Here is a 54,225-nt window from a genome sequence, read left to right on the forward strand (position 1 = left end):
GGGAGGGTGATCGGGGTGACGACCTGGGTGCCCGAGCCGATGCCGTCGGAGCCGTCGGTGGACGGGGTCCCGGTGGTGCCGGTGGGTGCGGCCGGGGTGGCTGCGTCGGTGCTTTCGGTGGTGCTGTCACCGATGACGGAGATTGCGACGTCCTCGACCGTCACGGGGACGGTGATGGGCGCGACGACCTGCGTTCCGGAGACGGCGCCGTCGGAGCCGTCGGTGGTGGCCGACGGTGCGGGCGACGACGGTGCGTGCGACGACGGTGCAGCCGGGGCCGCGGCATCCGTGCTCTCGGTCTTGCTGTCGCCGATGACCGACACCGCGGTGTCCTTGACGGTCACCGGAGCCTTGACGGGGGCGACGACCTGGGTGCCGGACCCGAGGCCGTCAGACCCGCTGGTCGACGCTGCGGGAGCCGTGGCGGGCTCCTTTGCGGGTGCGGTAGGTGCGGCATCCGTGCTCTTGGTCGAGCTGTCGCCGACGACCGAGACCGCCGTGTCCTTCACGGTGACGGGGACGGAGACGTTGATGATCGCCTGCGAACCGGAGGCAGCACCGTCAGAGCCGCTGGTGGATGCAGAGCCCGAATCGCGCGACGGAGCCGGGGAGGACCCCTTGTCGCTCGAGCTCGTGGACGAGTCGCCGATCAGCGAGATCGCCGTGTCACCGACGCTGATGGGGACGTCGACGTTGAGGAGGGCCTGGGTGCCGGAGAGCAGCCCGTCCTCTCCAGAGGTGGTCGGTTCTGCAGCCTGTGCGGCTGCCGCGCCGAAGAGGGTGATCCCCCCGGCGACAAGCGTGCCCAGCAGGGCGCGCGACAACATGGTGTTCATTTCTCTCTCTCCTGGAACATGACTGGGGATGGCGCGAGTGCGCCGTCACGCGGGACGTGCGGGATGCGTGCCGCGAAAATGCGCGGCAGAGTCCCCGTCAGTCGGGAGAGACGTCGGTGTCGAAGAAGGGCGCGGGCAGGCCGTGCTCATCGTTCGGCCGTCCCCGCCGCGCCCAGGCACGGTGCGCGACGGGGAGACCGAACGGAAGCAGGGCGAACAACCCGGCACCTCCTCCAGAGGAAGCAGAAGTCAGAGAACCGGTTCCCGCCAGGGGCGCTGCGGCCGCGGGCGGGGCGCTGTCAGGCGCAGGGGATGCCTCGGGCCCAGCAGCGGCCGACGATGCGTCAGCGGCGGAACCAGCCGTCACGGCTGCTTGGAAGGCGTCACGCGTTGCCAGAGTGGCGGGGCTCACCCCGGCGGCGGGAGCGGGCGTCGAAGGTGCAGCAGCAGCGGTTGCGGCGGGTGTCGTGCCGGTCGCGGAAGCATCGGCGTCGGGCGACGCTGGTGACAGCGGCAGAGGGTAAGCGGGAATGACGCCGAGGCCGGGTGTGGCGGGCTCTGTCACGGGGTCGACGGCGTCCACGGCCGGGGGGAGCACGGTGTCGATCACCGGGTCGATCGCGTCCACCACCGGCTCGATGACCGGGCGGACGGCATCTACGACAGGAGCCACGACACCATCCGTGATGGGCGTCACGACGGTGACAACGGGCGGCAGAACGGTGTCAGTGACGGGCTTGACCACCGTGTCGACGACGGGCTTCACGACCTTGTCGGTGACGGGTGCGACCACCTCGTCGACGACCGGCGTGACGACCTCGTCTGTGACAGGCCGTACGACCTTGTCTGTGACAGGCCTGACGACCTTGTCCGTGACGGGCTTGATCGCCTTCTCGACGACCGGCTTCACGATCTTCTTGGCCACCGGCTTCGCAACCTTGTCGGCGACGGGCGTGAGGACCTTCTCGACGGGCGCGACCGCCTTCTCGGCCACGGGCGTGACGACCTCCTCGGTGACGGGCTTCACGACCTTTTCGGTCACCGGTGCGACGGTCTGTCCGACGACTTTGGTCACCCCGCTGAGCAGTCCATCGTCTTCGCGGTCGGCGGCGTGGGCGTGCGATGCGCTCAAGGCCACCGCGAAGGCCACCCAGAGCAGTGCGACGCCGAATCCGATCGCAGCGAGGAGACCGAGTCGGACGAACGCGCGTTGCGTCGTAAGCACAGGTCACCTCCACGATGTCTCATCGGAACACGCGCCGTGATCGCCGCGTTCTGCGGGGTGCCTGGACCAGACACGGTATCCACTTCCTATGATTTTGACAAGAGCTTCTCGGGCATCCTTTTGAGGGGCCGGGAGACCGCAGAAACCGGCCGACTTTCTCATTTGACAAATCCGGGATTCTGCACATGGGTGGGGATAACCCTGAACCTTCAACCGGCACTTGAGGTCGGATATCTATCCACAGACTGTGGGAAAGAAAACTCCCGGTCGAGCATGATTTATCGGCGTCGCTTCTGTGAGATTCCACGCGTTGTCCACAGGGTCTGTGCACAGGGTCCGCGGCGTTTTGCGCAGATTGTCCACACAGTTATCCACAGGCCGGTTTGCGTGTGTCGGAACCCCTCCATAACGTGTGCGAGGGCCTTCCAGCGGGCCCGGAAGAGGGGCTTGGATGTCGATTGCGGATCTGTCCGACGACCGGATCGGCGGAGCCCGAGGCCCTGAGCGGGTTCCTCCTCACGACATGCTCGCCGAGCAGAGCACCCTGGGCGGCATGCTCCTTTCGGGCGATGCGGTCGCCGACGTCATCGAGGCGCTCCGCGGCACGGACTTCTACGTGCCGAAGCACGAGCTGATCTTCGAAGCCGTCCTCTCGCTGTACTCCCACGGTGAGCCGACCGACGTCGTCGCCGTTACGGACGAGCTGATCAAGACCGGCGATCTGCAGCGCGCCGGCGGTGCCGACTACCTGCACTCCCTCACGTCGATCGTCCCCACCGCGGCGAATGCGGCGTACTACGCATCGATCGTCCGTGAGCGTGCGCTGCTCCGCCGCCTCGTCGAAGCCGGCACCCGCATCGTCCAGATGGGCTACAACGGGCAGGGCGAGGCGCTCGACCTCGTCAACAACGCCCAGGCCGAGATCTACTCCGTCACCGGCGCGGAGCAGTCCGAGGACTACGTCCCGCTGCAGGTCGCCGTGGATGCCGCCGTCGAGGAGATCGAGGCGGCACGTGGCCGCGATGGTCAGATGACCGGCATCCCGACCGGCTTCGCCGCCCTCGACCAGCTCACCAACGGCCTGCACGGCGGGCAGATGGTCGTCGTCGCCGCTCGCCCCGCCATGGGTAAGTCGACGCTCGCGCTCGACTTCGCCCGCGCGGCCGCCATCAAGCACAACCGCCCGACCGTCTTCTTCTCGCTCGAGATGGGGCGCAGCGAGATCGCGATGCGACTCATGAGCGCCGAGGGTGCGGTGCCGCTGCAGAGCATGCGAAAGGGCATGCTCGACAGCCGCGACTGGACGACGATCGCCTCGACCCGCGGGCGCATCAACGACGCGCCGCTGTACATCGACGACAGCCCGAACATGACGCTCGTCGAGATCCGCGCGAAGTGCCGCAAGCTCAAGCAGCGCGTCGGACTCGAGATGGTCGTCATCGACTACCTCCAGCTCATGACGAGCGGTAAGCGCGTCGAGTCGCGTCAGCAGGAGGTCTCGGAGTTCTCGCGTGCGCTGAAGCTGCTGGCGAAGGAGCTGCAGGTTCCCGTCATCGCCCTGTCGCAGCTGAACCGTGGTGCCGAGCAGCGCGCCGACAAGAAGCCCGCCATCAGCGACCTGCGTGAATCGGGGTCGATCGAGCAGGATGCCGACATCGTCATCCTGCTGCACCGCGAGGCCGCCTACGAAAAGGACAGCCCCCGCGCCGGCGAAGCCGACCTCATCGTCGCCAAGCACCGTAACGGCCCGACCGACACGGTCGTCGTCGCGTTCCAGGGACACTTCTCACGCTTCACCGACATGGCCGTCGGGATGGACTGAGCCGCTCCACGCAGGCACGCGAAGGCCGAGAGCGAAGAAAAGGGAATACGCGGGGGGTCGACACGCTTATGGTTGACAAAACACAACTTGTTCTGCCGGCCACCGCCGGCCCCCCGCCGCGCATGACCCGCCGCGCGGAATCCTTACCGGCCTTCACCCCTCCGAGGAACCGTGACCACTGCTGCCGTGTCGAGCCCGACCACCCGAAGCACCCCGGTGATGACCCACCGCCAGATCCTGTTCGTCATCTTCGGACTCATGGCGGGGATGTTCCTGTCCGCGCTCGACCAGACCGTCGTCGGCACCGCGATCCGCACGATCGGCGACGACCTCAACGGCCTCAGCCAGCAGGCCTGGGTGACGACTGCGTACCTGATCGTGTCGACGATCTCGACGCCCATCTACGGCAAGCTCTCCGACATCTTCGGACGCCGGCCCCTCTTCATCATCGCGATCGCGATCTTCATCGTCGGCTCGGTCGCCGCGAGCTTCTCGACCTCGATGATCGAGCTTTCCGCCTTCCGCGCGATCCAGGGTCTCGGCGCCGGTGGTCTCATGTCGATGCCACTGGCGATCATGGGCGACATCCTCGCCCCCCGCGAGCGCGCCAAGTACCAGGGCTACTTCCTGGCCGTCTTCGGTATCTCGTCGGTGATCGGCCCGCTCGTCGGCGGCCTGTTCGCCGGCTCGGGTGAGATCCTCTTCATCGCCGGGTGGCGGTGGGTCTTCCTCATCAACGTGCCGATCGGCCTCGTCGCGCTCGCGGTCGTCCTGCGGTTCCTGCACATCCCGCGGCACCCGCACGGCGGGGTGCGCATCGACTGGTTCGGTGCGGCGGCGGTCATCATCGCGCTCGTTCCCCTGCTGCTCATCGCGGAGCAGGGCCGCGAGTGGGGCTGGACCTCACCCATCGCCATCGCCTGCTACGTCATCGGGGTCGTCGGCATCGTCGCCTTCATCCTGATTGAGCGCGGCATGAAGGACGACGCGCTCATCCCGCTCAAGCTCTTCCGGTCGTCGACGTTCTCGATGGCGACGATCATCGGCGTCTTCGTCGGCTTCGCGATGTTCGGCGCGATGCTCACGCTGCCGCTCTACCTGCAGCTCGTGCTCGGCTCGACGCCCACCGAGAGCGGCATCCAGCTGCTGCCGATGATCCTGGGACTCATGATCTCGTCGATCGTCAGCGGTCAGATCATCGCCCGCACGGGCCACTACCGGATCTTCCCGACCATCGGCACCGCCTTCATGGTGCTGGGCTTCCTCACGCTGACCTTCGTCCGGTACGACTCCTCGTACTGGCACCTCGCCGGCGCGATGCTCCTCATCGGTCTCGGCCTCGGCCAGCTCATGCAGACCCTCACGATCGCCTCGCAGAACTCCGTCGGTCCGCGGGACATCGGCGTCGCCACCTCGGGGTCGACCTTCTTCCGTCAGATCGGTGGCACGCTCGGCACGGCCGTGCTGCTGTCGCTGCTTTTCACGCTCGTCCCGCTGAACCTGCAGACCAACTTCAAGGATCAGCAGTCGCTCTCCGACGCCCTCGACGCCGCCCTCGACCCGACGGTCGCGAGCGCACCGGCCAACGCCGGCATCATGTCGAAGGTCTATGACCCCTTCGTGGGCCAGCTCTCGGACGGCGCCCTCGACGGCGCGCAGAAGGGCGTCGACGAGGCGAAGGCCGCGGCTGCCGACGCGGTCGCACAGCAGGTCGCATCCGGGGCGATCCCCGCCGCCGCCCAACAGGAGGCCACCGCCCAAGCCGAGCAGCAGGCCATCGCGCAGGCGGGGGCGAAGATCACCGAGCAGCTGCCCGTCGCGAAGGTGGCGGCCGACGGCACCGTGACGCTGGACTTCACGGATGCCGCTGCCCGCCGCGCCTTCGTCGACCAGGCGGTCCCGCAGATCATCGACGGGATGTCGAACTCGTCGGGCTCCTCCTTCGACGACAGCACGATGGACGACACCTCGTTCCTCAACGGTGCCGACCCGCGCCTGACGAAGCCGCTTCTGGTGTCGTTCAACCAGTCGACGGTGAGCGTGTACTGGGTGGCCATGGGCGTCGCCCTGATCGCGTTCGTCCTGACGCTGTTCTTCCGCACTCCGCCGCTGCGTCAGAAGTCGGCGCTGCAGGAGTCAGCCGACGCCGAGCGTCAGCCCGAGCCGATCGCGCTCGGCTGACGCCGGCGGGATGCCGGGGGTCCACCCGAGTTCCTAGAGTGGGGGGATGAGCTCGCGAGGCGACCGCACCCCGTCGCCGGCCGTGCAGATCGTGATCGTGGTCCTCGCGGTGGGCGTCGGGGTTCCGGTCGGGATCGGCGCGTGGATCGGCGGCATCCTGCTCGCCGAGAATCTCGGGGTGCGGATGCCGCCCGAGCAGGTCTTCGCGTGGATCATCGCCGCTGTCGTCGGCGTCGTCCTCTGGCCCCTCTCGCTCCGCGCTGCACGGCGAGGGTTCTCGAAGGCGACCGGCGCGGGTCCGGTGATTGCGGCGGCGGCGCGGAGCGAGCGAGCCCTCCGTGCGCTCGTCGTCATGGTGGGCGCCGCCGCGCTCGTGGCCCTGTGCGGACCGCGCGAGACGGCGAGCACGCTCGCCACCGCGTGGGAGGCCCTCGCGATCGGTCGACGCGAGAGTGGTCTCGTGATCCAGCTGCTCAGCCTCATCCTGGTGGCCATACTCGCGACGCCGGTCGTCGTCTACACGCACCGCGCGGCCAAGAAGCTGTCTGCGGGCGACACGCGCCGCCTCGTACTGCAGGAGCGAGAAGCGTGGACCCTGGCCGCTGCCACCGCGTGGACGACCTCGCTCATGCTCGGCCTCATCCTGGCGATCGCCATCCTGCTCTGGCTCTGACACACAGACCCCCGAAGGAGACATCATGCGCAACCTCGTCTACTACGTCGCCGTGAGCATCGACGGCTGCATCGCCGACGAGAACGGCGGGTACGACGCCTTCCTCATCGAGGGCGACCACAACGCCGCCATCTTCGGCGAGTACGCCGACGCCCTGCCCGGGCACGTGCAGCGGGCGGTCGGCATCCAGCCCACGAACACGACGTTCGACACCGTGGTCATGGGCTGGAACACCCTGATTCCCGCATTGGATGCCGGGATCACGAGCCCGTACCCGCACCTCCGGCAACTGGTCGCCAGCCGTCGGGAGCGCGAGGTCGACCCCTCGGTCACCCTGACGAACGATCCGGTGGCGACCGTCCGGTCCCTCAAGAACGAGGACGGCGCGGACATCTGGCTCTGCGGTGGGGGAGAGCTCGCCGGAGCCCTGCTGCCCGAGATCGACCGCCTCGTGCTGAAGCGCCACCCGGTGGCTCTGGGCTCCGGCATCCGCTTGTTCGGTGAGGCCGCCCCCGCGGAGTACCCCTTCACGCGGACGCGCGTGCGCGAGTTCGCCTCGGGCGTTGCGATCGAGGAGTACGCCCGCCGCGCGGGCTGACGAGGGTCAGGCGGGATGCCGCCGGAGCAGCTTCTCGGCCACCATCATCGCTCCGCCGAGCACGGCCGGAATCCCGCCGCCCGGGTGCACCGAGGCGCCGACCCGCCACAACCACGGCCGCCGCAGGTCGTGATGCGAGGGCTGGTGAAACGGGCCGCTCATCCAGAGCGGCCGCGCCGCTCCGTACAGGGCGCCGTGTCGCTCGCCGAATGAGCCGAAGTACTGCGGATCGAGCACAGCGGCATCCGTCATCGAATCGGTGAGTAGTTCGTCGAGGCCCATCGTGCGGGAGATCCGCTCGATCTCGCGCCGGACGAACGGGTGCTCGAGGCTGTAACCCGAACCGTCGGCCGGCGCGGTCAGCAGTACGGCGAGCGTGCTCCGATCGTTCGGGTAGACCTGACCGGCGCGGTAGAGGTTGACGAACGCCATCGTGTCGGCGGGCTCATCGCCCGCGGCGAGGCTGCGGTGCAGGGCGTCGGGCTTCGTGGGGAGGATGACGCTGTGCGCGGCGATCCGCTCGGGCAGCGGCTCGCGGAGCGCGCCGTAGATCGCCACCGCGGAGCACGACAGGGCGCCCGGGGTGCGCCGCCGCCCGCCGAGCAGGTCATTCACCCGGTCCGCGTCGAGCGCGCTCACGACGATGTCGGCCGCGAACGGGCCGCCCGCCGTCGTCACCCGTCCACGCTCGATGCGCGTCACGGTCTCGCCGGTGCGGATGTCGACGCCCGCGGCATCCGCCATACGCTCCAGCGCGAGCGGGATCTCGTACACGCCGCCGCGGGGAACCCACACACCGGATGCCGCCATGACGGCCGGCATGCTCGCGTAGAGCGCGGGGGTGCGCTCGGGCGGGACGCCGGCGTTGAGCGTGTGGATGGCGATGATCTCGCGGAGGCCCTCGGGCATCCACGTGAGGCTGTCGAGGTACGAGCGGGTGCTCAGCCGCGGTCCGTAGACCGCGAGCAGCCGGCGCAGCGCCGGGAGCGACCGTCGGTCGAGCGGATCGGCGACGAGGAGCGCGGTCACGTCGTCGGCGAGGGGCGCGTGCTCGTCGCTGAACCGCTTCCACGCCGGGTACCAGGGGTGCTCCGGCGGCACGGGGAGGGTGACGTCCTCGCCGGCGTAGTAGTAGCGGCCGACCTCGGGGAGCCGCTCCAGCTCGATCGCGCCGGGGTCCGTGCCGAGGCGTGCGCACAGCTCCTCCCACACGCCGGGGAACGTCACGAGCGAGGGGCCGGAGTCGATGCGCTCGCCGTCGACCTCGAGCCGGCGGCTCTTGCCGCCGACCGTGGCGGCCCGCTCGAGCAGGGTCACGTCGTGTCCGGCACGGGCGAGCAGAGCGGATGCCGCCAGGCCCCCGAGACCTGCTCCGATGACGACGATGCGGCTCATCCGTACACCTCGAAGAACATCTTCGTCAGCTGCAGCCCGCTCGCGACCGAGCCGGCGACGTAGGGGAAGGCGATCGACACCGGGTACAGGCGACGCCCGGTCGCGGGGGTGGGGCGCAGCAGCAGCCACACGATGAGGACGCCCCCGATCGCGAGGTTGAGAGCTGCGACCGGGATGCTGACGAGGGCGAACAGGACGGTGGACGCCAGCCACCAGCATCCGCTCCACACCGCCGTGCCGCGAGGCCCGAGAAGCACGGCAGTCGTCCGGATGCCGGCCTCGCGATCCTCGTCGATGTCCTGCACCGCGTCGTAGGCGTGCTTCGCGACGCTCCATGCGAGGAGGCCGATGACGGCGGGCCACAGCGGCGGCTCGCCGAGCGCGACCGGGACGATCAGCAGGGGCAGGCCGTAGGCGGCGTTGCTGAGGGAATCGAGGAACGGCCGCTGCTTGAACCGCAGCGGGGGCGCCGAGTAGAAGACGAAGACCAGCGTGTAGAGGAGGATCAGCCCGACGGCCGCGGGCGGGTAGGCGATGAGGAACCAGACGAGGAACGGCACATTCGTGATCGCGACGGCCCAGACGATCAGCCGCACCTCGCGCGGCTCGATCCGAGCGCCCTCGATCGAGCCCTTCCGCGGGTTCAGCGCGTCGGTCTCCTGGTCGAAGATGTCGTTCACGCCGTAGATCAGCAGATTGAACGGCAGGGTCAACCAGATGAGGAGCGGGATCGCCGCGGCATCCAGCAATTGCCCCGTGAGCCACATGCCGAGAACACCGGTGCCGATCGTGTTGATCCAGAGGACCGGGCGCGAGATGTGGACCAGACGGCCGAGCGTCGACCAGGCCGAGGCGCGGCGAGTCGGAGCGGGCTGATGGTCGATGGCGGGACTCCTCGGGTGGCGACGGCGCGGACGACCGTGTCCCGCGATTGTATGCGGCGGGGGTGCCGCACCGGCGGCTCTTGCGCCGGGGTTGCTCGCCTGTCGCGACGTGCGAAGGCGCGCGGCGTGTTGTGACAGGGGAGTGGGGGTCAGGGGCGCGGCGCTCGCTGCCCTGTCGCGATGTGCGGAGGCACGCGGCGTGTTGTGACAGGGGAGCGCGGGATGCCGCGTGGAGCGGGGGTCAGGCTGCGGGGGTTCCCGTGCCCGTGAGCCAGGGCTGCAGGATGTCGCGGGCCGTCGTCCAGCTCTGACGTCCATAGCGCTGGTTGTCCACGTGGCGCAGTTCGCCCTCGCCGCTGAACATGCTCACGAAGTACTGCATCCCCTGCCAGGCGGGGAACGTCTCGTCAGGGTCGCGCGAGAGGCGTCGTCCCACCGCGGCCATCGCCGAGAGCGTCCTCGTCGTGCCCGCCCACTGCAGTTTGAAGGTCTCGCCACTGAGCTCGGAGGCGAGCTCCGCCACCTGGCGGGCGGTGATCCGGTCGCCGGCGACCTCGACGACGCGAGGGGCGTCGGCATCGAGGGCGACCAGGGCGACGGTCCGAGCGGTGTCGTCCTTCGTGGTGACGTCGAGCGTCTGGTCGGCCGACGACCAGAACAGCACGCGCTTGCGATCGCGGAGGATCATCGGTGCCTGACCGGCGAGCAGTTCGGTGAACATGCCGTTCAGCACCGACGTCGCCTGGATCGGCGCCGCGTCGAGGTCCGCGGCGAACTCGCGGCGCAGCTCGAGGTTGCGGTTGGTCCCCGGGGTGAGGCGCCGGTAGTCGGCGGAGTAGTCCGACGGGAGGAAACGGGGCACGCCGGCCGCGACCGCCGCGGCGAGGAGTGCGCGCTGCGCGTCGACGATGACCGGACGGATGCCGCTGACCGCCGAGACGACGACGTCGACACCGGATGCCGCGGCCACGAGCGCGTCGTGGTCCGCGTAGTCGGCGGTCATGATCTCGACCCGTGCGTCGTCGCCGAATAGCTTTGCCGCGGTTGAGCTTCCGGGGCGGGTCAGCACCCGGAGCTGGACGTCGTGGGACAGGAGCTCGCGGGAGATGCGGCTGCCGATGTCGCCGGTTGCGCCGGCGACGAGAACGGTGGTGGTCACGAGGGGGTCCTGTCTGTGGGGGTGGAGGTTCCGCGGCGCGAGCGCTCGGGCGCGGCGACGGGGTGTTCGAAGTCCGGGTCGGTGCGCGCCGCGTCGGCGGCGACGGCGACACGGGCGAGGAGGGTCCGGAGCGTCGCGCGCTCATCGGGGTCGAGCGTGCCGAGCAGGCGGTCCTCCGCCTGGCGGAGCTGTGCACGCGCGGTGTCGAGGGTGGCGCGGCCCGCGTCGGTCGGATGGACGTGGCGCACGCGTCGATCGGTCGGCGCCGGCCTGCGCGAGACGAGGCCCTCCGCTTCGAGCGCGTCGAGCAGGTACGTCATCTGCGTCTTGTCGATCCCGAGGCGCTGGGCCAGCTGCAGCTGCGACGAGGGTTCCTCGGTCGTGATCGCGACCAGCACCTGATACCCGCGCGGACCCTGCGGCATCGCGCTCACCGCTTCGGCCCCCAGGCGCGTGAACGTCTGGAAGGTGAGGGGCAGGGCCCAGCCCAGCTCGGTCTCGATGCCGCCGGCATCCCAGTCGATCTCGGATGATTTTGTGTCGATCACGTCGCAACCGTACATGTGCAAGATCGTCTTCTGCAAATACGATCTTGCGATCGACTGAATCAGAGGCGACGGGCGATGAAGTCGAAGACGTGCCAGTGCTTCGGCCCCCGACCCGACGGGCCGTCCCTCTCGCGTTCGCTGAGTTCGACGATCTGCCATTGCGCAAGAAGGTCCGCAACCTCGCTCACCGAGTGTGTGAGCACGTCGTCGCGCGCAGCCCAATCGTCGCGATGTCCGAAGAGCTGACCCGCGAAGACGCCACCCGGGCAAAGCGCCGCAGTGATCAGCGTCCAGATGTGGGCGAATTCGGTCGCGCGAGCGAACGGCAACGAATAGCTTGCGAGGATGAGATCGGCATCCGGCAACTCGGCGAGATCGCCGAACGACGTATCACGCGCATCGAGACGCGGTGATGCGTCCGCACGTGCCGCGATGCGCTCCCGCAGTCCGGGTGTCGCGTCGACGGACACGACCTTCCAGCCCCGATCAAGGAGGAATCGCGAGTCGACGCCGTCCCCGGCACCGAGGTCGATCGCCGTCCCCACGCGGGTCACGTGTTCGAGAGCCGCGACGAGGTGGGGCCGTGGCGCCCGGCCCGCCGCAGCGGAGTAGTACTGCTGCCAGTCGCTCGCCTCCGCCATCGGGCCATTCTCGCGCGGTGCGCTGCTCTCGGGCGCAGCATCCGCTCGCCTGTCACGAAGTGCGCGGGCGGGCGGCGTGTTGTGACAGGAGAGGCGGGCGCGACCGCGCGGCACCCCCTCGTCTGTCGCGAAGTGCGCGGGCGGGCGGCGTGTTGTGACAGGGGAACGGGATGCCCCCGGGGGCGCCCCTAGGCGACGTCGAGCGCGATGCGGGCGCGGCGCGCGACGTCGAGGATGCGCCCGACGTTCTCGACCGCGACGCCTGGTTCGTCCGCCCCGAGGTGCTCGAGGGTCGCGAGCTGCGAGGCCAGGAGCGCAGGCGGCATGAAGTGCTGACGCGACCGCATCCGACGGTCCAGCTCCTCGGGCGAGACGACCAACTCGACGAAGCGCACGTCGGGAGCGGCGGCGCGGATCCGGTCGCGGTAGCGCCGCGCGAGGGCGGAGCATGCGACGACGAGGCCCGGCGCCTCGGCGAGGGTCTGTCCGACGATGTCGAGCCAGGGCGCGCGATCGTCGTCGTCGAGCGGGTGACCCGCTTCCATCTTCTCCACGTTGGCAGCGGGGTGCAGATCGTCCGCATCGACGAAGTCCACGCCGAGGTCGACAGCGAGGGCCGCGCCGACGGCGGTCTTGCCCGATCCGCTCGGACCCATGACGACGACGCGCGGTGCAGTGCTCACGATTCCACCTTCGCAGAGTTCATAGCGACGACGACCTTGCTGCTCTCGGCGGAGCGCCGTGCGGTCTCGAACGCGTCGACGGCCGCGTCGGGGCGGAACTCGTGGGTGATGACGGCCTCGATCTCGGGGCGACGCCGCAGGACCTCGATCGCCTCGTCGATCTCGTCGAGGAAGCGGAAGGCACCGGTGAGCGTCGCCTCCTTGGAGATGAGCGGGGCGATGTTCACGCCGACCGGCTGGTTCGGCAGCATCCCGATCTGCACGATGGTGCCTCGACGGCGGACGGCGGCGATCGCGGACGACACCGCGGGTGCGGCACCGGAGCACTCGAGGACGACGTCGTACGTGTCGGACGGGATCTCATCCTGGCCGACGCGCCAGACGCCGTCGGCCCCGAGCGCCCGTGCGCGCGCCAGCGGCTCGGGCAGCAGGTCGGTGATCTCGACGTTCGCCGCTCCCGCCTCCTGCGCGGCGACGACGGCGAGGAGCCCGATCGGACCGGCGCCGCACACGAGCACGCGCGCACCGGCGAGGGAGCCGGCGCGGCCGGCGCCGTGCAGGGCGACGGCTAGCGGCTCGGCCAGGACGGCGCGGCGCACGGGCAGGTCGGCGGGCAGGGTCCGGATCATGCCGGCATCCACCACCAGGTACTCGCTCATCGCGCCCTGCGTGTGCGGGGTCGTCGCGGCGCTGCCGAGGTAGCTGCCGCCGGGGCGCAGGTGCGGCTCGACGGGAATGGGCCCCTCGGGACCGAAGCGGGCGGGATGCACCGTCACCGCCGTGCCGGGTGCGAAGCGGCCGTCGGGGTCGAGGTCGACCCAGCCCGACAGCTCGTGCCCGGGAACGAGCGGCTCCGTCACCACGAACGCGCCGTTCGCGCCCTCGGAGTAATAGTGCAGGTCGGATCCGCAGATGCCCACGTATCCCACCCGCACGCGGACCTGCCCCGCGTCGGGCTCGGGGACGGGATGGTCCGCCACCGTGAGGTCGAGCTTGCCGCCGATGACGACTGCGTCCATGTGTGTCTCTTTTCGGATCAGACGACCGCGGTCATGCCGCCGTCGACGAACAGGTTCTGGCCGTTCACGAAGTCGCTCGCCGCCGAGGCCAGGAACACGAGCGGTCCGCGCAGCTCCGCGACGTCACCCCAGCGGCCGGCCGGGGTGCGCTGGGCGACCCAGTCCGAGAAGTCCGCGTCCGCGACGAGCGCCGCGTTCATCTCGGTGGCGAAGTACCCCGGCGACAGCGTGTTGACCTGGATGCCGTGGCGCGCCAGATCCGCGGCCATCCCGCGACTGAGCTGAGCGATACCGCCTTTGCTCGCGGCGTACGGCGCGATGGTCTGACGCCCGAGTAGCGACTGGACGGAGGCGATGTTGATGATCTTGCCCGAGCCGCGCGCGATCATGCCGGGCGCGACGAAGCGCGACACGTAGAACGCGCTCGACAGGTTGCTCGAGATGACGGCATCCCAGTCCGCGACGGGGAACTCCGCGAAGGGCGCCCGTCGCTGGATACCGGCGTTGTTGACGAGGATGTCGGGTGTCCCGACCCGCTCGACGAGCTCACCGATCGCCGTCTCGACAGCCGCGGCATCCGTCACGTCGAACAGGGTCGTTTCAGGACGGACGCCGGTGCGCTCGGCGATCGCGTCGGCGCTGCGGCCGACCGCCTCGGCGTCGCGGCCGTGCACGATGACCCGGGCGCCCGCCTCGGCGAGACCGACGGCCAGGCTCTGGCCGAGCCCCCGCGACGATCCCGTCACGAGGGCCAGGCGGCCGGTGAGGTCGAAGACGTCAGACAAGGGACACCGCGCCGAAGATGCCGAGCACGATGAGGAAACCGACGACCGATTCGATGGCCTGCTGCACGGTCCAGGTCTTGAGCGTCGTCTTTACGTCCATGCCCATGAGGCGGCCGACGAGCCAGAAGCCCGAGTCGTTGACGTGACCGGCGAAGACCGAGCCGGCGGCGGTGGCGAGCACGATGCAGGCGACCTGCAGCGGGTTGAAGCCGCCGGAGACCACGGCCGGGGCGACGAGGCCCGCTGCGGTCACGAGGGCGACCGTGGCCGAACCCTGCGCCACGCGGAGGAGGACGGCGATGATGTAGGCGGCGAAGATGACCGGCACACCGATCGAGGCGAGCGAGTCCGAGAGCGCGTCGCCGATGCCCGAGGCGCGAAGGACGCCGCCGAACATGCCACCGGCGCCGGTGATGAGGACGACCGAGCAGATCGGCCCCAGCGAGGACTCGACGATCTTGTCCAGAGCGCTGCCGCCGACCCCGCGGCGGGTGCCGAGGACGAACAGGGCGACGAGCACCGCGATGAGCAGGGCGACCTGGCTCGTTCCGATGAGGCCGAGCGCCTGCACCCAGACGGCGGTGCCGTCGACGGCTCCGGCCGAGACGAGCGCGGCGGAACCGGTGTTGAGGAGGATCAGGACCAGCGGGATGGCGATGACGCCGATGACGGTGCCGGCCTTCGGCGGGTTCGTGGGCTCGACGTCCTCGCCGAACAGGCGCGGGATGGCGAGCGGGATGCGGCGGTCGATGAAGCGCGCCCAGAGGTAACCACTGAGGTACCAGGTGGGGATCGCGACGACGAGACCGATGAGCAGGACGAGGCCGAGGTTCGCTCCGAAGGTCTCGCTGGCCGTGATGGGGCCGGGGTGCGGCGGCACGAAGACGTGCATGACCGAGAAGGCGGCGGCGGCCGAGATGCCGTAGAGCAGCATGTGCTTGCCGCCGATGCGTCGGGCCACCGCGAAGATGATCGGCAGCATGACGACGAGGCCGGCGTCGAAGAACATCGGGAAGCCCATGAGAAGCGACGCGACGCTCAAGGCGATCGCGGCGCGCTTCTCGCCGAAGACCGAGACCATCTTCTCGGCGAGCACGCGGGCACCGCCCGAGCTCTCGATGAGGGCGCCGAGCATCGCTCCGAAGCCGACGAGGAGCGCGACCGTGCCGACGGTGGAGCTGAAGCTGTCGATCAGCACCTTGCCGATGCTGCCGACGGGGATGCCGGTGGCCAGCGCCGTGAGCAGCGAGACCAGCACCAGCACGATGAACGCGTGCAGGCGCACCTTGATGATGAGCAGGAGGATCAGGGCGACCGCTCCGGCCGCGATCAGGAGGAGCGGTAGCGCTCCGAGTGTTTGCGTCCACTCATCCATGGGTGTGTTCTCCAGTGAATCGTCCCGGTGCCGGGGCCATTCCCGGCAGCGAGCCCACGGTGCCACATAAGTAGTACCTTTCGCAAGCGAATGATCGTACTTTTCGCGGTAGCGTGAGCATCGCTACGAAGGACACCGATGCCCACGCTTGCCACCACCGCATCCCACGCTCACATCGTCGAGACCCTCGGCCGGAGGATCGTCGGCGGTGAGCTGCCGCCCGGAACAGGGCTGACCCTCGCCGGTCTCGAGGAGTCGTTCACCGCATCGCGGACGGTCGTGCGCGAAGCGGTCCGGGTCCTCGAAGCGCACGGGCTGCTCACCTCGCGTCGCCGCGTCGGGCTCGTCGTCCGTCCGCAGGCGGAGTGGGACATCCTCAACGCGGACATCATCGAGTGGTCGCTCGACAGCCCGCGTCGGCGCGACGTGCTGATCGAGCTGACCGACCTGCGCGTCGCCGTCGAACCCGTCGCCGCCCGGCTGGCCGCGGAACGGGCGGGGGATGCTGAGCGCGACGAGCTTGTGCGGTGGGCGACGCTGCTCAGCGACCTCGGAAGTCAGGGGCTCGGTGACTCGGACGAGTATCTCGATGCCGACATCGCCTACCATCGGCTCCTCCTCAAGGCCTCTGGCAACGCCCTGTTCGAGAAGCTCGGTGACCCCATCGCCGAGATCCTGCGCGGCCGATCGGTGCGAGGTCTGACGCCCGGGATGCCGCGCGTCGGCACCCTCGAGGCCCACCTCGCGACGGCCCAGGCGATCCGCGACGGCCGCGGTGCCGACGCGGAGGCTTCGGCCCGAGAGCACCTGACCCTCGTCTCCGGCGAGGTCGAGGAAGTCTGACTCAGGGCGCTTGACGCGTATACCCTAGGGGGGTACCGTATTCAGCATGAACGGATACGACGCGAACAAGGACGATCTGCAGAAGCGGCTGCGCCGCGTCGAAGGCCAGGTCCGCGGCATCGCGCGCATGGTCGACGAGGACAAGTACTGCATCGACATCCTCACGCAGGTGTCCGCCGCGACGAAGGCACTCGAGACCGTCGCGCTCTCGCTGCTGTCCGACCACCTCAGCCACTGCGTCGCTGAGGCGAGTGCCGAAGGCGGCCAGGTCGCCGCCGACAAGATCCGCGAGGCGAACGACGCGATCGCGCGTCTCGTCCGCTCCTGAAACCCGGAGGAAGAACACCATGACCGACCGCATCCAGCTCGGACTCACCGACGTCTCCGCGTCCGCCGCAGCCCCGGCATCCGTTGTCAACGAAGAACTCCTCGTCACCGGGATGACCTGCGCGCACTGCGTCGCGAGCGTTCGTGAAGAGCTCTCCGAGATCGACGGTGTCGAGGCTGTGTCCGTCGACCTCGTCGCCGGCGGCACCTCGCACGTCACCGTGCACAGCGCGACCCCCCTCGACGACGACGCCCTGACCGCCGCCATCGAGGAGGCCGGATACACCCGGGTGTCGGCGTGAGCACCACCGACGTCGAGCTCGACATCTCGGGGATGACCTGTGCCTCGTGCGCCACCCGCATCGAGCGGAAACTCAACAAGCTCCCCGGCGTCGAGGCATCCGTCAACTACGCCACCGAGAAGGCGCGCGTCCGTGCCGAGGGTGTCGAGACGGCGCAGCTCATCGCGGCCGTCGAGGCCGCGGGGTACGCCGCGACCGTACCCACGCCCGAGCCGGAAGCGGCCGAGTCCGAGGACGAGACGAAGCCGCTCCGCCAGCGGCTGCTGATCAGCACCGCCCTGTCGCTGCCCGTTGCGCTGATGTCGATGATCCCCGCGCTGCAGTTCGAGAACTGGCAGTGGCTCGCGCTGACCCTCGCCGCCCCCGTCGCGGTCTGGGGCGCGTGGCCGTTCCACCGGGCCGCCGCCGTCAACCTGCGCCACGGCGCGGCGACGATGGACACACTGATCAGCCTCGGTGTGATCGCCTCGTTCGGCTGGTCGCTGTACGCGCTCTTCTTCGGCGGCGCGGGCATGCCCGGCATGACCATGACCTTCACACTCGTCGGAGCGCCGCGGGCCGGCGGGCACGAGATCTACCTCGAGGTCGCCGCGCTCGTGACGGTCTTCATCCTCGCGGGCCGCTACATCGAGGCCCGCGCGAAGCGGTCGTCGTCCGAGGCGCTGCGCGCACTGCTCGAACTCGGGGCGACGGATGCCGCGAAGCTGCAGAACGGTGTCGAGACGCGCGTTCCCGTCTCACAGCTCGTCGTCGGCGACACGGTCGTCGTGCGCCCCGGTGAGAAAGTCCCGTCGGATGGACTCGTCACCGCCGGGATGAGCAACGTCGACGCGAGCATGCTCACGGGGGAGTCGATGCCCATCGAGGTGACCGAGGGTTCTCGCGTCGTCGGGGCGACCATCAACGTCGGTGGGCGCCTCGAGGTGCAGATCACGCGCGTCGGAGCCGACACCGAACTGGCCCGGATGCGGCGGCTCATGGAGGAGGCGCAGACCGGCAAGGCCCAGGTGCAGCGCCTCGCCGACCGGGTCTCGGCCGTCTTCGTGCCCGTCGTGATCGGGCTCGCGCTCGCCGCCCTCGTCGGCTGGACGATCGCCGGTGCGCCGTGGGAGCTCGCCTTCACGGCCGCGGTCGCGACGCTCATCATCGCCTGCCCGTGCGCGCTCGGACTCGCGACCCCGACCGCCCTGCTGGTGGGAACCGGACGCGGGTCGCAGCTCGGCATCCTGATCCGCGGACCTCAGGTGCTCGAGCAGACCCGCACCGTCGACACGATCGTGCTCGACAAGACCGGCACCGTCACGACCGGACGCATGAGCGTCACCGAAGTGCTGCCTGTGGACGTGTCCCGCGATGAGCTTCTTGCGGTCGCTGCGGCAGTGGAGTCGGGGTCGGAGCACCCGGTCGCCCGCGCGATCGTCGCGGCATCGCCGGGCGGACGTGTCGAGTCGTTCCAGTCGCACGCCGGGTTCGGTGTGCAGGGCGTCGTCGACGGCGCGGCGGTCGTCGCCGGCCGGCCGTCGTGGCTGGCCGAGCAGTGGGCCGTCGTCGTGCCCGCGGATCTGCCCAAGGGGACGGTCGTCGCGGTCGCCCGCGACGGCGCATACCTCGGTGCGATCGTCGTGGCCGACACGGTGAAGGACTCGAGCGCCGCGGCGATCGCCCGGTTCCGCGAGCTGGGGCTCGAGCCGATCCTGTTGACCGGCGACACGGCCTCCTCGGCAGCGCGGGTCGCCGCCGAGGTCGGGATCTCCCGCATCGAAGCCGGCGTGACTCCGGCGGGCAAGCTCGACGCGATCCGTCGCCTGCAGGGTGAGGGCCGGGTCGTCGCGATGGTCGGTGACGGCGTCAATGACGCTGCGGCGCTCGCCGCTGCCGACCTCGGCATCGCGATGGGCGGCGGAACGGATGCGGCGATCGCGGCATCCGACATCACCGTCGTCTCGGGCGACCTCACCGTCGTCGCCGATGCGGTGCGCCTCGCGCGGCGGACCCTGGGCGTCATCAAGGGCAACCTGTTCTGGGCGTTCGCGTACAACGTCGCCGCGATCCCGCTCGCGATGGCCGCGCTGCTGAACCCGCTCGTTGCCGCGGCCGCCATGGCGCTGTCATCCGTGTTCGTGGTGACGAACAGCCTGCGTCTGCGCGGGTTCCAGGGGGTCGGGCGGGGCTGAGCGTGTGCTCGGCGCGCGGGCGTCGCGCCCGTTCGCGGGTGCAATAGTTCGAGCGCGACACGCCGGGCCGCGGCATCCCTCACCGGGGTGTCGCCCCGGATCTCTTGCATCGGCGTACTCCGAAAGCGGCGGGAGCCCCGGAATCCCCCGCCCGGGGGAGGCAGCTGATGGAGCCTCGGCCTACCGTCGGGGGCATGGACATCACTCAGCTGTCTCGAGCATCAGCGGGAGCGACGGCCGCCGTCATCCTCGCCTTCGCGGTCGGCCTGATCACCGACAACGCTCTCATCGGACTCGTCGCGGGCGCGACGCTGATCGGCCCGGGCGCCTATCTCGGCCTGCGGACATCTGCCACCAGCGGCCGATGACCGTCGCGTGACCGGTCGATCTATCGCATCGGCGCGCACTCCTGCGTGCCGAGGTGCAAGCGATGATGGAGCTGATGCTCGCGAACAGCCACGTCCTCCTCACCCCGATCACTCCTGACATCGCCCGCCGGATCATCGATCGCACCGAGCAACCGGGTGACGACTGGCATCCCGACTACCCGTTCGTCGACGAACTCGACCCGTTGGCCGCGCTGGCGGCCTCGGAACTGTCGGAGACTCCGTTCACGATGTACGCGATCCGACGCCCTGATGACCGCGCCGCCGTCGGCGGATTCGGGTTCTTCGGGCCGCCCGATGCGAGCGGCGCGGTCGAATTCGGTTACGGCCTGATACCCGCGGCACGAGGGTGTGGGCTCGCATCCGCCGCGGTCATGCTCGCCCTGCATCACGCCGGGCAGTGGGGTGCGCTTCGCGCGAAGGCCGACACCGAACGCACGAACGCGGCATCCCGCCGGGTGCTCGAGAAAGCAGGGCTTCACGAGGTCGGCCGACGTGGAGACCTCGTGTTCTTCGAACGCGCCCTCGGCACCGTGACACGATCGGACCATGACTGACGCCGTCTACGCCGAGCTCGATCGACTGCTGGCCGCACGCGATCGCGACGACATGGCGCCGACACTGGCGGCTCTGAAAGTCATCTACGACGAGCATCCGACGGACGCGCGGGTGCTCTACGAGTACGCCGGCGCGCACGACACGGCCGGTCAGGGGCAGGCGGCTGCCGAGCTCTACGAACAGGCTCTCGCCGCCGGGCTCGAAGGAGATGTCCGACGCCGTTGCCTCCTGCAGTACGGCAGCACGCTGCGCAACCTCGGTCGTTTCGACGCGTCGATCGCGCTTTTCACCGCGGCACGAGACGAGTTTCCGGATGCCGCATCCCTCGCCGTCTTCGAGGCGATCACGCTGCACGCGGCGGGGCACGTGCACGCCGCGCTCGGATCGCTCCTCGATGTGATCGCCAGCTACGTCGACTCTCCCGAGCTCGAGCGCTACAAGCCGGCGATCCGCGGCAACGCCGCCTATCTGCGCGACCTGGACGCGGGAGAATCCGCCGGCTAGACCCCGGCCTCGCCGTGGCGCGCGTTCCGCAGCGGCGAGAACACGATCACCAACGCAGCGACGGCGAAGACCGCGGCCGCGACGCCGAGGCTGGCCGCGTACCCGAGCCAGGTGGCGAGCACCCCGGCGCCGAGGGCACCGAAGAAGAAGACGATGCGGTTCGTCGTGCGGATCGTCGCGTTCATGCGGCCCTGGATCGCATCGGGCGCGATCGCCTGACGATACGAGATGTCGTTCGCATCCTCGACGCCCATCGCCAGGCCGAAGAGGAACTGCGCGATCGACACGATCACGAGGAGCACCGTCATGGTCGTCGCGCTGCTGAGAGGGACGACCGCCAGGAGCAGCCACGGCACGACCGTCAGGCTGCGGCCGACGAGGATCGCCCGCCCGGCTCCGATCCGCTCGCCGACGGCGGGCGCGATGATCGCGCCGAGGAAGCCGCCGACCCCGCCGACGGCCACCGCGATGCCGTAGGCCCAGGCCGGCATCCCCAGTTCTCGGAGCGCGAAGACGGCGAACACGGTCGCCACGATGCTGTTGCCGAGGAACCAGACGTGCACCGACAGCGCCAGCGGGCGAAGCGTTTTGTGCCGGTACGTGAAGCGCATGCCTTCGACGATGTCGTGACCGATGTGACGACCCGCCCTGCGGGGAGCGGGCGCGGACTCGGTGACCCGGATGCGGGACTGGAGAACGGCCGACACCGCATGGATGACGGCCTCGAACACGAAGATGAGAGGCGCGCCGACGAGGGTGAGGAGTGCGCCCCCGGCAGCAGGGCCCGCCGTCCCCGCGACGGTCTCGCTCTGGCCGAGTCTCGCGTTCGCCGACACGAGGGACGACCGGGGGACGATCTGCGGCACGAACGGCTGCTCCGCCGACTGGGCGAACAGGGTCAGGACTCCGAGCGTGAGCATGATCGCCGCGAGCGACCAGAAGTCGAGGTGGCCGAGCAGCGGCAGGACCGGGATCAGCGCGAAGACGACCGCGCGGCCAATGCTCGTCAGCACCAGCGTGCGCTGCCGATTCCAACGATCCATCAGCGCTCCGATGATGAACCCGAGGAAGAGGTACGGCGCGACGCCCAGCGCGTTCAGGATGCCGATCTGCGCCGGCGTCGCCGCGACCACCGTGACGATGAGCACTTGGAACGCGACGTTCGCGATGGCCGACCCGAACCCGCGGATGGTCGTCGCCGTCCAGAAGAGCCGGAATGCCGGGATGCGCAGGACCTCGGGTCGCCGCCCGCTGTCGGGCGGCCGCGGGGTCGGTTCGCGCATGATGCGACCCTATCGACGGACTCGGCTGTGCCCGCCGCTCGCCCGCCGGCGGTGGCGGATGCAAGGGATCGAGGCCGACACGCCGGTGGTGGATGCCGCGGCGCGGCGCGTCGAGCGGCATCCCTTGCATCCGTGCACAGCCCACAGCGCGCCGTCCGGGGTGCCGCACACGAAGGAAGGGCCCCACCGGCTGACCGGCGGGGCCCTTCACATTCAGTCCAACTGGCTTACTTGAACGCGTCCTTGACGTTCTCGCCGGCCTTCTTGAGGTTCGCTTCGCGCTGGTCGGCTTCGCCCTCGCGGCGAAGGTCCTCGTCATTGCGGTGCTCGCCCAGGGCTTCCTTCGCCTTGCCGGCGATGTCCTGCGCAGCGTTCTTGATCTTGTCGTCGAGACCCATGGCACACTCCTCAGTTCGTGGGAATCCCAGGATCTGACTCGCGATGATTCCACTCAACCGCTTGATTTCGGCGCCGATTGGTGAGAGTCACAACTCGCGCCGCCGACTCGCCGTCGCCTCGTAGGCGTGCAGCCACACGAGGTCGAACTCCTCGCGGGTGATCCGGCCTCGCACGAGGTCCTGCTCCGCGTGGTCGAGCTCGTCGGCCTGCTGTTGGATGCGGTGGGCCACCTCCAACGCCGACGGCGAGACCTCTCCGGCGAAGAACGTGCACCGGACGGAGTGCGCGTCGCGAGCCGCGGCTCGGCCCCGATACGACAGGAGCACCCCCGGTCCGACGATCGCCGCGGTCATCAGCAGCAGCGTCGGTACCGTCGGAGCGCCCATCCCGACGAGGGCCATCCAGAGGACGAAACCGGCGCAGACGGCGACCTTCCAGAAGGTGGATGCCGCCAGCGCGAACGTGCGCTCAGCGTCCGAGGACTGCGGCGAGTACACGACGATGCGGTCGGTCACGATGCCGTGACGGGCGACACCGCGCCACACGTGGCCCCAGTGCGGGCGGTCGGAGCGGAACAGCCGGATGCGGATGCCGGCCGGGTCTACTTGCCGCATCGCCCCGTCCAGTCCTCGTCGGATTTGCTGTCGACGGCGGGCGCGACCAGCTGGGAGCGGGCGACGGTCCCTTCGCAGAAGAGCACGATCCGGTCGCCGGGCGACGTGATCGCCGGCAGCAGCGCGGACACCTTCCGGTGCGACGAGCCCGACCCCACGACGACGCTCGACACCAGACTGCGATCCGTCGCGCCGCCCAGGAGGAGGGCGAGCGTGACCTGGTCGGCGACGTCGTCGAGGTCGCTGTCGACCGACAGGTGGACCGTGCGGCATGACGGCCCCGGCTCCTCCCGGCCCGTGACCGTGGTCACCACGACGCTGACGAAACGCTCACGGTCGCTGCGTTCGGCCGGCGCGATCAGGACGCAGGGAGTCGTCCTCGTCTGAGCCAGCTCCCGTAGCGAACGTCCGCCGATGCGGATGTCGCGTTCCTCGAATCGCGTGCCTGCGGGGAGCAGAGGCGGTCGTGCGGGCGTGGTCCGCGAGTGCTGCCGCGCGGCGGCGATGATCGTGTGCAGAGCGCTCATCAGCGCACGACCGTCGGGATGTCGGCATCCGGCGAGACGCGACGGGGCTTCACGTCGCGCAGCGCGAGCGTGCCGGTGCACGGCACCGCGAGCAGGTCGCCCTCGACGAGGTCGGCGGGCAGGATCGCCTGCATATAGGGCCAGGTGGGCGCGCCGACATCGCCGGGGACGATGTCGAACATCGCCTGCTTCGCGGTGGATGCGCGACCGATGAGGCGGCAGTGCTCCCACTGGATCGGGAGGTCGTGCGTGGTGCAGTCGACGAGCGCCAGACGGCGCACGTCCTGCGAGTCGACGCGCAGAGTCACGCGGAAGACGAGGACCGTGACGTCCATGCCGATGCCGCGACGGCGGGCATCCTGCGTGTGCGGGTGCGCGAGGTCGCCGGTCATCACGCACGGCGTCCCTTCGAGCTCGGCCAGGCGCGTCAGCGACACACCCGCCACGGTCACATCGCGCACCTCCGCGACGGTGTGCTCGGGCCATGCCCGCCGTTCGATCGGATCGGGGATGCTGCGTCGCAGCGAGGGGAGGACCGTGGTCAACGTCATGAGCACAGTCCTAAGCGCTCGCCGAGGCCCGCGGAACAGGTCCGAACGGAACCCATACGGCCGGCCCGCGCGTCGCATCGGGCACCTAGGGTGAGGGGATGTTCACCGTCACCGAGTCCGTCACCATCGACCGCCCGGTGACCGAGGTGTTCGACTTCTTCACCGAGGGCCGCGCCCGCTGGGACGAGTCCGTCATCTCCGAGGAGCTCACCTCATCGCCGCCCGTCGGCGTCGGGTCGACTCTCCACACGCGGATGCGGGCGGTCGGCCGCGAGGTCGACTTCGACTGGCGCGTCACGGCCTACGACCCCGGTGCGCGGATGGCGGTGACCAGCACGAGCGGGATCATGGCCACGTCCTCCGACCTGCAGTTCGCCGACGCGAACGGCGCGACCGTCGTCGCCGTGCGCATCGACGCCGAGCCGACCGGGATCATGCGCCTCGCCGAGCCGATGATCGCCGACTCGATCCGCTCGACGCTGTCGACGTCGCTCACCCGCGCGAAGCGGATGCTCGAAAGCTCCTGACCCGGCGTCATCCTCTCGGCTGACACGGATGCCTCTCCAGGCCGACGCCCTGCGCGCGACGACTGCGTAGACAGGAAGCATGAAGCGCACACTCGCCGCCCTGTCCCTCGTCCTCGTCGCCGCCGGGCTCACGACCGCCTGCGCGTCGGGGAGCAGTGACGTCGAAGACCACGTCGTGAAGGCAGTGAGCGAAGGCTCGTCCGTGCCGGTCGCAGACCTGGTCGACGATGCGGCCGCGAAGCGGTTCACGATCGTGTGCCCGTACGAGCTGCCTGCGGATGTCGCGACCCGCCTCGGCGTCTCGGCGAAGGACCTCCCCGATCTGTCGAAGCGCGACGACGCGCAGGCGCTCGTCGCCGTGACGTCGAACGGCGTCGACGCGGTCGAGTTCCGACGCGAACGCGTCGACCTCTGCTCCTCGGAGGGGCCGTGGCCGGTGTACGAGAAGACCGACACGGCCACCGTCGCCGTCACGCGGAACGAGGATGACGTCTACATCGTCACCCGAGCGAGCTGACGGCCTGTCACTTCACGAGCGGGCGCACCGTCGTGAAGCCGCCGTCGACCGGGATCACCTGACCGGTGATGCGACCGGCATCCGTCGACAGCAGCCAGTCCATGACGGCCGCGACATCGTCGGCGGTCTGCACACCACCGAGCGGGTACTGCTTCTCGGCGCCCTCGCGCTGCATCGGCACGCTCAGCATCCCGGCCGTCATCGGGGTGTCCGTCATACCCGGCGCGACCGCGTTCACACGGATGCCGCGCGCGGCATACGTGGCGGCGGCGCTGCGCACGAGCGCCTCGACGCCTCCCTTCGCGGCGGCGATCGCCTCGTGGTTGGCGACGCCGATGCGGGCGACGACGGAGCTCGCGAAGACGGCGGCGCCGGGCTGCTTGCCCGTCGCCTCGAGCCAGGCCTGCAGGATCCAGATGCTGCTCTCGAGGTTGACGCGCAGGATGTCGCGCGCGGCGTCGGCCTTCGTCCGATGCAGCGGGGTGATGAGCGTGCTACCGACCGCGTGCGCGAGCCACGCCGGTGCGTCACCCAACTCGGACCGGCAGCCCTCGAGCGCCGCCGCGGCACCCTCGGGCGTCGTCACGTCGGAGACGATGTGCGCGTCCGCCTCGACGGAGGCGAGGGATGCGGCATCTCGCCCCACCGCGGCGACCCGCAGACCGCGCGCCCGCAGCCGAGCGACGAGGGCGCTCCCCACACCGCCGCGGGCGCCGGTCACGAGGGCGATGTCGGTCGAGGTCATGATGCTCTCCTTGCTCATGTGTGCGGAACCGCGATGTCGCCGCGCCGGATCGCGTCGGCGCGCTCACGGATGCCGGTGATCTCGTCGTCGTCGAGGCGCGACACGTTCTTCACCTGCAGCGACATGCGGTGGTTGGCGGCGAGGGGCTCCTCGTGCCGGATGAGGTAATCCCAGTAAAGGGTGGTGAAGGGGCACGCGTCGTCGCCTACCCGCTTGGCGGGGTCGAACGGGCACGTCTTGCAGTAGGGGCTCATGCGGTCGATGTACTTGCCGGTCGCGGCATACGGCTTGCTGCCCATCAGCCCGCTGTCGGCGTATTGGCTCATCCCGAGCGTGTTCGGCAGTTCCGCCCACTCGACCGCGTCGACGTAGACCGCGAGGTACCAGGCGTGGACCTCCTTCGGATCGACGCCGAGCAGCATCGCGTACAGCCCGGTGACCATGAGCCGCTGGATGTGGTGCGCGTACCCGTTCTCGAGCGTCGTGCCGATCGCGTCCTGCAGGCACGCCATCGCCGTGTCGCCGGTCCAGTAGAAGTCGGGGAGCGGTTCGAACGCCTCGAACGCGTTCCGCTCGAGGTACCCGGGCATCTGCGTCCAATAGATGCCGCGGACGTATTCGCGCCACCCGAGGATCTGTCGGATGAAGCCCTCGACGGCAGGCAACGGCGCCTTCTCGTCGCGGTAGGCCGCCTCGGCCGCGGCCACGACCTCGCGCGGAGTCAGCATCTTCAGGTTCATCGACGACGACAGGTGCGCGTGCCAGAGCCACGGCTCGCCCGGCCACATCGCATCCTGCGTTTCGCCGAAGCCCGGCAACCGTTCCTCGATGAAGAGGTCGAGCGCCTCGAGAGCCTGCGCACGGGTGACCGGCCACGCGAACGAGTCGAGCGAGCCGGGGTGGTCTCCGAAAGTCTTCTCGACGAGGGCGATGACCTCAAGGGTGGTCTCGTCGGGTTCGAACCGGGCGCGCGGGGGAACGAGCCCCGGACCCTGCTTCGGGAACGCCTTGCGGTTGTCGGCGTCGTAGTTCCACGAGCCGCCGACCGGCTGCCCGTGGGTCGTCATCAGCACGTCGTGCTTCTTGCGCATCTCACGGTAGAAGTACTCCATGCGCAGCGACTTCCGGCCCTCGGCGTGCGCGGCGAAATCGGCGACGGTGCTGAAGAAGTGGCGGTCCTGACGGATGTCCAACGGGATGCCGCTGTGCTCGGCCACCTCGCGCAGCGCTTCGCGCACCCGCCACTCGCCGGGCTCCGTCACGACGAGTCCCTCGGGCTTCAGCTTCGTCACGTCGATCGTGAGCTGGTCAGCCAGCGAGTCCTTCGTCGACCGGGCGTCGAGCTTCGCGTAGTGGAGGCGACGCCCGGCATCCGTCAGCTCCGCGGCGAAATGGCGCATGGCGGCGAGGAACACGGCGGTCCGCTGCTTCGTGCTCCAGACGTGCTCGGACTCCCCGGCGACCTCGGCCATCCAGACGGCATCCTGATCGGGGTCGAAGTCGTCGAACGCGCTCGAGTCGTGATCGAGCTGATCGCCCAGCACGATGACGAGGTGTCGCAGCATGGGGTCAGCGTAAGTAGGGGGTCGGACGGTTCCCACCGCTTGTGTGCGCGACGGGGCTGCGCTAGCGGAGGGGTGTTCTGCCAGGGACTCCCTCGTCCGGGTCGCGGGGCTTAGCGTCGAGGGCAGGAGGTTGACACATGCACACCAGGACACTTGGACAGGACCTGCAGGTCTCGGCGATCGGGCTCGGAGCGATGGGGATGTCGCAGAGCTACGGACCCAACCCCGGCGACCGCAGCGAGATGATCGCGGTACTCCGTTCGGCGCTCGACGCGGGCGTCACATTCTTCGACACGGCCGAGGTCTACGGCCCGTACGTCAACGAGGAGCTCGTCGGCGAGGCCCTCGAACCGGTGCGCGACCAGGTCGTCATCGCGACGAAATTCGGGTGGGACATCCAGAACGGCCAGTCGGTCGGACTCGACAGCCGTCCGGAGCAGATCCGTCGCGTCGCCGACGCCTCGTTGCGCAGGCTCCGAACCGACACGCTCGACCTCTTCTACCAGCACCGGGTCGACCCGGACGTGCCCATCGCCGACGTCGCGGGGACGGTCGGCGAGCTCGTCGCCGAGGGGAAGGTGCGTCACTTCGGGCTGTCCGAGGCTTCCGCCGCGACGATCCGTGCCGCGCACGCCGTGTTCCCGGTGACCGCTGTCCAGAGCGAATACTCGTTGTGGACCCGCGACCCCGAGGTCGAGGTCCTGCCGACCCTGGCCGAACTCGGGATCGGCTTCGTGCCGTTCAGCCCGCTGGGCAAGGGATTCCTCACGGGAACGGTGAGCACCGACACCGCGTTCGACGACGGTGACATCCGGCGCCGGGTACCGCGTTTCGAGGCGGAGAACCTGGCCGCGAACCAGGCGCTGGTCGATCACGTGAAGGTCCTCGCCGAGGCGAAGGATGCCGCGCCCGGCCAGATCGCGCTGGCGTGGCTGCTCGCGCAGCATCCGTCGATCGTCCCCATCCCCGGCACGCGGCGCACGTCGCGCATCGGCGAGAACGCCGCCGCGACCGAGGTGGCGCTGTCGGCGGATGAGCTCGCCGACCTCGACGGCCTCGCGCAGCGGGTCGGCGTCGCCGGCGACCGCTACAACGCGACCCTCATGGAGTACGTGAACCGCTGAGCGACGGCGGCCTGCGGCGCGCGGCACCGACGCGGGCTGGCATCCTGGGTGCATGCCCGCGACCGAGGATGCCCCCGACGTCGACGTCGAGCACGTCGGACGCGGCACCCACCGCACGCGGGTGACGCGCGTCGAGACCACGGCCGGCGACGGCGGACGGCCGTTCGTCCTCGTGGCCGGTGTCGGCGTCGCGGCGACGTACTTCGAGTTCCTCGCGCCCTCGCTCGCCGAGCACGGCGACGTCTTCGCGCTCGACCTGCCCGGCTTCGCAGGGATGCCGCGGCCCGGCGACCAGCCCACGGCCGAGTTCTTCGCAGACCGGGTCGAAGAGGTCCTCGACCACTACGGCCTCGATGATCCTGTCGTCATCGGTCATTCGATGGGCACGCAGGTCGTCACCGAGGTGCTGATCCGGCGGCCGCAGGTGCGTCACGCCGTCCTGGTGAGCCCCGTCGTCAACGACCAGGAGTCGTCACTCCCGATCGTCGCGCTCCGCTTCGCCCAGTCCGCGACGCGCGAGACGTTCCACCTCGCGATGACGGCGCTGTCGGCCTACGTCCTCTGCGGCTTCGTCTACTTCATGCAGGTGCTGCCGCACATGCTCCGATACCGGTTGGTCGAGCGGATGCCGCGGGTCGAGGCATCCGTCCTGTTCATCCGCGGCGAGTACGACGCGACGTCGCCGCGCCGGTTCCATTCGCGGCTGGTCGCGGCCGCGCAGAACGCGCGCCGCTGGGAGATCCGCGGTGCGGCGCACTCGATCATCAACGCGCACGCCGTCGGGGCGGCCGAGCTCATCGTGACGCACGCGAACGACACGCTGCCGCCGAAGGGACGGATGCCGGCCGAGGAGGCCGCCGTCCCGCCACCGCCGCACGCGGGCATCGGCGTGGTCTGGAGCGCGATGCGCGAACGCGCGGCCGAGTGGTGGTCGGCCGCGCGCCGCGACGAGGCCGGCGTCGAACGCGCGAAGGAACGGCACGCCCGCATCCTCTGGCGCGTGTACTCCCGCGCCCGTCAGGACCCACGCCGCGAGGTGCGCTGAGGCGCGAGGGAGACGGATGCCCGAGGGCGACAGCGTGTACCGGTTGCGGGAGCGGCTGGCCGCGGCATCCGTCGGGCACGTCGTCGGTGCAGGCGAGCTGCGTTCCGGCGCGGCGGCGGGCACAGCGCTCGCCGGAGCGCGGATCACCTCGTACGACACGCACGGCAAGCACCTGCTGACCCGCTTCGACACCGGGCGGACGCTGCACACGCACCTGCGGATGCAGGGCAGCTGGACGGTGACGCGGCCGGGGCGCCGCACCCCTTCCCGAGAGGATCACCGGGTTCGCGTCCGGATGCGGCTCGACGACGGGTCGACGCTGTGGGGCATCGACCTGCCCGTTGTCGAACTCGTCGCGACTGCTGACGAGGGTGCGCTGCTCGGGTACCTCGGTCCCGATCCGCTGCGCGACGACTGGGATGCCGCCGAAGCCGTCCGCCGCCTTTCGGTACGGCCCGAGCGGCCCCTCGTCGCCGCGCTGCTCGACCAGCGCAACATGGCAGGGCTCGGCAACCTGTGGGTCAACGAGACCGCGTTCCTCTCGGGTGTGCATCCGTTCGCGCCGATCGCCTCGGCCGACCTCGGGCCGCTCGTCGAACGGGCAGCCCGCATGCTGCGGACATCGGCCACCGTGCCCGGCATGTACCAGGTGACCACCGGCTCGACGCGGAAGGGCGAATCGCACTGGGTCGTCGGTCGCGCCGGGCGCCCATGTCTGCGGTGCGGCACCCGGATCCTCGTGCGCGACGAGGTCGCGAACGACCCCGAGCGCCGCCGCACGTGGTGGTGCCCGCGGTGCCAGCCCGAAACGTGAGACTGCGCGACCGCAACCCCCTCGCCCGTGCTGGCCGCTCGACGTAGCGTCGCGGCATGGCTTCCACCCCTGCACCCAAGACGTGCGCCTCGTGCGGACGCGAGATCCAGTGGCGCAAGAAGTGGGAGAAGAACTGGGACGACGTGAAGTACTGCTCCGACGCGTGCCGGAAGCGCGGCATCCGTCCTGTCGACGAGAAGCTCACGGCGTCGATCCGCGATCTGCTCGATGCGCGCGCGGCGTCGGCGACGATCTGCCCGTCCGAGGCGGCGCGCGCCGTCGGCGGTGAGGACTGGCGCGACCTCATGGAGCCGGCGCGCCGAGCGGCGCGCCGCCTGGTCGCGATCGGCGAGGTCGAGATCACTCAGCGGGGTCAGGTCGTCGATCCGTCGACCGCGAAGGGACCGATCCGCATCCGGAAGGCACGCTGACGTGCAGACCTTCGTCCCGTTCGACGACCTCGCCCGCGGCATGGCGGCGCTCGACACGAAGCGGCTCGGCAAGCAGCGCGTCGAGACGCTGCAGGTGATGCGCGCGCTCACGATTCCGGACTACGGCTGGCGACACCATCCGGCCGTAAAGATGTGGCGCGGTCACCGAGCCGCGCTCATGGTCTACCAGGACCTCACGGTCGATGAATGGATGCGGCGCGGCTTCGCCGACACGACCCGCGCCTCGACCCTGGCGACCCTCGACGAGATCCCAGAGGACGGCGCCGAGTACCGGTCCGGAACGGTGCGGATGCCGTCGTGGTTCGGCCGCGAGGACGTCCACCGCTCGCACCGCTCGAACCTGTTGCGCAAAGATCTCGAGTACTACCGCGCGCAGGGCTTCGACGACCCCGACGACCTGCCCTACGTGTGGCCGAAGGCCGAGGCGGACTGACTCAGGCGGATGCCGCCCACTGCCGCACCTGCGCGAGGAGGTCCGCTTTGCGCCCGGCATCCGCGAAGGACGCCTCGATCGAGTTCGCGGCGAGCTGCGCGAGTTCGGCCGTGTCGAAACCGAGCGAGGCGACGGCGGCGTAGTTGTCGCCGATGTATCCGCCGAAGTACGAGGGATCGTCGGAGTTGATCGTCACAACGACGCCGGCATCGACGAGCTCGCGCAGGGGGTGGGCGCTGAGCTCGGGCACGGCCCGCAGGCGCACGTTCGAGAGCGGGCACACCGTCAGCGCGACGCGGTGCTCGGCGAGATGCGCGAGCAGCTCGGGGTCGTCGATCGAACGGATGCCGTGGTCCACCCGCTCGACCTCGAGCAGGCGCAGCGCCTCCCACACGTACGCGGCCGGTGCCTCCTCGCCGGCGTGGGCGACGCGACGCAGTCCCAGCTCGGCGGCCCGGCGGAAGACGCCCTCGAACAGCGACGGCGGGTAGCCGACCTCCGCGGAGTCCAGGCCGATGCCGAGCAGCTCGTGCGCACGTGGCGCGATCTCATCGAGAAGGGCTTCGGCCGACGCAACCGGGTGGTCGCGGACGATGCAGACGATCAGCCCGCCGGTGATGCCGAACCGCTCCCGCCCGATGTCGAGCCCGGCGCGGAGCCCGTCGATGACGACGTCGACCGGCACGCCGTTGACGGCGTGGACCTGCGGGTCGAAGAACATCTCGACGTGACGGACACCGTCGGCCGCGGCCCGCTCGAGATAGGCGGTCGCGAGGTCGGTAAAGTCCTGCTCGGTTCGCAGCACCGCCATGCACGCGTAGTACAGGTCGAGGAACGACTGCAGATCCTCGAAGTCGTAGCGGCGCCGCAGATCGTCGACGTCCGCGAACGGCAGGGTCACGCCGTTGCGCTCGGCGAGAGCGAACGCAAGTTCCGGCTCGAGCGTGCCCTCGATGTGCAGGTGCAGCTCGGCCTTCGGGAGGGTGCGCAGATCAGGGCTCGTCACGGGGAGCCATCGTACGCACCCGCGTGAGGTGAAGACGGTCCGTCCCCGGCCCCGGATAAGACGGAAGGGTGCGGAGGCGGCGAGTCGGCCGTCTTCCGCACCCTTCCAGGTACTCAGCTCTGTGAGCTGATCAGCGCTTGGCGCCCTTTCGGCCGACGAGCGCGCCGTAGATCAGCAGCACGATGAGCGAGCCGCCGATGGCGAGCAGCCACGTCGACAGCGAGAAGAACTCGTTCAGGTTGACGTTGAAGATCAGCCCGCCGAGCCAACCGCCGAGCAGCGCGCCGACGATGCCGAGCAGCAGCGTGACGAACCAGCCGCCCCCCTGCTTGCCCGGCAGGATCAGCTTCGCGATCGCGCCCGCGAGCAGGCCGAGGATGAGGAAACCGAAAAAGCCCATGATGACTCCTTAGTAGTGAATCGGATACCGCTGGAACGGATGCCGTCAGCTCAGTCGCTTGCGCACGTCGTGCGCTACGTCCTTGACGGCGGCGGTGATCTTCTTCGCTTTCCGTTCGCGGTCCTTCTTGGCCTTGCGCTCATCGCGCAGCCGCACGAGCTGGTGCGGCACCGATTCGGACTTCTTCACGGTCACCGACCGGCTGCCGATGACGTAGGCCGCGAACGCGATCGCGCCGAGGACCAGGATCTTGTTGCGCATGGTCAGGCGACGCGCGACTCGGTCTGCTCGTCCTCATCGTCGGCGATGTGGACGTCGTGGATCTCGACGTTGACCTCGACGACGTCGAGTCCCGTGAGCCGCTCGATGGCGCCGGCAACCGAGGTGCGGACCTCGTCGGCGACGCGTCCGATCGGCGCCGGGTACTCGACGACGACCTTCAGGTCGGCGGCGGCCTGCGTTTCGCCGACCTCGACCTTGACGCCCTGCGTCAGGTCGGTCGCGTTCACGGCCTCGCGGATCGCGCCGAGCGCACGGGCTCCGCCGCCGCCGAGCGCGTAGACGCCGCTGACCTCGCGAGCGGCGATGCCGGCCACCTTGGCCACGACGCCGTCGGCGATCGTGATCCGGCCGGCGACCGCGTGGTCGTCCTGGTGACGGGTGGATGCCGCACGGTCGACCCGCGTGGCGGGGGTGGTCGTCGTCTTCTCAGCCATGGAAGTGTCCCTACTGTGTGCTCTGTGCCGCGCCGTGCCGAAGCGGCCGCGCGGGAGGGCGTCCCAATCCGCCCTCACAGATGAGAGGGCCGGAACGCAAGGAACGTCACAAAAAAGTCGCCGGGGATACCCTCGATGTATGACGACCCTGGCGTGCTGCGGAATCGCGCACACCGTGTCGTCGTTCGTCGGCTGTCCGCCGTCCGCGTCCTGAGGCACCCCTCCCACCACGTCTCAGCGACCCCCCGATCCCCCGCGGAAAGCGATCCGTCATGTCCTCTTCATCCCACACGGCACCGCACGAGATCTGGCGCGGGATCCGCCAGACCGTCCGCACCGACACCTTCGGCGGCATCCTGCTGCTGGCCGCCACGGTCGCGGCCCTCGTCCTCGCCAACTCGCCCCTCGCGGACTGGTACGTGGGCGTCCGCGAGACCTCGTTCGGCCCCGAAGCCCTCCACCTCGACCTCACCGTCGCGCATTGGGCAGCGGACGGCCTGCTCGCGATCTTCTTCTTCGTCGTCGGCCTCGAGCTGAAGGAGGAGATCGTGGCCGGGCGTCTGCGGTCGCCGCGTGTCGCCGCCGTCCCCGTCATCGGCGCGCTCGGCGGCGTCATCGTCCCGGCGCTCATCTTCACCGCCTTCACCGCGGCTGTCCCCGGCGACGCCGTGCGCGGCTGGGCGATCCCCACTGCGACCGACATCGCCTTCGCGATCGCGGTCTTCGCCGTCGTCGCGAAGGGCCTGCCTCCCGCGCTGCGCGTGTTCCTGCTCACCCTCGCCGTCGTCGACGACCTCTTCGCGATCACCATCATCGCCACCGTCTACACCGACGACCTGCAGCCGATCTGGCTCGCGGCCGCAGTCGTCCCGCTGGTGCTGTTCGCCCTGGCGGTGCGGCGCGGCATCCGTCACTGGTGGGTGCTGATGCCGCTCGCGATCGTCACGTGGGGCCTCGTGCACGCATCGGGCGTGCACGCGACCATCGCCGGTGTGATCCTCGCCTTCATGGTCCCCGCGACGGTGACGCCGCGGGCCCGCGTGCGGGTGGGGACGGATGCCGACGGTTCCCCGATCCACGATGCGTTGACGGCGCACTTCGCCGACCGCTTCGGGCCGATCTCGACCCTGGTCGCGCTGCCGATCTTCGCCTTCTTCTCGGCGGGCGTCACGGTCGGCGGTTGGGAGGGGCTGACGGCGGCCTTCGCCGATCCGGTGACCCTCGGCATCCTGGTCGGCCTCGTCCTCGGCAAGCCGATCGGCATCCTGCTCGCGGTGTTCCTGCTGACGCGCATCCCCGCGGTCCGGCGGACGTTCGAGCTGCGGTGGGGTGACATGGTGGGCGTCGGCCTGCTCGCCGGCATCGGGTTCACCGTCGCGCTGCTCGTGGGCGAACTCTCGTACGGGGTCGGATCGCTCGAAGACGAGCACGCGAAGATCGGCATCCTCGCCGGGTCGGTCGTCGCCGCGATCCTCGGCGGAGTCGTGCTCGCCTGGCGGGCCCGACGGGTGCGTCAGACTGGAACCACACCCCCGTCCTGAGGAGCCCCGTGAGCCGCACGCAGCCGACGCCCGCGATGTACCAGCGCAACGCCCTCGCGCCGAGCCTGCTTGCCGCGGCGGTGCTGTTCGTCGCGCCGGCGCTGCTCGAGAGCGACTGGTTCCTCACGGTGCGCTTCGTCGCGACGATCTTCGCGATCATCATCGGGTGGTTCGCGTTCCAGGCGAAGCACTGGTGGTGGATGCCGGTGATGCTCGCGATCGCGGTGGTCTGGAACCCGATCTTCCCGTTCGAGTTCTCGGGTCCGATCTCGAGCGCCGCTCAGGTCGCGGCCGCGTTCGTCTTCCTCGGCGCCGGGGCGACGATCAAGACACCGCGCGACGTCTGAGTCAGCGGAGGTCGAGCGTGACACCCGGGTGACCGGCGAACACCTCGAGCACGTGGTCGAAGTACGTCGCCCCCGTACCGGCGAGCAGGTCGTCGAGTTGCCCCTGCAGGTCGTCCGCGCGGAAGGTCCCCGGCTGCGCGAGCTTGCCGCGGAGCCACCGCTCGGTCTCGGCGACACCGAGCGCGTCGCGGCTGTGCGCGGCATCCCGCCAGACGATCCGGACGGCGTCATCCTCCGCCAGCGCCCCGTACCCGCCGTAGAGCAGGTCGTCGAGCGCGTCGAGACTGGCGCCGAGCTGCCAGTCCTCTCCGGTCATGAAGAGGCGGTTCAGTTCGACGTAGAGATCCGGGATGCCGCCGATGCGACCCCCCTCGATGACGTACTCGGCCACGCGGCTCAGGGGACCTTGTGCCCTGCCGCGGTGATGAGGCCGTACCACTCGGGTCGGGTGAGGGGGATGTCCGACCCGGCGGCGGCATCCGCGACGCGCTGGGGGTTCGTGGTGCCGAGCACGACCTGCATGTGCGCGGGATGCCGGGTGATCCAGGCGGTCGCGATCGCGGTCGGCGTCACGTCGTACTTCGCGGCCAGGCGGTCCATCAGCTCGTTCAGCTCGGGGTACTCGGGCGCGCCGAAGATGACGCCGTCGAAGAAGTTCTTCTGGAACGGCGACCAGGCCTGCAGCGTGATGCCGTTGATGCGCGAGTAGTCGACGAGACCGCCTCCGTCACGGGTGATGGAGTCGTCCTCGCCCGCCATGTTCGACGCGAGGCCCTGCGCGACGATCGTCGAGTGCGTGATCGACAACTGCACCTGGTTGGCGACGATCGGCTGGGTCACCGCCGTCTTGAGCAGGTCGATCTGCCGCGGTGTGTGGTTCGAGACGCCGAAGGCGCGCACCTTGCCCGACGACTCGAGGTGGTCGAACGCGCGCGCGACCTCCTCGGGCTCGACGAGCGCGTCGGGACGGTGGAGGAGCAGCACGTCGAGTCGGTCGGTGCCGAGGGCCTGCAGGGACTCCTCGGCAGACGTCACGATGTGCTCGTACGAGTGGTCGAAGTGCCAGTCGTCGGCGACGATGCCGGTCTTGGTCTGCAGCGTGATCTCGTCGCGCTCCGCCGGGCTGAGGCGCAGCGCCTCGGCGAAGCGGCGCTCGCAGCCGTGGCGGCTGCTGCCGTAGAGGTCGGCGTGGTCGAAGAAGTCGACGCCGGCGGCGCGGCACGCGTCGTAGAGCGCGCGGATGGCCTCGTCGGACATCTCTTCGATGCGCATCATCCCGGCGACGACGTTGGGGACCTGGCGATCGGTGGGACCGAAGGGAACGCGGCGCATCATGCTCCGTTTCTGCGCCCGGCGGGCGCGGTCGAGGGGTCGGTGTGGCCGACGGCGGCGTGCGCGTCGAGCAGGGTGCGCGCCAGGACGGTCGAGCCGGCGACGGCGGCGGGCATCGCGAGGACGGCGCCGAGCGGCACGAGGAAGCAGAGCTGGGTCGCGACGCCGAATCCGAGCACCCGCGCGCGGTTGTCCCTGCGCAGGGCCCGGCGGGCCGCGGCATCCAGGCCTCGTGCGACCAGCGCGCGCGAGGTGAGCTCGTCGGCGAGCAGCCAGCCCGTGAGGAAGGCGGCGACGACGGCGCCGAGCGCGGTGCCGACGAGCGGGATGAGGCCGATGAGGCCGGCGATGATCGCCGCGACCAGGCCGCGGAGGATGAGGCCGATGCTGTCGCCGACCGAGCGCCAGAACCCGTAGTCCGACTCGGGCGGAGCGTCACCGAGGTGACCCTCGACGGAGCGCCAGATGCGCTCGTAGAAAGGATCGCCGACCAGCAGGGTCAGGGCGGTGAACGAAACGACCGCGAGGACGATCGCTCCGCCGAGGATCGCCGCGCCGATGCCGAATCGCACGAGGCCCGCGAAGAACTCGGACCACGTGTCGGCGAATCCGGTCAGGGCGGTGACGATGTCGCCGAGGAACACAGCGAGCGTGATGATCCCGCCGAGCAGCAGCGCGCCGACGATCGCCGCGGGGATCAGTCCGAGCGCCATCGCACCGGGCAGGCGCCCCCAGAACGCGAAGCCGCGGCCGAGGTCGCCGACGCCGCGGAAGAACGAGGCGAGCGGATGCCGCGGGGCGGCGGGTGTGGTCATGTCCCCATCCTGCCGTGTCGCCGCGACGCGCGGTCTCGACACGGAGTGCTGTTTATCGATATACATGGATCGAATAACGATAGATGGAGGACGCATGATCGCACTCGCGAAAGCAGGGGCCGGCTTCGTCTTCACCGTGATCGTCGTTCTGCAGGTGTGGGTCGTGCCGGGCATCGTCGACGTCGTCGTGGGCTGGGTGCCGGAGCTCGCCGGGCTTCGGGATGCCGGTGTGGTGCTCACCGGCATCCTGTCGCTCTGCGTCCTGGCCGCCCTCGTCTGTCTCTGGCGGCTCCTCACCTGCGCCGACCACGGGCGGCTCTTCGAGGACGGCGCCGTCCTCGGGGTCGACGCTCTGATCGGATGCGTCGCCGCGGCGATGATCGTGGTCGTCGTCGGCTACGGGGTGGCCTTCGGCGCGGGGGCGGGGAACCGTGCCGTGCTGCTAATGACCGGCCTGGCGATGGTCGCCGGGCTCGGCGTCGCGCTCATTCTTGGGGGGCTGCGCGAGGTGCTCAGGCAGGCGGTTCTGTTGCAGGATCAGGTCGCGGCCGGCGCGCACGCATGAGAGAACCCGCCGTGGAAGGGGTTGCATCGCACGCGCATGTTCGTTGAAGTGGTGCGATGACAAACGACACCTCGGCTCCACCTGCTCAGGAAAAGCCCGGTCTGAAACGTGCTGTCGGCACCTGGCTACTCTTCGCCTTCATCGTGGGCGACACCCTCGGCGCGGGCATCTACACACTCGTCGGAACGATGTCGAAGGACGTCGGCGGCGTCATCTGGCTGCCCCTGCTCATCGCCCTCGTCGTCGCCCTCCTGACGGCAGGCACCTACGCGGAGCTGATCACGAAGTACCCCCACGCCGGCGGCGCGGCGCGCTACGTCGACAAGGCGTTCGGTCGCCCGTTCCTGTCGTTCCTCATCGGCTTCCTCATGATGGCGTCCGGCATCACGACCGCGGCGGCCCTCGCGAACGCGTTCGCGGGCGACTACTTCGCGGCGCTGTTCAACCTCCCGCCGATCCCCGTCGCCCTCGGTTTCATCGTCGTGCTGACGCTGATCAACCTGCGCGGCGTGAAGGAGTCCCTCGCCGCGAACATGGTCGCGTCGATGATCGAGGTCACCGGCCTCATCATCATCATCGTCATCGCCGGGATCGTCTTCGGCAGCGGTGGAGGCGAGCCCTCGCGCATCTTCGAGTTCGCGCCCGATGTGGCTCCGCTGCAGGGTGCGTTCGCGGCATCCATCGTCGCGTTCTTCTCGTTCCTCGGGTTCGAGGCCGCGGCCAACATGGCTGAAGAGGTCAAGAACCCGACCCGGTCCTACCCGCGGGCTCTGTTCGGTGCGATCCTCACGGCTGCCGTCGTGTACCTGCTCATCGCCGTGGGCGCTGTCATCGTGGTCGACCCGAACGTCCTCGGGGCGTCGTCGGCTCCTCTGCTCGAGGTCGTGAAGGCGAGCGGCGCGGCCCTGCCGCCGTGGCTGTTCAGCGTCATCGCGCTCATCGCGATCGCGAACGGCGCGCTGCTGTTCATGGTCATGGCGAGCCGCGTCGGGTACGGCCTTGCCGAGTCGGGCCTGCTACCCCACGCGTTCGGCAAGGTCCTTCCGAAGCGTCAGACGCCGTGGGTCTCGATCATCGTGGTCGCCGGTGTCACGATGCTGCTCAGCGTGATCGGCGACATCGGGACGCTCGCGAACACGACGGTGCTGCTGCTTCTGCTGGTCTTCATCTCGGCGAACGTCAGTGTCCTGGTGCTGAAGAAGGACAAGGTCGAGCACTCGCACTTCTCCGTCCCGCGCATCGTGCCGATCCTCGCGATCATCGCGTCGATCGTGCTGCTCACCCAGCAGGAGGGTCCGGTCTGGCTCGGCACCGCGGTGTACGTCGTGGTCGGCGCCGTGCTGTTCTTCTTCGCGCGCGCCGGACGCCGTCGCGGCGACCGCAAGATCGCCGAGCGGACGGGTGCCATCCCCACGGTGGGCGGTCGGTGACTGAAAGGGTCAGCACGCGCTGTATAGTCAGCGTGTGCTGACCCTTTCGTCTCGTCTCGACGTCATGAATCGCCTGGGGCGCGCGATGGCCGACCCGTCGCGGTCCCGCATCCTGCTGTCACTCCTGGAGCGACCCGGCTACCCCGCTGACCTCGCCCGCGACCTCGAGCTGACGCGGACCAACGTCTCGAACCACCTCGCGTGCCTGCGTGGCTGCGGACTCGTCGTGGCGACGCCCGAGGGCCGGCGCACGAGATATGAGATCGCCGACCCGCATCTGACCGCCGGGCTCGCACAGCTGCTCGACGCTGTCGTGGCGGTCGACGCCGGCGAAGAGTGCGCGATCGACGGATGCCGGTGCTGCGGGTGACGGCTCTCGCTGAGGCGCCCCGGAGAGAGCTGCTGCGCCGCCGCATCCGCTGGATCGTCGCCGCAACGATCGCGTACAACCTCATCGAGGCCGTGGTCGCGGTGACGGCCGGGACGATCGCCTCGTCCGCCGCGCTGATCGGTTTCGGGCTCGACTCGACCATCGAGGTGCTGTCGGCGGCGGCGGTGGCGTGGCAGTTCACGCGGCGCGACCCGGAGCGCTGGGAACGGGGGACTCTGCGGGTTATCGCGGTCGCTTTCTTCGCTCTCGCGACTTACGTCACCGTGTCGTCGGTGACGGCGCTGGTCCTTCGCAGCGAACCCGAGACCTCTCCGATCGGGATCGTGCTCACGGCGGTGAGTGTGATCGTCATGCCGTTCCTCTCGCTCGCCGAGCGTCGTGCCGGCAGGGAATTGGGCTCGGCGACGGCGGTGGCCGATTCTCGACAGACCCTCATCTGCACCTATCTCTCGGCTGCGGTCCTCGTCGGGCTCCTGGTCAACGCCGCATTCGGCTGGTGGTGGGCCGATGCCGTCGCCGGCCTGATCATCGCGGTGTTCGCAGTGCGCGAGGGCGTCGAGGCGTGGCGCGGTGACGCGTGCGCGACGTCGGTGGGGATGCTGCTGGAGGACGAGCACGACCACTGATCCGGTCTCGTCAGCTCGGCGGTCGGACACCCGCAGGCACGCGCACGGTTGCGCGCAGTCCCCCCGTCGACCGCGCCGCGAGCGTCAACTCGCCCCCGTGAGCTCCGACGATCGCGCTGACGATCGCCAATCCGAGCCCGTTCCGCTCATGATCGGACCGGCGGATGCGGGCTGCGCCGCGCTGGAACGGTTCGGCGAGTGTAGCGACCGCGGCCGGGTCGAGTCTCACGCCGCCGTTCTCGACGATCAGGACCGCGGCACCGTCATCGCAGTGAGTCGAGACCGTCACAGGTTCAGCCGCATCGCCGTGGATCAAAGCGTTCTGCAGGAGGTTCAGCACAACCTGTCCGAGCAGGCCGGCTGATCCGGACACGATCGTCTCGTCGCCGTGGACGATCAACTCGACGCCGCGGGCCTCGGCGAGAGGCAGCAGGGTTTCGACCGCGTCCTCTGCGAGCAGAGACAGATCGACGGATGCCTGGGGGAACCCGCCCCGGTCCGCACGCCCGAGGAGCAGCAGCCCCTCGACCAGTTCGACGCCGCGCTCGTTGACTGCGGTGAGGCGGTCGAGGAGATCATCGACGTCACGATCGGGGTCCGACCGGGCGACGTCGAGCAGAGTCCGCATGATCGCGAGTGGAGTGCGCAGCTCGTGGGACGCGTTGGTCGCGAACCGTCGTTGCTCTTCGACCTGCGATTCGATGCGCTGCAGCATCCCGTCGAAGGAGTCCGCGAGCTCGCGGAACTCGTCTCGCCGACCTTTCATCCGAACGCGCGTCGACAGGTCCCCGGCGTCGGCTCGTCGCGTCGCCTGCGTCAGCAGGCGCAGCGGCGCGAGCATCCGCCCGGCGAGGAACCAACCGCCGACGGCACCGGTGACCAGCAGGGCGATCATCGCCGCTCCGGCAGGTGGTGCGAACGCGCGAAGCAGGTCGCGCTGACTGGGGGCGAAACCGGTGCCGGTGAACAGAGGCTCGTCGGGAACGTAGCGAAGCAGGAACAGCCACACGATGGTGAGGATGAGCGCGCCCGCGACGAGGACGAGCGCGACGTAGCTCAGGGTGAGCTTGATGCGGGCGCTGAGTCCAGGCGTCCGCGTCACGCGGACGCCTCGATGCGATACCCGACGCCCTGCTCGGTGACGATCAGCCACGGCTCGCCGAGTCGTTTGCGGAGCGCCGACACGGTGATGCGCACGGCGTTGGTGAAGGGGTCGGCGTTCGCGTCCCAGGCCTGCTCGAGCAGGGACTCCGCGCTGACGACCCCGCCCTCGGCCGCGACGAGAACGTCGAGCACGGCGAACTGCTTGCGCGTGAGCGCGACGTAACGACCGTCCCGATACACCTCGCGCCGGAACGGGTCGACGCGGAGTCCGCCGTATTCCCGAACGGGGGGCCGCACCGACGCGCGGCGCCGGTCGAGGGCGCGCAGGCGGAGGACGAGCTCACGAAGCTCGAACGGTTTGGTGAGGTAGTCGTCGGCTCCGAGCTCGAACCCGGACTCCTTGTCGTCGAGGCGGTCCGCGGCCGTCAGCATGAGGATCGGCATCCCGCTGCCGGAGTCGACGATCGAGCGGGCGACCTCATCTCCGGATGGCCCCGGGATGTCGCGGTCGAGGATCGCGATGTCATACGAGCCCACGGCGAGGAGCTCGAGCGCCGTGTCACCGTCGCCGGCGATGTCGGCCGCGATCGCCTCGAGGCGCAGACCGTCGCGGATGGCTTCCGCCATCAGGGGTTCGTCCTCGACGATCAGCACACGCACGTGTCGATCGTACGAAGCCGGCCGTATCGCCGGCGTATCGATTTCCGCGTACGCCCTCGCAACACCGCGACCCGTGGGATGGGGGCATGAGATCCACGGCCCTTCTTGCTCCGCTCATGTTCGTGCTTGCCGTCGTCGTCGGGACGGCGGGATGCGCCGCCGCGGGGTCGGGCGGAAGCCCCGGCATCCGTCCCGTCCTCTCGCCGATCGACCAGGGAGAGGTCCCCGACGACACGACCGTCTACGACACGGACGTCCCTGCCGTCGCCCGGCTCGACGGCGACCTGCGCGCTGCCCTGACCGCGGCATCCGACCGGGCGGCGGGCGAGGACATCACGCTCCGGATCAACAGCGGGTGGCGCTCGCCGGAGATGCAGGAACGTCTGCTGCGCGACGCCGTCTCGACGTACGGGTCGCTCGACGAGGCATCGCGCTGGGTGGCGACTCCCGAGACGTCGGCGCACGTGTCGGGCGACGCCGTGGACGTGGGCCCGTTCGACGGCGCCTACTGGCTCGATCTTCACGGAGCCGAGTTCGGCCTGTGTCGGACGTACGTCAACGAACCCTGGCACTTCGAGCTCCGCCCCGATGCGCCGATGGTCGGATGCCCGGACCAGTACCTCGATCCGACCGAGGATCCGCGGATGGCGGGATGATCCGATCCGGGTCGCGCGCGCAGCCGTAGGCTGGCTCGCATGAGCGACGGCGCAGGCGAGAACTGGTCCCGGAACATCCGCTACTCGGCTGAGCGGTTCGTCGCGCCGCGGACGGTCGACGAACTGCGCGAGGTGGTCGCCGCATCCGATTCGGTGAAGGCGCTGGGCTCGCGTCACTCGTTCACACGCATCGCCGACACGGCGGGGACGCTGGTGTCGACGGCCGAGCTCGACCTTCCGATCCGAGTGGATGCCGCGCAGAAGCGGGTGCGCGTCGGCGGCGGCGTTCGCTACGGCGAGCTGGCGCAGGAGCTCGACCGGCAGGGGTGGGCGCTCGCGAACCTGGCGTCGCTGCCGCACATCTCGGTCGCCGGCGCCGTCAGCACGGGCACGCACGGGTCGGGCGTGGGCAACCACTCGCTCGCCGCGGCGGTGACGGGTCTCGAGCTGGTCACTTCGACAGGCGAGCTGGTTCAGCTGACCGAACGCGACGACGCGCTCGCGGGGGCCGTCGTCGGTCTCGGCGCACTCGGGATCGTGACGACCGTCGAACTCGCGATCGAGCCGTCGTACGAGGTCGCGCAGACGGTCTACGAGAATGTGCCGCTTGAAGCGGTCCGCAAGAACTTCGACGTCATCGCCGGTTCGGCGTACAGCGTCTCGTTCTTCACGACGTTCCGCGAGGACATGTACGTCGACCAGGTGTGGCGCAAGGAGCGGACGGATGCCGCGGCGACCCCGATCCCCGCGGCGCTGCGCGATCGCGAGGCGTCGGGCGCCCGGCATCCGCTCCCCGGTGTCTCTGCCGCGTCGTGCACCGTGCAGGGCGGGAAGCCGGGGCGCTGGCTCGACCGCCTGCCGCACTTCAAGCTGGAGTTCACGCCGTCGAACGGCGAGGAGCTGCAGTCGGAGTTCCTGTTGCCGTTCGCTGACGCGGTGGCCGCGTTCGACGCGGTGCGAGAGCTGAAGGATCGGCTGAAGCCCGTCCTTCAGGTGTGCGAGGTGCGCACGATCGCCGGCGACGACCTGTGGCTCTCGCCCAGCTCGGGCCGAGACTCGGTCGCGTTCCACTTCACCTGGACCGACGACGAGGCCGGGGTGGCCGAGGTGCTGCCCGAGCTCGAGGCCGCGCTGGCGCCCTTCGGTGCCCGGCCGCACTGGGGCAAGGTCTTCACCCCGCGCGATCCCGCGGAGCTGTACCCGCGGTGGGCGGAGTTCGTCCAGCTGCAGCGGGCGCTGGACCCTCGCGGTGCGTTCGTGAACGACTACCTCCGCGCGGTCGGACTGTAGGGCGGGCGGGGCGCTCCTGCGTGCGGGGCGCTGCTCGCGACCGCACGGATCGGCGTCAGTCAAAAGGGTGCCGGGTCTCCGGGATGTGTGGCGGCAGGGGTGAAGGCGACGGCCGGGGTGGGTGCGTCTTCTCTGTAGGTCCTGCCGAGGGGTGAGGTCCATTCGAGGACGCCACCCGACAGTTGTCGGACCCGCCACGCGGTGAACTGCTTCATCGAATGATGCCGTTGGCACAAGTGGGCCAGGTTGGACAGTTCCGTCTTGCCGCCGAGGGCGTGGTCGTGCGTGTGGTCGACCTCACACCGGATCGCGGCGACGCGGCATCCCGGAAACCGGCAGTGCTGATCCCGGGCTTGCAAGAACCGGCGCATGCCGGAGGGCACGCGGTAGGAGTTGGTTGAGACGGTGACTCCGGTGGTGGGGTCGTGGAACAGACGCTCCCATGTGTGCGTCGCACCGGCGAGAAGGCGGGCGGTGGCCGGGTCGATGGGCGAGCGGCCGGCAAGATCGCACGGACCGTCGTCCGCTCCGGTGAGTGTCGCCGCAGGGACGAGCACTTGCACGCGGGCGCGGATCGCGCCCAGCGGCCCGGCGGTCGTGTCGCGGGTGTCGTCCAACGCCGGTGTGCCGGCGAGGAGCAGGTCGGCGAACACGTCGGCCCGGACCTGATCGGTGGTGCGCGCGTCGGTCGCGACGACCTCCGAGTTCGCGGCGCGTTCGTCCCTCGTGTCGACGATCGCCCGCGCCTGCTGCGTGAGCCGATCGTGGATCCCCTCCGCAATCACGGTCGGGAGAGTCGCGATCAGATCCGACATCCCCTCCCGCCCCGGGATCAACCGCACGCACCGCCCCGCCGCGGCCTCTTCGTGCCTTTCCGCGAACGATCGCGGGTGCATCCGGTGCGCGAGGATCTCCAACTCACCTCGAACCCGGTTCGGTGTCTCGCCTTCGCACCGTTCGATCGCAATGGCTTCGAACTCAGCCCACAACTCGGCCGGCAGGTTCACCCCAGCGTCGACGATCGCCCTCACGTGCCCCTGCACGATCCGCCCGGCCTCCCACGCGGCTACCGCCGCGGGGAACCCTTCGATCGTCACCCGGGCTTCCCCGATCCGGCGTTGCACCGTCCGGTCGGTGATGCGCATCGCCCCAGCGACCTCGGCTGAAATGGACCGCAGCACCATGTCGTGCAGGGTGACTTTCGCGTTCGGGGGCGCGCCCTGCTCCTCCGCCAATCGGCCCGCGGCAGCGAGCACACGCAACTCCCGGATCTGCACGCGAGCGAGCTCAAGGGCAACGTCCTCGACGTCCGCAACGATCCCCGAGATGGCCGCGAGATACGACTCGCCACCGGGGGTTTCCGCCGCTTCCGTCATACCTGCACTCTTGCACCAACCTCCGACATCGAGACCCCAAAAACCGCCGGAATCCGCGCTCCGGCGACACCTCGTAGGTGAGAGATCGCTCATCTTCGCAGACATCCCGATGCAGAGTCCCGCGACGGCGCCCGCCCTTCCCGATGCGGCATCCTGGAACGCACCCCACCCCCGTGAAGAGGACCCATGCCCCACCTCCGCACCCGCCCCGGCGACCACGACGCGACGGTCAGCTTCTTCATCGTGCGCACCGACGGCCCGGAAGCGCGCCTGACCTACCACCTGCACCTCAAGGCGCAGAAGCTCATGATGTTCGGCGGACATATCGAGCGCGACGAGACACCCTGGGCCGCGGTGCTGCGCGAGCTCGTCGAGGAGTCCGGCTACCACCCGTCGCAGGTGCGCGTCCTCCAGCCGCGCGTCCGGATGAGGCAGGTGACGGATGCTGCGGCCCACCCGGTCCCCGTCATGTCGTCCACCGCCTGCACCTCAGCCGAACCGGTGCACTTCCACACCGATCTGCTCTACGCCCTCGTCACCGACGAGGAGCCGGTGGGCGCTCCGGATGCCGGTGAGTCCACGGACATCCGCTTGGTCACGCGCAGCGAACTCGGCCGCATCCCCGACGAGGACATCGTGGAGATGTGGCGCGAGGCCGGACGGTTCATCCTCGATGAGATCCTCGACGCCTGGGAACCCGTTGCGATGGCCGACTACCCGGTCGCCGCGCCGCTCGTCGGCTGAGCGTCAGGCCTCGTCCGTCTCGACGTCGCCGTTCGCGATGGCGTCGGCGTAGGTGCGCAGGTCCGGACCCGGCTCCCAATCGATGAACTTGTCCTTCAGCGTGCCGGTCAATGCCGCGAAGGCCTCGTCCGAGGTCATCGCGCCCGACCCCGCGAGGTCCACGACGGCCTCCCGTAGGACGCGGTCGGCGTCGTCGAGGATCTTGCCGCGTGCTTCGTCGTTCCATCGGATCTCTGAGCTCTTCATGCCGGGACGGTAGCCCGCCGGCGGACACCGCAATCCGGGGTTGCGCTCCTGCGCACGATGCGCTTGCGCTCCGTACCCCATCGCCGCACCCCTGGCAACCGCATACCTCGTACCCGGCCCAGGCCGAAGGATGGCCGAAGCGGTCGAAGCTCGACTCCTCGGGTGGATCTGCCCGGTCGGGCTCCCGCAGGAGGAGTCGCCGTGAGCAGCACCACATCCCGAGGCGTCGCCGTCGTCACCGGCGGCAGTGCAGGACTCGGCCGCTCGATCGTCCGCGAGCTCGCCGACCGCGGCTGGGATGTCGCCGTCCTCGCCCGCGGCCGTGACGGGGTGGATGCCGCCGCCGCCGAGGTCCGTGCGAAGGGACGCCGCGCCCACGGCATCTCGGTCGACGTCGCCGACCACGCCGCGCTCGACGCCGCCGCATCCGAGGTCGAAGCGGAGCTCGGTGAGATCGACCTGTGGGTCAACAACGTCATGACGGGGTCGATCGCCCCGTTCCTCGACACCACCCCCGAGGACTACGAGCGGGCGACGCAGGTCACCTACCTCGGCACGGTCAACGGCACCCGTTCCGCACTCCGACGGATGCGTGCGCGCGACCGCGGGCACATCATCCAGATCGGCTCGGCTCTCGCCCACCGCGGCATCCCGCTCCAGGCGGCCTACTGCGGCTCGAAGCACGCCGTCCACGGATTCACCGACTCGGTCGTCTCGGAACTCACCCACGAGAACAGCGCCGTCGCCGTCTCGATCGTCGACATGCCCGCGCTGAACACGACCCAGTTCGGCTGGGTGAAGTCGCCCTTCTCGAAGCACCCGCAGCCGGTCCCGCCGATCTATCAGCCCGAGGTCGGAGCGCGCGCCGTCGGCGACGTCGCCGACAAGCCCCGCCGCCGCACCTGGGTGGGGGAGTCGACCGTCGGACTCGTCCTCGGCACCCGCGTCGCGGGCCGTTTCATGGACTGGTACCTCGCCAAGAGCGCCTGGGAGGGCCAGTTCGCCGACGACAAGGGCTCGTCGACGACACCGCCGAACCTGTACGAACCGGTTCCCGGCGATCACGGAGCCCACGGCGCATTCGACGACCGGGCGCGCGGCGAGAGCATCCAGACCCGCGCGCTGCGGCACCGGCCCGAGCTGTACTCCGCGGCATCCGTCGCCGTCGTCGCGGCACTCGCCGGGGTCGTGAAGCTGCTGCGGCGCTGAGTCCTCCCGGGCCGCGCAGGCCCCGGGTAGCATCCGTACTCGTGCCCGCCTATTTCGAACGAACCGACGTCACCAGATTCCAGCCGACGGCGTTCACCGGCGGGGCCTGGAACGTCACCGAGCAGCACGTCGCCCCGCCGATCGGCCTCCTCGCCCACGCGATCGAGGTCGATCACGCGGCCCGCAGTCCGCAGCCCATGCAGCTCTCGCGGCTGTCGGTGGACATCCTCGGGGTGATCCCGATCGACGAGGTCGAGGTGACCTGCCGTGTCCTGCGCCCGGGGCGGAGCATCGAACTCGTCGAGGCGACCCTCGCGCAGGCAGGTCGGCCGGCACTCAGCGCCCGCGCCTGGCTCATGCACACGCGCGACACCGACGCGCTCGCCGGGTCCGCGCACCCCGCGATGCCCCCGCGCGACGCGATCGAGCGCGCCGACCCCTCGTCGGCCTGGCCCGGCGAGTTCATCGCGACGGTGGGCGAGGTGCGCCGCCGACAGGAGGCCCCGGGTCGCGCGTGGACGTGGATCCTCCCCGCCGTGCCCCTCCTCGAGGGCGAGACCGTATCGACGACCGCGCGCCTCGTCTCGCTCATCGACATCGCGAACGGCGTCACCCCGCGCGCCGACCCCCGCGACGTCGCCTTCCCGAACCTCGACCTCACCCTGCACCTCGTGCGGCAGCCCGAGGACGGCTGGATCGGGTTCGACACTACGGTCACCTTCGGCGCGACCGGCCTCGGCATGACCCACACCGTCCTCCACGACGAACGCGGTGTCGTCGGCTCCGTCGTCCAATCCCTCACCGTAAGGCCGCACCGATGACCCTTCCCCTCGCAGGAAAGACCGCCCTCGTCACGGGCGTCTCGCGTCGTCGCGGCATCGGCTTCGCGGTCGCCTCGCGCCTCGCCGAGCTCGGTGCGAGCGTCCTCGTGCAGCACTGGCGGCCGCACGACCTCGATCAGCCGTGGGGCGGGGACGACCTCGATGCGGTGCGCGACGGCATCCGCTCGGCCCTCGTCGGCGACGCCGGCTTCGGCGACGTCGAGGCGGATCTGACGGATGCCGGGGCGATCCCCGGCCTCATCGACGCCGCATCCGCGCTCACCGGGCGCCTCGACATCCTCGTCTGCAACCACGCCAAGAGCGGCGACGACGGCAGCATCCTCGACATGACCGCCGACCGGCTCGACGCGTTCTGGGAGACGAACACCCGCTCGACGCTGCTGCTCACCGCCGAGTTCGCCCGCCGTCTGGCGCCGCCGCAGTCGGGTCAGCGGCGTCCGGGCGACGCGATCGAGGGCGCGAAACCGTACGCCGAGCCGACCGGTCGCGTGTTTTGGATGACCTCGGGGCAGGGCCACGGCGCGATGCGCGGCGAGGTCGCGTACGCGACGAGCAAGGCGGCGCTCGCAGGCATCACCCGCACGGTCGCGGCGGAACTGCTCGAACTCGGGATCGTCCTGAACACCGTCAACCCGGGCCCCGTCAACACGGGCTACATGGACCCCGACACCGCCGACCGCGACACCTCCGCGCTCGAGGAGTGGCTCGGATCGACGCCGTTCGGCCGGGTCGGCGTTCCGACCGATCCCGCCGCGCTCATCGGCTGGCTGTCGACCACCGAGGGCGCCTGGATCGTCGGGCAGGTGCTCACCAGCGACGGCGGCTTCAGCCTGTAAGGCGACATCCGCACGACGCCTGGTGCAGGAGTCACCTCGCCGGGCGGCGCAGGCATCACCCGCACCTCGGGTCGTGCATTCGTCACCGAGACCTGGTGCGAGCACGGCCGATGTGGTGTGTTCGGCGTCGGACGCTGCGGGGACTCGTCCGTTCCGGGGCAGTCGTTCTGCGAGTCGTACACGACGACGTTCGCGGGTTTCCGCATGGACGTGTGGCCCTGACTTATCGCCGTCATCGTCATCGTGCTGGTGACCGCCGTCATCGCGGTCCGCCGCCGCGGCGACCCGGCGGCTTAGAGTCTCTTCAGCACCCGTCACCGACGATGGGTGCGGCGGAGGAGACGCACGCATGACAACGGATGCCGCGGACGCGATCGTCGTCGGAGCGGGACTTGCCGGGCTGGTCGCCGCCTCCGAACTCCTCGACGCGGGCAAGCGCGTCCTGATCGTCGAGCAGGAGCCCGAGGCGAGCTTCGGCGGTCAGGCCTGGTGGTCGTTCGGCGGCCTGTTCCTCGTCGATTCGCCCGAGCAGCGCCGCCTCGGCGTGAAGGACTCGCTCGAGCTCGCCCGGCAGGACTGGTTCGGCTCGGCCGGGTTCGACCGGCCCGAAGACCGCTGGCCGCGCGCGTGGGCCGAGGCGTACCTCGAGTTCGCCGCCGGTGAGAAACGGGCATGGCTGCGGGAGCGCGGCATCCGCTTCTTCCCCATCGTGGGATGGGCCGAGCGCGGCGGCGATCGCGCGACGGCGCACGGAAACTCCGTGCCGCGGTTCCACATCACCTGGGGCACCGGTCCCGGCGTCCTCGAACCCTTCGTCCGCCGCGTGCTCGCGGGTGTCGCAACCGGTCGCGCCCGCATCGCCTTCCGGCACCGGGTCGACCGGCTCGAGGTCGAGGGCGGCGCGGTCGTCGGCGTGAGCGGCGCGGTCCTCGCCCCCGATACCGCTGAGCGCGGCGCACCGAGCAACCGCGACGAGACGGGCGAGTTCTCGTTCCGCGCCGGCGCGGTGCTCGTCTCGAGCGGCGGCGTCGGCGGCAACCACGACCTGGTCCGCGCGCAGTGGCCCGCCCGGATGGGGCGTGCGCCCGAGACGATGCTCTCCGGCGTTCCCGCGCACGTCGACGGACGGATGCTGGGGGTCGCCGAGACCGCCGGAGCCCACCTCATCAACGGCGACCGCATGTGGCACTACGTCGAGGGCATCCAGAACCACAGCCCGGTGTGGCCGAGCCACGGCATCCGCATCCTGCCGGGTCCCTCATCACTGTGGCTGGATGCCACCGGTCACCGCCTGCCCACCCCGCTGTTCCCGGGCTTCGACACGATCGGCACGCTCGAACACATCGTGCGGGGAGGCCACGACCACAGCTGGTTCGTGCTCAACCAGGCGATCCTGAAGAAGGAGTTCGCGCTGTCGGGCAGCGAGCAGAACCCCGACCTCACCGGGAAGGACGTGCGACTCCTCGCGCAGCGGCTGAAGGGTGACCGGGCGACGGCACCCGTCGAGGCGTTCAAGGAGCGCGGCGCGGACTTCATCGTCGCCGACACGGTTCCGCAGTTGCTCGAGCGGATGCGGGCGGCATCCGCTCTGCTCGACATCGATCGCGTGCGCCTCGAACTCGAGGGCCGCGACCGCGAGATGACGAATCCGTTCACGAAGGACGCGCAGGTCACCGCGGTCCGGCAGGCGCGGCGCTACCGCGGCGACAAGCTGCTGCGCGTCGCGACACCGGGCCCGATCGCCGACCCGAAGAACGGACCGCTCATCGCGGTGAAGCTGCACGTCATCACGCGGAAGAGCCTCGGCGGCATCGAGACCGACCTGTCCGGTCGTGCGCTCGCCGCTTCGGGGGAGCCGATCCCGGGCCTGTACGCCGCAGGTGAGGCGAGCGGCTTCGGCGGGGGCGGCGTGCACGGGTACCGTGCGCTCGAGGGCACCTTCCTCGGCGGCTGCATCTTCTCGGGACGCGCCGCCGGCCGCGCGATGGCCGCCGCCGTCTGATCCTCGCGCGCGTTCCCCTGTCGCAATACGCCGCGCGGAGCCGCACTCTGTGACAGGCGAGCGGCGTCCTAGGCGACGGCGCCGGTCTGCGGCGGCTGGATCGGGGTGGAGCCGGTCAGAGGGAGCACGATCGACTCGGCGAGGGGGCGCGCCGCCTCGCGGAGCTGGTCGAGCGCGCTGCGGGTGCGGGCCTTCACCGTGGCCAGGGGAGTGCCGGTCATCTCGGCGATCTCGGGCTGGCTGTGGCCGCCGAAGTAGGCGAGCGAGACGACCTGTTCCTGCTCGTCGGGGAGCTTCCGAAGGGCCCGGTGATTGGCCGCGGTGCGATCCGGGGTGTGCGCCTCGGCGCCGGCGGGCCGCGCGTCGCGCAGGCTCTCGACGGCGTGCCGGTGGACGATGGCCAGGATCCAGGTGCGCGGGGACGTCCGGCGCGCCGAGTAGCGTCGCGCCTCGTTCCACACCGACACGAAGGCGCCCTGCAGCACCTGCTCGGCGAGGTGTCGGTCATCGGTCACGCGCACGGCGACGGCGAACGCCGCCGCGGATGTCGCGTCGTAGAGACGCGTGAAAGAGGCGACGTCGCCGGATGCTGACCGGGCGATGAGTCGCGCCAGCGCGGCATCCGTCGTGGACGCGGGTGTTTCGGACATGACTGAATGGTGCGCTTCCGCGACCCCCGCAACGAGCGCTTGCCGCACGGTCGGGAGAGTGCTAGGAGATTCCATTCATGTGAATCGCTTCACGTGTCGTCAGCGCACCGCTGCACCAAGCGTCGCCATCAGGCGCGCCACCTGCATCGCGAGGACCACGCGGTAGAGCGGTGCCATCACCCAGCCGAACGCGCTCCGTCGACGGGAGTAGGTGCGCTCCCAGGAGTAGTCGATGTGCACCGTCGTCCCACCGACGGCGGGTTCCAGACGCAGGCCGATGCGTCGCGCGTTCGCCTTCGGTGCGTCGGGGTAGCGGAACGTCCAGGTCACGAGGAGCGCCTCGGCATCCATCGTCCGCGAGATGGACAGGTGACGGAACGCCGGCTTCGCTTCGACGTCGTCGCGAGGCGCTCCGGCCCATCCGCCGTCGGGTGCCTCGCTCACGTGCCCGACCGACTCCTCCCACTCCGGCAGTCGCTCGGGGTCGGACACGAGCGCCCAGGTCTCGTGGACGGGTGCGGCGACGAACGACGCGGCAGACCGGGCGAGCGGATGCCGCCGCCGCACCGTCGTCGCCGGCGGCAGCGCGCCGGCGGCATCGAGTCGCGCACGCAGATCGTCCGCCGTCAGGCCCAGTCGGCGCAGCAGGGCCTCGATCGCACCGCTCGGCTCGTCGAGGAGTCGGCGCAGGATGCCGGAGCTCGTCCCGTCTCCCGGTGAGGTCAGCACCCGCTCGGCCACCGGAGACCACGCCCATCCGGCCGAGGGTCCGACCGCGATGGGGCCGGGCGAGAGGGCAGCCCCCGCTGCGCCGAGCGCGGCGAGGTGTGCGGCTTCCTCCGCGGCGACGGCCTCACGGACGGTCGTGATCGTCGCCCCCGCCGCTCGCAGGACCTGACCGGCATCCGCCTCGTCGAGGGTGAGGGCGAGGAACAGGTGCTCGACGCCGAGTTCGGTGCGGCCGGTGCGGGATGCCTCTTCCATCGCGTAGCGCGTGAGGCGATGCGCGTTCCCCAACGCCGTGGTCATCTTGCTCATGCTCTCCTCCGGGGGACCTCGATGGTCGGATCGATCCGCTTCGCATACTTCTTGTGCACGGCCTGGCGGGTGACGCCGAGCGCATCGGCGATGCCCTGCCACGACATGCCGCCGCGCAGGGCGGCCTCGACCTGCCGGAGTTCGAGAGTGTCGGCGAGGATGCGGAGCGATGCGACGGCGCGGAGTCCCGCGCGGGGGTCCGTCGTGTCGCTCGCGAGCTCGATCGCGCTGGGAGTGTCCATGAAGCAACCTTGGTTGACAGAGCGACGAGTTGTCAACCTTCGTTGCTCGACACGGACACCGATGCCGCATCCGCGGCGATTCGTCAAGGCATAGGGATCGCTCATCCTGCGGTGGAAAAGTGACACCCATGACCGTTCCCACCATCACACTCAACGACGGACACACCATCCCCCAGCTAGGCTTCGGCGTCTTCCAGGTCGACCCGGCCGAGGCCGAGCGCATCGTCAGCGTCGCCCTCGAAGCCGGCTACCGCCACATCGACACCGCCGCCGTCTACGGAAACGAAGAGGGCGTCGGCCGTGCGATCGCGGCCTCCGGCATCCCCCGCGACGAGCTGTTCATCACCACGAAGCTGTGGAACTCCGAGCAGGGCACCGACACCCCCCGCCCGGCGATCGAGGCGAGCCTTCAGAAGCTCGGACTCGACCACGTCGACCTGTACCTGATCCACTGGCCGCGTCCCGACAAGAACCGTTACGTCGAGACCTGGCAGCAGTTCGAGACCTTCCGGTCCGAGGGTCTGACGCGCTCGATCGGCGTCTCCAACTTCCACCAGCCGCACCTGGAGCGACTGTTCGACGAGACCGACACCGTGCCGGCCGTCAACCAGATCGAGCTGCACCCGGCGTTCGCGCAGCGCGAGCTC

Annotated in this window: 64 protein-coding genes (1 of these 64 only partly in view); 32 read left to right on the forward strand and 32 right to left on the reverse strand. The window is 69.9% G+C overall.

Annotation, left to right across the window (positions count from 1 at the left end; translation table 11 throughout):
* Both H286_RS0111985 and H286_RS0111990 read right to left on the reverse strand, forming a co-directional pair.
* A partial coding sequence (locus H286_RS0111985) for a chaplin family protein (protein WP_020098328.1) occupies nt 1–836 on the reverse strand: 836 nt, incomplete at its 3' end.
* A 97-nt stretch (nt 837–933) separates the two neighbouring features.
* Nucleotides 934–2,061: a hypothetical protein gene (locus H286_RS0111990; protein WP_020098329.1), complete on the reverse strand. Its 1,128-nt coding sequence runs from the start codon at nt 2,059–2,061 to the stop codon at nt 934–936.
* A 451-nt stretch (nt 2,062–2,512) separates the two neighbouring features.
* On the opposite strand from H286_RS0111990, the gene dnaB reads away from it, so the two are divergent.
* The 4 genes from dnaB (at nt 2,513) to H286_RS0112010 (ending at nt 7,335) form a co-directional block, all read left to right on the forward strand.
* Nucleotides 2,513–3,883, forward strand: coding sequence for a replicative DNA helicase (gene dnaB / locus H286_RS0111995; protein WP_018187763.1), 1,371 nt, complete (start codon nt 2,513–2,515; stop codon nt 3,881–3,883).
* Nucleotides 3,884–4,102: 219 nt separating this feature from the next.
* Nucleotides 4,103–6,064, forward strand: coding sequence for an MDR family MFS transporter (locus H286_RS0112000; RefSeq protein ID WP_020098331.1), 1,962 nt, complete (start codon nt 4,103–4,105; stop codon nt 6,062–6,064).
* Between the two features lie 46 nt (nt 6,065–6,110).
* Nucleotides 6,111–6,737, forward strand: a complete 627-nt coding sequence (locus tag H286_RS0112005; RefSeq protein ID WP_020098332.1) for a hypothetical protein — start codon at nt 6,111–6,113, stop codon at nt 6,735–6,737.
* A 25-nt stretch (nt 6,738–6,762) separates the two neighbouring features.
* Nucleotides 6,763–7,335: a dihydrofolate reductase family protein gene (locus H286_RS0112010; RefSeq protein WP_020098333.1), complete on the forward strand. Its 573-nt coding sequence runs from the start codon at nt 6,763–6,765 to the stop codon at nt 7,333–7,335.
* 6 nt (nt 7,336–7,341) lie between these two features.
* Here the strand turns inward: H286_RS0112010 and H286_RS0112015 are convergent, their stop codons facing one another.
* The 9 genes from H286_RS0112015 to H286_RS0112055 form a co-directional block, all read right to left on the reverse strand.
* Nucleotides 7,342–8,730 (reverse strand): phytoene desaturase family protein, encoded by a 1,389-nt coding sequence (locus H286_RS0112015; protein WP_020098334.1) that lies wholly within the window; start codon nt 8,728–8,730, stop codon nt 7,342–7,344.
* The gene (locus H286_RS0112020) at nt 8,727–9,614 is read right to left on the reverse strand and encodes a UbiA family prenyltransferase (RefSeq protein WP_051090681.1); all 888 of its coding nucleotides are present in this window, start codon (nt 9,612–9,614) and stop codon (nt 8,727–8,729) included. Before H286_RS0112020 ends, H286_RS0112015 begins: the two co-directional genes overlap by 4 nt.
* A 241-nt stretch (nt 9,615–9,855) precedes the next feature.
* Nucleotides 9,856–10,773, reverse strand: coding sequence for an NmrA family NAD(P)-binding protein (locus H286_RS0112025; RefSeq protein WP_020098336.1), 918 nt, complete (start codon nt 10,771–10,773; stop codon nt 9,856–9,858).
* Complete coding sequence (locus H286_RS0112030; protein WP_231370959.1) at nt 10,770–11,321, reverse strand: MarR family winged helix-turn-helix transcriptional regulator; 552 nt, start codon at nt 11,319–11,321, stop codon at nt 10,770–10,772. The genes H286_RS0112025 and H286_RS0112030 overlap by 4 nt, the downstream gene beginning before the upstream one ends.
* A 59-nt stretch (nt 11,322–11,380) precedes the next feature.
* The gene (locus tag H286_RS0112035; protein WP_020098338.1) at nt 11,381–11,962 is read right to left on the reverse strand and encodes a class I SAM-dependent methyltransferase; all 582 of its coding nucleotides are present in this window, start codon (nt 11,960–11,962) and stop codon (nt 11,381–11,383) included.
* Between the two features lie 188 nt (nt 11,963–12,150).
* Nucleotides 12,151–12,645 (reverse strand): gluconokinase, encoded by a 495-nt coding sequence (locus H286_RS0112040; protein WP_020098339.1) that lies wholly within the window; start codon nt 12,643–12,645, stop codon nt 12,151–12,153.
* Nucleotides 12,642–13,664, reverse strand: a complete 1,023-nt coding sequence (locus H286_RS0112045) for an L-idonate 5-dehydrogenase (protein WP_020098340.1) — start codon at nt 13,662–13,664, stop codon at nt 12,642–12,644. The genes H286_RS0112040 and H286_RS0112045 overlap by 4 nt, the downstream gene beginning before the upstream one ends.
* Before the next feature lie 17 nt (nt 13,665–13,681).
* Nucleotides 13,682–14,449, reverse strand: a complete 768-nt coding sequence (locus tag H286_RS0112050; protein WP_020098341.1) for an SDR family oxidoreductase — start codon at nt 14,447–14,449, stop codon at nt 13,682–13,684.
* The gene (locus tag H286_RS0112055; protein WP_020098342.1) at nt 14,442–15,824 is read right to left on the reverse strand and encodes a GntP family permease; all 1,383 of its coding nucleotides are present in this window, start codon (nt 15,822–15,824) and stop codon (nt 14,442–14,444) included. Before H286_RS0112055 ends, H286_RS0112050 begins: the two co-directional genes overlap by 8 nt.
* A gap of 138 nt (nt 15,825–15,962) precedes the next feature.
* Here H286_RS0112055 and H286_RS0112060 point away from each other — a divergent pair, with 138 nt between their 5' ends.
* From H286_RS0112060 to H286_RS0112090, 7 genes are all read left to right on the forward strand, one after another.
* A complete protein-coding gene (locus H286_RS0112060) occupies nt 15,963–16,667 on the forward strand; it encodes a FadR/GntR family transcriptional regulator (RefSeq protein ID WP_020098343.1) in 705 nt (234 codons plus the stop codon).
* A 46-nt stretch (nt 16,668–16,713) separates the two neighbouring features.
* Nucleotides 16,714–16,995 carry a metal-sensitive transcriptional regulator gene (locus tag H286_RS0112065; RefSeq protein ID WP_018187744.1) on the forward strand — a complete coding sequence of 94 codons (282 nt, stop codon included), beginning with the start codon at nt 16,714–16,716 and terminating at the stop codon, nt 16,993–16,995.
* Nucleotides 16,996–17,014: 19 nt separating this feature from the next.
* Nucleotides 17,015–17,296, forward strand: a complete 282-nt coding sequence (locus tag H286_RS0112070) for a heavy-metal-associated domain-containing protein (protein ID WP_020098344.1) — start codon at nt 17,015–17,017, stop codon at nt 17,294–17,296.
* On the forward strand, nt 17,293–19,470 hold the full coding sequence (locus H286_RS0112075) for a heavy metal translocating P-type ATPase (protein WP_020098345.1): 2,178 nt from the start codon (nt 17,293–17,295) through the stop codon (nt 19,468–19,470). Before H286_RS0112070 ends, H286_RS0112075 begins: the two co-directional genes overlap by 4 nt.
* A gap of 194 nt (nt 19,471–19,664) precedes the next feature.
* Nucleotides 19,665–19,838 carry a hypothetical protein gene (locus H286_RS14945; protein WP_020098346.1) on the forward strand — a complete coding sequence of 58 codons (174 nt, stop codon included), beginning with the start codon at nt 19,665–19,667 and terminating at the stop codon, nt 19,836–19,838.
* Nucleotides 19,839–19,900: 62 nt separating this feature from the next.
* Nucleotides 19,901–20,413, forward strand: coding sequence for a GNAT family N-acetyltransferase (locus H286_RS14610; protein WP_020098347.1), 513 nt, complete (start codon nt 19,901–19,903; stop codon nt 20,411–20,413).
* Complete coding sequence (locus H286_RS0112090; RefSeq protein ID WP_020098348.1) at nt 20,406–20,918, forward strand: tetratricopeptide repeat protein; 513 nt, start codon at nt 20,406–20,408, stop codon at nt 20,916–20,918. Before H286_RS14610 ends, H286_RS0112090 begins: the two co-directional genes overlap by 8 nt.
* Here H286_RS0112090 and H286_RS0112095 read toward each other — a convergent pair.
* The 5 genes from H286_RS0112095 to H286_RS0112115 form a co-directional block, all read right to left on the reverse strand.
* Nucleotides 20,915–22,201, reverse strand: coding sequence for an MFS transporter (locus tag H286_RS0112095; protein WP_020098349.1), 1,287 nt, complete (start codon nt 22,199–22,201; stop codon nt 20,915–20,917). The two genes, H286_RS0112090 and H286_RS0112095, sit on opposite strands and share 4 nt — an antisense overlap.
* Before the next feature lie 227 nt (nt 22,202–22,428).
* The gene (locus H286_RS0112100; RefSeq protein WP_018187735.1) at nt 22,429–22,599 is read right to left on the reverse strand and encodes a CsbD family protein; all 171 of its coding nucleotides are present in this window, start codon (nt 22,597–22,599) and stop codon (nt 22,429–22,431) included.
* A gap of 87 nt (nt 22,600–22,686) precedes the next feature.
* Nucleotides 22,687–23,214: a DUF6611 family protein gene (locus tag H286_RS0112105; protein WP_020098350.1), complete on the reverse strand. Its 528-nt coding sequence runs from the start codon at nt 23,212–23,214 to the stop codon at nt 22,687–22,689.
* Nucleotides 23,202–23,741 carry a hypothetical protein gene (locus H286_RS0112110; RefSeq protein ID WP_020098351.1) on the reverse strand — a complete coding sequence of 180 codons (540 nt, stop codon included), beginning with the start codon at nt 23,739–23,741 and terminating at the stop codon, nt 23,202–23,204. The genes H286_RS0112105 and H286_RS0112110 overlap by 13 nt, the downstream gene beginning before the upstream one ends.
* A complete protein-coding gene (locus H286_RS0112115; protein ID WP_020098352.1) occupies nt 23,741–24,292 on the reverse strand; it encodes a hypothetical protein in 552 nt (183 codons plus the stop codon). Before H286_RS0112115 ends, H286_RS0112110 begins: the two co-directional genes overlap by 1 nt.
* A gap of 98 nt (nt 24,293–24,390) precedes the next feature.
* On the opposite strand from H286_RS0112115, the gene H286_RS0112120 reads away from it, so the two are divergent.
* On the forward strand, nt 24,391–24,819 hold the full coding sequence (locus H286_RS0112120) for an SRPBCC family protein (protein ID WP_018187733.1): 429 nt from the start codon (nt 24,391–24,393) through the stop codon (nt 24,817–24,819).
* Between the two features lie 79 nt (nt 24,820–24,898).
* Nucleotides 24,899–25,336, forward strand: a complete 438-nt coding sequence (locus H286_RS0112125) for a hypothetical protein (protein WP_020098353.1) — start codon at nt 24,899–24,901, stop codon at nt 25,334–25,336.
* 7 nt (nt 25,337–25,343) lie between these two features.
* On the opposite strand, the gene H286_RS0112130 is transcribed toward H286_RS0112125, so the two are convergent.
* Nucleotides 25,344–26,081, reverse strand: coding sequence for an SDR family NAD(P)-dependent oxidoreductase (locus tag H286_RS0112130; RefSeq protein ID WP_028497504.1), 738 nt, complete (start codon nt 26,079–26,081; stop codon nt 25,344–25,346).
* Nucleotides 26,082–26,095: 14 nt separating this feature from the next.
* Nucleotides 26,096–27,646 carry a cryptochrome/photolyase family protein gene (locus tag H286_RS0112135; protein WP_020098355.1) on the reverse strand — a complete coding sequence of 517 codons (1,551 nt, stop codon included), beginning with the start codon at nt 27,644–27,646 and terminating at the stop codon, nt 26,096–26,098.
* Nucleotides 27,647–27,783: 137 nt separating this feature from the next.
* Between H286_RS0112135 and H286_RS0112140 the strand changes: the two genes are divergently transcribed.
* Genes H286_RS0112140 through H286_RS0112160 form a run of 5 tightly spaced genes read left to right on the forward strand, consistent with a single transcriptional unit; the run spans nt 27,784 to nt 31,514 of the window.
* A complete protein-coding gene (locus tag H286_RS0112140; RefSeq protein WP_020098356.1) occupies nt 27,784–28,770 on the forward strand; it encodes an aldo/keto reductase in 987 nt (328 codons plus the stop codon).
* A 52-nt stretch (nt 28,771–28,822) separates the two neighbouring features.
* On the forward strand, nt 28,823–29,815 hold the full coding sequence (locus tag H286_RS0112145; protein WP_020098357.1) for an alpha/beta fold hydrolase: 993 nt from the start codon (nt 28,823–28,825) through the stop codon (nt 29,813–29,815).
* A gap of 16 nt (nt 29,816–29,831) precedes the next feature.
* Nucleotides 29,832–30,629 (forward strand): DNA-formamidopyrimidine glycosylase family protein, encoded by a 798-nt coding sequence (locus tag H286_RS0112150; RefSeq protein ID WP_020098358.1) that lies wholly within the window; start codon nt 29,832–29,834, stop codon nt 30,627–30,629.
* A gap of 56 nt (nt 30,630–30,685) precedes the next feature.
* Nucleotides 30,686–31,060 carry a DUF2256 and DUF3253 domain-containing protein gene (locus H286_RS0112155; protein ID WP_018187726.1) on the forward strand — a complete coding sequence of 125 codons (375 nt, stop codon included), beginning with the start codon at nt 30,686–30,688 and terminating at the stop codon, nt 31,058–31,060.
* A gap of 1 nt (nt 31,061) precedes the next feature.
* Nucleotides 31,062–31,514: an MSMEG_6728 family protein gene (locus H286_RS0112160; RefSeq protein ID WP_020098359.1), complete on the forward strand. Its 453-nt coding sequence runs from the start codon at nt 31,062–31,064 to the stop codon at nt 31,512–31,514.
* 1 nt (nt 31,515) lies between these two features.
* Here the strand turns inward: H286_RS0112160 and H286_RS0112165 are convergent, their stop codons facing one another.
* The 4 genes from H286_RS0112165 to H286_RS0112180 all read right to left on the reverse strand — a co-directional run bounded on the left by H286_RS0112165 (nt 31,516) and on the right by H286_RS0112180 (nt 33,636).
* Nucleotides 31,516–32,520, reverse strand: a complete 1,005-nt coding sequence (locus tag H286_RS0112165; protein ID WP_020098360.1) for an adenosine deaminase — start codon at nt 32,518–32,520, stop codon at nt 31,516–31,518.
* Nucleotides 32,521–32,650: 130 nt separating this feature from the next.
* Nucleotides 32,651–32,920, reverse strand: coding sequence for a GlsB/YeaQ/YmgE family stress response membrane protein (locus H286_RS0112170; protein ID WP_018187723.1), 270 nt, complete (start codon nt 32,918–32,920; stop codon nt 32,651–32,653).
* Between the two features lie 45 nt (nt 32,921–32,965).
* Nucleotides 32,966–33,181 (reverse strand): hypothetical protein, encoded by a 216-nt coding sequence (locus tag H286_RS0112175; RefSeq protein WP_020098361.1) that lies wholly within the window; start codon nt 33,179–33,181, stop codon nt 32,966–32,968.
* Nucleotides 33,182–33,183: 2 nt separating this feature from the next.
* A complete protein-coding gene (locus H286_RS0112180) occupies nt 33,184–33,636 on the reverse strand; it encodes an Asp23/Gls24 family envelope stress response protein (RefSeq protein WP_020098362.1) in 453 nt (150 codons plus the stop codon).
* Between the two features lie 272 nt (nt 33,637–33,908).
* Here H286_RS0112180 and nhaA point away from each other — a divergent pair, with 272 nt between their 5' ends.
* The gene (nhaA, locus tag H286_RS0112185) at nt 33,909–35,177 is read left to right on the forward strand and encodes a Na+/H+ antiporter NhaA (RefSeq protein ID WP_020098363.1); all 1,269 of its coding nucleotides are present in this window, start codon (nt 33,909–33,911) and stop codon (nt 35,175–35,177) included.
* A gap of 8 nt (nt 35,178–35,185) precedes the next feature.
* Nucleotides 35,186–35,524: a DUF6804 family protein gene (locus H286_RS0112190; protein WP_020098364.1), complete on the forward strand. Its 339-nt coding sequence runs from the start codon at nt 35,186–35,188 to the stop codon at nt 35,522–35,524.
* Nucleotide 35,525: 1 nt separating this feature from the next.
* Here H286_RS0112190 and H286_RS0112195 read toward each other — a convergent pair whose 3' ends face one another.
* From H286_RS0112195 to H286_RS0112205, 3 genes are read right to left on the reverse strand one after another with little or no spacing between them, the layout of a single operon-like run.
* Nucleotides 35,526–35,915: a hypothetical protein gene (locus H286_RS0112195; protein WP_020098365.1), complete on the reverse strand. Its 390-nt coding sequence runs from the start codon at nt 35,913–35,915 to the stop codon at nt 35,526–35,528.
* 5 nt (nt 35,916–35,920) lie between these two features.
* Nucleotides 35,921–36,856 carry an aldo/keto reductase gene (locus tag H286_RS0112200; protein ID WP_020098366.1) on the reverse strand — a complete coding sequence of 312 codons (936 nt, stop codon included), beginning with the start codon at nt 36,854–36,856 and terminating at the stop codon, nt 35,921–35,923.
* Nucleotides 36,856–37,671: an EI24 domain-containing protein gene (locus tag H286_RS0112205; protein ID WP_020098367.1), complete on the reverse strand. Its 816-nt coding sequence runs from the start codon at nt 37,669–37,671 to the stop codon at nt 36,856–36,858. Before H286_RS0112205 ends, H286_RS0112200 begins: the two co-directional genes overlap by 1 nt.
* A 94-nt stretch (nt 37,672–37,765) precedes the next feature.
* Between H286_RS0112205 and H286_RS0112210 the strand changes: the two genes are divergently transcribed.
* From H286_RS0112210 to H286_RS0112225, 4 genes are read left to right on the forward strand one after another with little or no spacing between them, the layout of a single operon-like run.
* The gene (locus H286_RS0112210) at nt 37,766–38,236 is read left to right on the forward strand and encodes a DUF2975 domain-containing protein (protein ID WP_020098368.1); all 471 of its coding nucleotides are present in this window, start codon (nt 37,766–37,768) and stop codon (nt 38,234–38,236) included.
* 56 nt (nt 38,237–38,292) lie between these two features.
* Nucleotides 38,293–39,666 (forward strand): APC family permease, encoded by a 1,374-nt coding sequence (locus tag H286_RS0112215; protein ID WP_020098369.1) that lies wholly within the window; start codon nt 38,293–38,295, stop codon nt 39,664–39,666.
* A 34-nt stretch (nt 39,667–39,700) separates the two neighbouring features.
* A complete protein-coding gene (cmtR, locus tag H286_RS14615; RefSeq protein ID WP_020098370.1) occupies nt 39,701–40,036 on the forward strand; it encodes a Cd(II)/Pb(II)-sensing metalloregulatory transcriptional regulator CmtR in 336 nt (111 codons plus the stop codon).
* Complete coding sequence (locus H286_RS0112225; RefSeq protein ID WP_051090676.1) at nt 40,018–40,683, forward strand: cation diffusion facilitator family transporter; 666 nt, start codon at nt 40,018–40,020, stop codon at nt 40,681–40,683. Before cmtR ends, H286_RS0112225 begins: the two co-directional genes overlap by 19 nt.
* Nucleotides 40,684–40,693: 10 nt before the next feature.
* Here H286_RS0112225 and H286_RS0112230 read toward each other — a convergent pair whose 3' ends face one another.
* Nucleotides 40,694–41,785 carry a sensor histidine kinase gene (locus H286_RS0112230; protein WP_020098372.1) on the reverse strand — a complete coding sequence of 364 codons (1,092 nt, stop codon included), beginning with the start codon at nt 41,783–41,785 and terminating at the stop codon, nt 40,694–40,696.
* Nucleotides 41,782–42,447, reverse strand: coding sequence for a response regulator transcription factor (locus H286_RS0112235; RefSeq protein ID WP_020098373.1), 666 nt, complete (start codon nt 42,445–42,447; stop codon nt 41,782–41,784). The genes H286_RS0112230 and H286_RS0112235 overlap by 4 nt, the downstream gene beginning before the upstream one ends.
* A gap of 86 nt (nt 42,448–42,533) precedes the next feature.
* On the opposite strand from H286_RS0112235, the gene H286_RS0112240 reads away from it, so the two are divergent.
* Complete coding sequence (locus H286_RS0112240; protein ID WP_028497506.1) at nt 42,534–43,103, forward strand: M15 family metallopeptidase; 570 nt, start codon at nt 42,534–42,536, stop codon at nt 43,101–43,103.
* A gap of 39 nt (nt 43,104–43,142) precedes the next feature.
* Nucleotides 43,143–44,393, forward strand: a complete 1,251-nt coding sequence (locus H286_RS0112245) for an FAD-binding protein (RefSeq protein ID WP_020098375.1) — start codon at nt 43,143–43,145, stop codon at nt 44,391–44,393.
* Between the two features lie 59 nt (nt 44,394–44,452).
* On the opposite strand, the gene H286_RS0112250 is transcribed toward H286_RS0112245, so the two are convergent.
* Nucleotides 44,453–45,769, reverse strand: a complete 1,317-nt coding sequence (locus H286_RS0112250) for an HNH endonuclease signature motif containing protein (protein WP_020098376.1) — start codon at nt 45,767–45,769, stop codon at nt 44,453–44,455.
* A 186-nt stretch (nt 45,770–45,955) separates the two neighbouring features.
* Here H286_RS0112250 and H286_RS0112255 point away from each other — a divergent pair, with 186 nt between their 5' ends.
* Complete coding sequence (locus H286_RS0112255) at nt 45,956–46,513, forward strand: NUDIX domain-containing protein (RefSeq protein ID WP_020098377.1); 558 nt, start codon at nt 45,956–45,958, stop codon at nt 46,511–46,513.
* Between the two features lie 3 nt (nt 46,514–46,516).
* On the opposite strand, the gene H286_RS0112260 is transcribed toward H286_RS0112255, so the two are convergent.
* On the reverse strand, nt 46,517–46,759 hold the full coding sequence (locus H286_RS0112260; RefSeq protein ID WP_020098378.1) for a hypothetical protein: 243 nt from the start codon (nt 46,757–46,759) through the stop codon (nt 46,517–46,519).
* A gap of 201 nt (nt 46,760–46,960) precedes the next feature.
* Here H286_RS0112260 and H286_RS0112265 point away from each other — a divergent pair, with 201 nt between their 5' ends.
* From H286_RS0112265 to H286_RS0112285, 4 genes are all read left to right on the forward strand, one after another.
* The gene (locus H286_RS0112265) at nt 46,961–47,968 is read left to right on the forward strand and encodes an SDR family oxidoreductase (protein ID WP_020098379.1); all 1,008 of its coding nucleotides are present in this window, start codon (nt 46,961–46,963) and stop codon (nt 47,966–47,968) included.
* Nucleotides 47,969–48,009: 41 nt separating this feature from the next.
* The gene (locus H286_RS0112270; protein ID WP_020098380.1) at nt 48,010–48,789 is read left to right on the forward strand and encodes a thioesterase family protein; all 780 of its coding nucleotides are present in this window, start codon (nt 48,010–48,012) and stop codon (nt 48,787–48,789) included.
* Nucleotides 48,786–49,646 carry an SDR family oxidoreductase gene (locus H286_RS0112275; RefSeq protein ID WP_020098381.1) on the forward strand — a complete coding sequence of 287 codons (861 nt, stop codon included), beginning with the start codon at nt 48,786–48,788 and terminating at the stop codon, nt 49,644–49,646. Before H286_RS0112270 ends, H286_RS0112275 begins: the two co-directional genes overlap by 4 nt.
* 349 nt (nt 49,647–49,995) lie before the next feature.
* On the forward strand, nt 49,996–51,648 hold the full coding sequence (locus tag H286_RS0112285; protein WP_020098383.1) for an FAD-binding dehydrogenase: 1,653 nt from the start codon (nt 49,996–49,998) through the stop codon (nt 51,646–51,648).
* A gap of 68 nt (nt 51,649–51,716) precedes the next feature.
* Here the strand turns inward: H286_RS0112285 and H286_RS0112290 are convergent, their stop codons facing one another.
* The 3 genes from H286_RS0112290 to H286_RS0112300 form a co-directional block, all read right to left on the reverse strand.
* Complete coding sequence (locus H286_RS0112290; RefSeq protein WP_020098384.1) at nt 51,717–52,298, reverse strand: RNA polymerase sigma factor; 582 nt, start codon at nt 52,296–52,298, stop codon at nt 51,717–51,719.
* Between the two features lie 99 nt (nt 52,299–52,397).
* Complete coding sequence (locus H286_RS0112295) at nt 52,398–53,336, reverse strand: SRPBCC family protein (protein WP_020098385.1); 939 nt, start codon at nt 53,334–53,336, stop codon at nt 52,398–52,400.
* On the reverse strand, nt 53,333–53,578 hold the full coding sequence (locus H286_RS0112300; RefSeq protein ID WP_020098386.1) for a hypothetical protein: 246 nt from the start codon (nt 53,576–53,578) through the stop codon (nt 53,333–53,335). The genes H286_RS0112295 and H286_RS0112300 overlap by 4 nt, the downstream gene beginning before the upstream one ends.
* A 128-nt stretch (nt 53,579–53,706) precedes the next feature.
* On the opposite strand from H286_RS0112300, the gene H286_RS0112305 reads away from it, so the two are divergent.
* Nucleotides 53,707–54,225, forward strand: the 5' portion of a protein-coding gene (locus H286_RS0112305) for an aldo/keto reductase (RefSeq protein WP_020098387.1). It continues 312 nt past the right edge of the window; only the first 519 of its 831 coding nucleotides appear in the window; it begins with the start codon at nt 53,707–53,709; the stop codon falls past the right edge of the window.

The sequence above is a fragment of the Microbacterium sp. 11MF genome (genome assembly GCF_000383475.1).
Taxonomy (GTDB): Bacteria; Actinomycetota; Actinomycetes; order Actinomycetales; family Microbacteriaceae; genus Microbacterium; species Microbacterium aquilitoris.

Excerpts from the sequence above, each read along its gene's own strand:
- H286_RS0112005 (WP_020098332.1), top strand. The coding sequence starts at position 6,111 with ATGAGCTCGCGAGGCGACCGCACCCCGTCGCCGGCCGTGCAGATCGTG.
- H286_RS0112200 (WP_020098366.1), bottom strand. The coding sequence starts at position 36,856 with ATGCGCCGCGTTCCCTTCGGTCCCACCGATCGCCAGGTCCCCAACGTC.
- H286_RS0112285 (WP_020098383.1), top strand. The coding sequence starts at position 49,996 with ATGACAACGGATGCCGCGGACGCGATCGTCGTCGGAGCGGGACTTGCC.
- H286_RS0112010 (WP_020098333.1), top strand. The coding sequence starts at position 6,763 with ATGCGCAACCTCGTCTACTACGTCGCCGTGAGCATCGACGGCTGCATC.
- H286_RS0112045 (WP_020098340.1), bottom strand. The coding sequence starts at position 13,664 with ATGGACGCAGTCGTCATCGGCGGCAAGCTCGACCTCACGGTGGCGGAC.
- H286_RS0112295 (WP_020098385.1), bottom strand. The coding sequence starts at position 53,336 with ATGAGCAAGATGACCACGGCGTTGGGGAACGCGCATCGCCTCACGCGC.
- H286_RS0112135 (WP_020098355.1), bottom strand. The coding sequence starts at position 27,646 with ATGCTGCGACACCTCGTCATCGTGCTGGGCGATCAGCTCGATCACGAC.
- H286_RS0112175 (WP_020098361.1), bottom strand. The coding sequence starts at position 33,181 with ATGCGCAACAAGATCCTGGTCCTCGGCGCGATCGCGTTCGCGGCCTAC.
- H286_RS0112110 (WP_020098351.1), bottom strand. The coding sequence starts at position 23,741 with ATGAGCGCTCTGCACACGATCATCGCCGCCGCGCGGCAGCACTCGCGG.
- H286_RS0112180 (WP_020098362.1), bottom strand. The coding sequence starts at position 33,636 with ATGGCTGAGAAGACGACGACCACCCCCGCCACGCGGGTCGACCGTGCG.
- H286_RS0112105 (WP_020098350.1), bottom strand. The coding sequence starts at position 23,214 with ATGCGGCAAGTAGACCCGGCCGGCATCCGCATCCGGCTGTTCCGCTCC.
- dnaB (WP_018187763.1), top strand. The coding sequence starts at position 2,513 with ATGTCGATTGCGGATCTGTCCGACGACCGGATCGGCGGAGCCCGAGGC.
- H286_RS0112155 (WP_018187726.1), top strand. The coding sequence starts at position 30,686 with ATGGCTTCCACCCCTGCACCCAAGACGTGCGCCTCGTGCGGACGCGAG.
- H286_RS0112260 (WP_020098378.1), bottom strand. The coding sequence starts at position 46,759 with ATGAAGAGCTCAGAGATCCGATGGAACGACGAAGCACGCGGCAAGATC.
- H286_RS0112215 (WP_020098369.1), top strand. The coding sequence starts at position 38,293 with ATGACAAACGACACCTCGGCTCCACCTGCTCAGGAAAAGCCCGGTCTG.
- H286_RS14945 (WP_020098346.1), top strand. The coding sequence starts at position 19,665 with ATGGACATCACTCAGCTGTCTCGAGCATCAGCGGGAGCGACGGCCGCC.
- H286_RS0112035 (WP_020098338.1), bottom strand. The coding sequence starts at position 11,962 with ATGGCGGAGGCGAGCGACTGGCAGCAGTACTACTCCGCTGCGGCGGGC.
- H286_RS0112250 (WP_020098376.1), bottom strand. The coding sequence starts at position 45,769 with ATGACGGAAGCGGCGGAAACCCCCGGTGGCGAGTCGTATCTCGCGGCC.
- nhaA (WP_020098363.1), top strand. The coding sequence starts at position 33,909 with ATGTCCTCTTCATCCCACACGGCACCGCACGAGATCTGGCGCGGGATC.
- H286_RS14610 (WP_020098347.1), top strand. The coding sequence starts at position 19,901 with ATGATGGAGCTGATGCTCGCGAACAGCCACGTCCTCCTCACCCCGATC.
- H286_RS0112145 (WP_020098357.1), top strand. The coding sequence starts at position 28,823 with ATGCCCGCGACCGAGGATGCCCCCGACGTCGACGTCGAGCACGTCGGA.
- H286_RS0112100 (WP_018187735.1), bottom strand. The coding sequence starts at position 22,599 with ATGGGTCTCGACGACAAGATCAAGAACGCTGCGCAGGACATCGCCGGC.
- H286_RS0112240 (WP_028497506.1), top strand. The coding sequence starts at position 42,534 with ATGAGATCCACGGCCCTTCTTGCTCCGCTCATGTTCGTGCTTGCCGTC.
- H286_RS0112115 (WP_020098352.1), bottom strand. The coding sequence starts at position 24,292 with ATGACGTTGACCACGGTCCTCCCCTCGCTGCGACGCAGCATCCCCGAT.
- H286_RS0112095 (WP_020098349.1), bottom strand. The coding sequence starts at position 22,201 with ATGCGCGAACCGACCCCGCGGCCGCCCGACAGCGGGCGGCGACCCGAG.
- H286_RS0112255 (WP_020098377.1), top strand. The coding sequence starts at position 45,956 with ATGCCCCACCTCCGCACCCGCCCCGGCGACCACGACGCGACGGTCAGC.
- H286_RS0112210 (WP_020098368.1), top strand. The coding sequence starts at position 37,766 with ATGATCGCACTCGCGAAAGCAGGGGCCGGCTTCGTCTTCACCGTGATC.
- H286_RS0112055 (WP_020098342.1), bottom strand. The coding sequence starts at position 15,824 with ATGGATGAGTGGACGCAAACACTCGGAGCGCTACCGCTCCTCCTGATC.
- H286_RS0112275 (WP_020098381.1), top strand. The coding sequence starts at position 48,786 with ATGACCCTTCCCCTCGCAGGAAAGACCGCCCTCGTCACGGGCGTCTCG.
- H286_RS0112065 (WP_018187744.1), top strand. The coding sequence starts at position 16,714 with ATGAACGGATACGACGCGAACAAGGACGATCTGCAGAAGCGGCTGCGC.
- H286_RS0112150 (WP_020098358.1), top strand. The coding sequence starts at position 29,832 with ATGCCCGAGGGCGACAGCGTGTACCGGTTGCGGGAGCGGCTGGCCGCG.
- H286_RS0112125 (WP_020098353.1), top strand. The coding sequence starts at position 24,899 with ATGAAGCGCACACTCGCCGCCCTGTCCCTCGTCCTCGTCGCCGCCGGG.
- H286_RS0112015 (WP_020098334.1), bottom strand. The coding sequence starts at position 8,730 with ATGAGCCGCATCGTCGTCATCGGAGCAGGTCTCGGGGGCCTGGCGGCA.
- H286_RS0112290 (WP_020098384.1), bottom strand. The coding sequence starts at position 52,298 with ATGTCCGAAACACCCGCGTCCACGACGGATGCCGCGCTGGCGCGACTC.
- H286_RS0112170 (WP_018187723.1), bottom strand. The coding sequence starts at position 32,920 with ATGGGCTTTTTCGGTTTCCTCATCCTCGGCCTGCTCGCGGGCGCGATC.
- H286_RS0112000 (WP_020098331.1), top strand. The coding sequence starts at position 4,103 with ATGACCCACCGCCAGATCCTGTTCGTCATCTTCGGACTCATGGCGGGG.
- H286_RS0112300 (WP_020098386.1), bottom strand. The coding sequence starts at position 53,578 with ATGGACACTCCCAGCGCGATCGAGCTCGCGAGCGACACGACGGACCCC.
- H286_RS0112060 (WP_020098343.1), top strand. The coding sequence starts at position 15,963 with ATGCCCACGCTTGCCACCACCGCATCCCACGCTCACATCGTCGAGACC.
- H286_RS0112130 (WP_028497504.1), bottom strand. The coding sequence starts at position 26,081 with ATGACCTCGACCGACATCGCCCTCGTGACCGGCGCCCGCGGCGGTGTG.
- H286_RS0112205 (WP_020098367.1), bottom strand. The coding sequence starts at position 37,671 with ATGACCACACCCGCCGCCCCGCGGCATCCGCTCGCCTCGTTCTTCCGC.
- H286_RS0112225 (WP_051090676.1), top strand. The coding sequence starts at position 40,018 with ATGCCGGTGCTGCGGGTGACGGCTCTCGCTGAGGCGCCCCGGAGAGAG.
- H286_RS0112070 (WP_020098344.1), top strand. The coding sequence starts at position 17,015 with ATGACCGACCGCATCCAGCTCGGACTCACCGACGTCTCCGCGTCCGCC.
- H286_RS0112090 (WP_020098348.1), top strand. The coding sequence starts at position 20,406 with ATGACTGACGCCGTCTACGCCGAGCTCGATCGACTGCTGGCCGCACGC.
- H286_RS0112120 (WP_018187733.1), top strand. The coding sequence starts at position 24,391 with ATGTTCACCGTCACCGAGTCCGTCACCATCGACCGCCCGGTGACCGAG.
- H286_RS0112245 (WP_020098375.1), top strand. The coding sequence starts at position 43,143 with ATGAGCGACGGCGCAGGCGAGAACTGGTCCCGGAACATCCGCTACTCG.
- H286_RS0112140 (WP_020098356.1), top strand. The coding sequence starts at position 27,784 with ATGCACACCAGGACACTTGGACAGGACCTGCAGGTCTCGGCGATCGGG.